Raw genomic sequence first — 57,671 nt, 5'->3', positions numbered from 1 at the left:
TTGATCGCTGCATTTATCGAATGCGCCGCCGAGCCCTTCCACCTTTCAACCAGATGCGGCTGCTCACTATTCAGCCGGGCAAGGCCCAGATACATTTTTGCTAAAAAGTAATGGGCAGCCGGGGCATCGTCATAACTTTCGGTTTCTCCAAACTCGTTAATCGCATTTAGTAACATGGTGGTTAGCTGAGCGTTACTAAACAGCTTTTCTGAGTTTAGGATAAATTCAGCGCGTTTTCCGTGGTAGTTCAGTTTGTTGGGTCTATCCGAAATTAAGTCATCAAAATGAATCAGTGCTGACTCAGCTTGGTCAGCGGCTTGCTGGGTATAGCCATCGTTGGCTAAGTGTTGAGAATAATGCGCAAAAACCAGTGCATGTTCGTAATGGTTCTGTTCAGTTGAGTAACTCTCAAATAAGTGTTCTGTTGTTGGTTCACGTAAAAAAACAAAAATAAGAACAATAATGGCTGCAACGGTGACATTAGCAGCGGCAAATTTAAAAATTCGCTTTTTAGACTGATAACGATTAAGCCAGCTGCTGAGCTCTTGGCGCAGATCATCGCAATTGCGAAAGCGTGAGTTTGGTTCTAACGAGAGTGCTTGTTTAATCATACGGCTTAAATTCGAGGGAATTTGACCTTGGTATGTAATGGGTTGCTGGAAGAAATGTTCGGGCTTCATTTTGGTCAACAAAAAGAGAAGCAGAGAACTCAGCTGATAGATATCCCGTTGAATGCTTGCCGGCGAACTTGGCGCCGCAATACTGAGATCAACTAAAACCGCCTCTTTATTGTGTTGGGGGGCATTTTCAGCCTCAACGCGTAGCATAATGTTGTGTAAATTGATGTCATTGTGTGCATAGCCGGCTTCATGCATGAGGCACACGCCCTCAGTCAGCGAGTGAACAACTTTCACCGTGTCATAAACCGACATTGATTTTTGCAGCTTACTGAGTGGTTTACCTTCAATGTATTCAAGCACCATAAACAGCGATGATGAAGGAATTTCAGGCTCACCAACATCAAAAACCCGGCAAAGCGCAGGGTGATCAACACTCGATAATAAGCGAGCCTCGTTGACCAATCTATGACGACTGACAATAGAGGGCGAACGTGCAAACTTAATGGCAACATTGCGGTTTAAACGTTGATCGTGGGCTTTATAAACCAAACCGCTACCACCTTGCCCCAATAACCTAATGCACCGATAACGTGCCGGTATTGGGTAAGGAAAAGTTGTGTCTGGATGTTCTTCAGCCAAATTTTCATCCTTACTGTTAAGCCGACGACTAGTTTAACGATGACGAGCATCAAACAACAGGCTTAGCCACGGTGTTAATGAACTGTTGAAAAAACGACGTCAATTGACATCACTGAAAATTAATTGACCAACTGGTTAAAAAATAGCAAATTTAAGCTATGATGAACTTTATAAAAATAATAAAGCAGGAGTTAGCACTGATGCAGGCAATCAATGATGTTTTAGCAAACAGTGGATTCAGGCAATCTGTTGAAATCCAAATTAAACATAACGACGGTTACAAACGCCTAAATATGACGCTGGTGGGGCAACAGTACCCAGATTACCTTATTTTAGAGCTGTCCAGACAGTATTGTTGGCAAGATGCTTTGCCGCTGCTGGTCTCGGAAAAAACGGTTGGTCTGAAAACGGTGTCTCATGCCGGAGAACAGATAACCGGCGTTGGTGATATTTTGCACATTACTCAGTACCCACAAAAATTAATATTTGTCAGTTATCCCCGAGAGGCAGACATTCAAGTATTAAGATCATCACCAAGAATTGCGGTGAACTGTGAGGCTAATCTGCAATTTCGGTTGAAAGATAAACTCAGTGACCCTTTTTCAGGAAAGGTTGTCGACATTTCCGATAAGGGTATAGCTTTTAATTACCGCGGCACCTTGCCTATCGATACCCATACTGATCAAGAGTTGCCGGCTGAAGTAAGAGTAAAAAACAGCGATGATACAATCACTTTTCAAGGACTTTTAACGAAAAGCACAAAGTCGGTAGGCCCGCAGTTGTGGCAGTTTGGACTCTCTTATAAACAAAAACCAAATAATTTGCAGGATTTAGTCAGTAAGTTATTACTGGAGTCTGCGCCAGTCCGCGAGTTGCTTAGCGATAATGATTCAGGATGGGAAGCGTCGGATAAGACTTTACAAGCCGAATCTGAGTCGGTACAATTTAGCACCAATTGAGCCCGTAGTGGTTAACTTTTAACCGAAATAGATAATTTATCCGAGGTGATTTTTTAATGCCAGTCGTTAAAGTGAAAGAAAACGAGCCGTTTGACGTAGCTTTGCGTCGCTTTAAGCGCTCTTGTGAAAAAGCAGGTGTTCTGTCTGAAGTTCGTCGTCGCGAGCACTATGAAAAGCCGACTTCAGAGCGTAAACGCAAGAAAGCTGCTGCGGTAAAGCGTCACGCGAAAAAACTGTCTCGTGATAACGCTCGTCGTACGCGTCTTTACTAAGACTTTTTTTACGACAATTTGAGTGTTCACTTTTCCGTAAAGTGCTGAAAGCCGTGACTGTATCGTCACGGCTTTTGTGTTTCTGCTAGTTTCTGTTTTCGCAACTCCGGTATTGAGACAATATGGCAGGCTTGATCCCCAAAAGCTTTATTCATGATTTGCTTGAACGAGCAGATATCGTCGAGATAGTTGATAGCCGTGTGCCGTTGAAAAAGGCCGGCAAGAATCATCAGGCGTGCTGCCCGTTCCATAATGAAAAGACACCTTCATTTACGGTCAGTCAGGATAAGCAGTTTTACCATTGTTTTGGCTGCGGTCAGCATGGCAATGCCATAGACTTTTTGATGGAATTTGATGGCTTAAACTTTCCCGATGCGGTAGAAGAGCTCGCCGGCATTATGGGCGTTGAAGTTGTGCGCGAGCAGCCGGAAAACCCCGAGCTGGCGCACAAGAAACAGCAGCAGGTGCAAGACGACGCCAAGCTAATGAGTAAAACGGCCCGGTTTTTCCAGCATCAGCTCAAGCACCATGAGAACTCAAAACGGGTTATTGATTACTTAAAAGGCCGGGGCTTAAGTGGCGAAACAGTAAAACGTTTTCAAATTGGCTATGCACCCGACGCCTGGGACAGTCTGCTCAGCACATTCGGCAGCGCAACTCAGCAACGGCAGCAACTGCTGGAATTGAAACTGATCAACCGCAACGAAAAAGGACGGCATTACGACTTTTTCAGAGACCGGGTGATGTTTCCAATTCATGATCGCCGTGGTCGGGTTGTGGGTTTTGGCGGACGCATTATTGATGGTGACGGGCCTAAGTACTTAAACTCCCCGGAAACTCGCTTATTTCATAAAGGCAGTGAGCTTTACGGCTACTGGCACATGCAGCAAGCCGTAAGGAAACCTGAACAGGTTTGTATTGTTGAAGGTTATATGGATGTCGTGGCGCTCTCAGAGGCTGGTATCCATTACGCAGTTGCTTCACTGGGAACGGCTACTACCAGTGAACAATTACAGCGATTATTTCGTACCAGTAATAGAATTGTTTGTTGTTATGACGGCGACAGAGCTGGCCGGGATGCCGCCTGGAGAGCGTTAGAAAACGCACTGCCGTTACTACGCGACGGTTTGGATATGGCATTTTTGTTTTTACCCGAGGGGGAAGACCCGGACTCAGTGGTAAAAGAACAGGGTGCAGAGGCTTTTGAGCAGCAATTAAAAAAAGCAACGCCATTCACTGAGTATTTCTTTGAGCATTTGCAGACAGATATTGACGTTAGTACTGACGCCGGACGGTCTCAGTTACTGAATATTGCAAAGCCACTTATTGAAAAGTTAGCCAGTGATTATTATCGCGATACTTTAATGCAGCGATTAGCGGAAAAGCTTCGTCGCGAGACATCTCAGTTGGAACGTCACTTTGATAAACCACAGCGTCATGCGCGGCCTAAAGAAAGCGTCAGAATGACACCGCTAAGAAAAGCCATTGCTTTGTTATTGCAGTATCCTCAGTTAGCGCAGTCTATTCCGGTGAAGGAAGAATTACGGGGACTGCGGGTTAATGGTATTGATTTACTGATAGCCCTGCATAAGCAGTGCGCAGAACGACAAATGACAACGGCACAGGTATTGGAAGGCTGGCGCGATACAGAATATTATCAGCCTTTGCAAAAACTGGCGTTGTGGCAACATCAGCTTGATGACGATAACGTTGAACAAGAATTTAACGATATATTTATTTACCTTATTGACCAATATTTTGAGCAGCGTGCTAATGCGCTTTTAAAGAAAGAGCAGGAAGGGGCTCTGTCTCGGACAGAGCGTCAAGAATACCAGACACTCATTCAGTATTTGAGTAAGGCAAGATAGTACATCTGAGTGCGCCTTGCGCTAGCTTAGAGGTCAGTATTCTGTTATGCTATTGGGTCATTTTGGATACTCTACATTCACAGTCACAGGTGGAACGTCTGTATGCAGCAGAATCGGCAATCGCAACTTAAGGTCCTTATTGCGAAAGGCAAAGAACAAGGGTTTTTGACATTTGCTGAAGTCAATGACCATTTACCGCAAGAAATTGTTGATTCCGATCAGGTTGAAGACATTATTCGCATGATCAACGACATGGGGATCCGCGTGTTTGAAAGCGCACCCGATGCCGATGACTTGATGATGGCAGAAAGTGCTGCTGATGAAGACGCTGCCGAAGAGGCCGCTCAGGCATTAGCCTCTGTTGACGGTGAAATTGGTCGTACGACTGACCCCGTGCGTATGTACATGCGCGAAATGGGAACGGTTGAGCTACTGACTCGTGAAGGCGAAATCACCATTGCCAAACGCATTGAAGAGGGGATTAATCAGGTTCAGTGCTCTGTTGCTGAATACCCTGAAGCCATCAATTTCTTGCTCGATCAATGGGATTCCTACGAAGCTGAAGAGCTGCGTTTAACCGATATTATTTCCGGCTTCATCGACCCTGACGAAGTAGACGAAGCTCCTGTGACCGCTACTCACATTGGCTCTGAGCTTCCGACCGAAGAGTTGAAACATGAAGATGACGAGGATGACGAAGAAGCGGATACTGGCATTGATCCAGAGTTTGCACGAAGCAAATTTAATGCGCTGCGCGAGCAATACGAAGTCACTCGCCAGGCAATAGCTGAGCATGGTCGCGATGGCGCTGATGCCCGCGTTGAAATTGATAAGCTAAGCGAGTTATTCAAACAGTTTCGTTTAGTGCCAAAGCAATTTGACCGGCTGGTTAAAGACATGCGCAGCATGATGCAGCGTGTACGCGTTCAGGAACGTATTATTATGAAGATAAGCGTTGAACAGGGCGAAATGTCCAAGCGCAACTTCATGAAAGCGTTTTCCAGCCATGAAAACAACATGGCCTGGGTCGATAAAGAAATAAACTCTGGTGCAAGCTACGCCAGTGCATTGAAAGAAGTTCGCGGCGAAATTGAACGCTGCGTTAACAAACTGGTTGATGTAGAAAAAGAAACTGGCTTAACCATTAGTAAAGTCAAAGAAATTAACCGTCGCATGTCTATTGGCGAAGCAAAAGCCGGCCGTGCGAAAAAAGAAATGGTGGAAGCCAACTTACGTTTGGTTATCTCTATAGCCAAAAAGTATACCAACCGAGGCTTACAGTTCCTGGACTTAATTCAGGAAGGTAATATTGGTTTGATGAAGGCCGTGGACAAGTTTGAATACCGTCGTGGTTATAAGTTTTCAACTTATGCGACCTGGTGGATCCGTCAGGCCATTACACGTTCCATTGCTGATCAGGCTCGTACCATTCGAATTCCGGTGCATATGATTGAGACTATCAATAAGCTCAACCGTATATCGCGTCAAATGCTGCAGGAAATGGGTCGTGAGCCAATTCCGGAAGAACTGGCAGAGCGCATGATGATGCCGGAAGACAAAATTCGTAAAGTATTGAAAATAGCGAAAGAACCTATTTCAATGGAAACGCCAATTGGTGATGACGAAGATTCACATTTGGGCGACTTTATTGAAGATAACACTCTGGATTTACCGATAAATTCGGCAACCTCAGAAAGTTTGCGCAATTCAGTTCATGACGTACTGGGTGGTTTAACTGCTCGTGAAGCTAAAGTATTGCGCATGCGCTTTGGTATTGATATGAATACCGACCATACTTTGGAAGAAGTGGGCAAGCAGTTTGATGTAACTCGTGAACGAATTCGTCAAATTGAAGCCAAAGCACTAAGAAAACTACGCCATCCAAGCCGCTCTGAACAGCTGAAATCGTTCTTGGATGAGTAAGATACTCTCTGACACAGGAGGCAGTATGGGTAACAACCGTGACCATTGGCCGAAACGTATTATTGACTCTCATCTGCATATTTACGATGACGAGTTTCCGCTAATTGAAAACCAAGGTCATATCCCTGAGCCTTTTTACATTGATGACTATCGTAATATGGTACGTGGCCTGCCTATAGAAGGTGGTGTTATCGTTTCAGGTTCATTCCAGGGCTTTGAGCAACGCTATTTGAAAGCCGCGCTGGAAAACTTAGGTGGGAACTTTGTCGGTATCACACAGTTGCCCGGCTCTGTTAACGATGAGAAGATACAGCAACTGAATGAGCATGGTATTCGCGGTGTACGCGTTAACCTGAAACGTGGTGTCCACCGAGATATCGACGGTATCGTAGAGTTCGGTAAACGGATTTGGGATTTAGCCGGCTGGCATCTGGAAATTTATGTCGATAGTCGCGAACTGGATGATATGGTTCCTACGTTATTAAAACTGCCAAAGCTTAGTGTTGACCATTTAGGCATGGCAAAATCAGGGTTGTCCCAGGTTCGCCGTTTAGCCGAAGGTGGCGTTAAAATTAAAGCTAGTGGCTTTGGACGTACTGAAGTGAATATTGAAGATGCCATTAAAACACTGAATAAAACCAACCCAGATGCATTAATGTTTGGGACCGACTTACCGGGCACGCGCAGTAACCGCTCATTTGAGCCTTCAGACATAGCGAGTGTAGTAAATGCTTTGGATGAAAATGAAGAAGCGATTGATAAAGTGTTTTATCAAAACGCTCGTGACTTCTATAAACTGCCTTAGTAAAAGAGAGTGAGGTAAGTGCAGTCTCTCTCTTTTCACACCAAACACAACCGCTGGTTGGCTATTGTATTAATTGCAGTAGCTGTCGGCGGTTTGTTGGTCGCATTCTGGTTTTCCGCAAGTGAAACATTAGACCGTAATCAAACCTCTATGAGCCGTGCCTGTAAAAATGCGCAGCTTGCCATTAACAGCCTGTTTCCTGCTTCAGAATCACCACAACAGCAAGTCGCAAACCCTGAGCTAATGCATCAGGCACTGAGTGATTCAATAAAGGGCACTAACGGGGTTAACGGTGGCTTTTGGCATACGGCTCAAGGCTTTATGGGCTTTTCCTCACCCTCAGAAAGCGGCAGTAATGCTGACATTAATGTTAATAATAATGGCGCGCCAATGGTTCGCTCGGCTGTTCAGCGCTCGTTAGAGCAACAGCAAGAAGTTGTTTCCGTTCAGTCAAATGATCAGATCGTTACTGTAGTGGCGGCTTGCCCGGAGACAAACCATTATAATTTGGGTATTTGGCTGAAAAGAAGTGTACAGCTGGTACCGGCAAACTTTACCGTTATTGTTAGTGGACTGTTTGTACTGCTTGCTATTATTGGCGGCCTGTTGATTGTGCGTGAGTCGGTATTTAATCGAAACTGGCACTCAGAACGTGACCGCATTGTGAGTCAGGCTGAAGATACGTCTCAGGCGGTGTCTGTGACAACTGAAATTCCCGAGATACAACCGTTACTTATGCTGTTGTATCAGGCTCGTCAGCAAATTGAGGCAAAAGATCGGGAACTGAGTCAGCAAATGAACAAAGTTATTATGGCTAACCAAAAAACATTAATTGGCCGTATAGCCCGCTCGATGACAGCATTAGCCCTGACTGAGCTGGAAGGCATAAAACGTAAATTGCCAAAAGCCAATGCAGAAGACATTAAAGACAAAGTGTCACAGTTAACAGACTTATTCAGTTCATTTGAGAGGGTGACTGCCGACGTTGGCAACAGCAAGCCGATATTAATTGACACCGAGGACTTTCTTCAGGACTTGAGCGATTACCATGAAACGCACGGAAACGTTAAGGACATAACTTTAACAGCCATTGCCGATAAAGGCCTTAAATTTCATGCTGAGCCTTTACTCATGCGCTTTGTAATAGATTACCTGATACGTCATATCATGACTTTTGCACCGGATAATTCGGAAATAATGCTGCAGGCAACCGCAGAAGATAACTTTGTCAAAATTGCTATTAGCGACGAAAGTTCAGGTATAGAAGAGAAAAACAAACATTTACTTTTCCATGCCGACGAACTGGCGCCAACACAGTATGGTATAGGGCTTAAGGTAGTGCGGGATACGCTGAACAGCCTGGGTGGCGACATCAGTTATGAGAAAGTTGATAAAACTTCACGATTTAACGTGCTGATACCCATGACAAAAGCGTAAAAAGTTCGTATAATTTGCGCCGCTTTACAGCTTCCAATCAAAACGGCCCCTTAGCTCAGTGGTTAGAGCACCCGACTCATAATCGGTTGGTCCCCAGTTCAAATCTGGGAGGGGCCACCACTTCTATAAAGCTTTAAAGTCAAAGTGATTACTAACAAGAAAGAACTTTCAAATAATTATGTAGCGTTAGTGTAGCTATGCACCCTCGTTTTTAATGTTTTCTCAGTTCCCTCTATAGATTTGTCGTCTTAACAAAAAACTGACATGATATCGCTAGCCAATTGGGATTGAGGAAAAATATAATGGCAAGGGATATCAAGTTTAAGCTTACAGTCGATACTGATGAATATAAAACTGACATGGGCTCAACCTCCCTTGCTTTGAAGGGAGTTTCAGACACATTTGAAATTACTACAGAGGCTCTGGCGGATGATCGTGTTCGACAAGTAAAAACCCAAACAAGTTCTGCTAGTGCTTGGCTTGAGAGTAGTTTTGACAGTTCGTATGGGCTCAATTTTAAAGTAACACTCACGGATGAAGCTGAGGCTAGTCTTCGAGGTATTCATGACTCAGTCATATCTGAATTCATAAGTTATATAACAGCGGATATATTGAACCTAGAACAGAAGGAGTTATCAGACGAGGCTGCTGAGCTAATAGCCAGTCATAATGACATCGAAGAGAGCCTAAAAAGTCGTTTATGGCAACCTGTAAAAAATATGCATGCAGTTACCCAGAAAACAGGAAAGGTTTTAAAACTATATCGAACCCTGCAAGGTAACCGAAAAGAAGAAATCTCTCAAATTACTGAAGAGACCTATCGATACTTGACTGAAAAAAGAGTCGAGCGTAATCCCGAACACTTGGTGGTTGCCGTGACGAGATTTAATAGCTTGACTGGAAATGGGCGGCTTATAATTGGTGATGATAGAGTTACTGTAGCTTTTAGTATTCCAAAATCAAATCATGACGATGATGTAGAATTTCAAGCTAAAGTTATATCCCAAAACTTGCTGGATAATACAGATGTAAGTGCAGATGAGCGAGAATTTTTAAATGTAACAGGTAGAAGGGTTAAGCTCAATGATGGAAGAACAGTAAAAATATATATAGATTCTGTTGAAGATGAATAAGAAATCATACTTAATAATAATTTTTTCTATTATTGCTATTCTCGGGACAGTTGTCCCTTGGCTGTTAAATTTTGGGTCTTACGAAGTTTCTGAAAGTGGCAAAGACTGGTCGGATTTTTCAAGCTATATATCAGGTTTGCTGACTCCTATATTTGCTTTCGGGACGTTAATCCTATTGCTGGATACAGTAAAATTACAAAATAAAGCCAACAGAGAATTGGTTAAGCAAACCCATTCTGCTGAAAAACGCTCTTTACAAGCATCATTTGAGTCTTTGTTTCTGAATTTATTAAGAGTTCAATCCGAAAATGTTGAAAGCTTTAGTATTAGTGTAGATATCGGAGATAAAGAGCATGTAATAAAATCTGCAGCCGCTATAAAGCTGCTAGTCGAACTGATTGAGAATTATAGGCTAACGATAAATAACGTTGTCAAACTGAATGAGAACGATGGGGGGCAGTTGAGTCGAGTCTTTTCAATCCCATCAGGTGACAATGGTTTAAAGAAACTAAGAAATGGAAAGTTACAAATACTTAATAGGGTTAACGATAATAGACAAATATTCCACCTAGTCCGAGGCTTCAGCAACCTCCAGGACCAGATTTCATCCTACTTGACCCAAGCGAAGGGTTTTACTTTGGACGACAGGCGAAGGTACTATAAGAGCTTGCTAAATTTGAGTAACTTTGAGTTGTTAATGCTTATTATGATTGAAATTAAATACAACCCGACAGCACATACGGAGAAAATAGAACGTAACGCCGAGCTAGTCGCTTTGTTTGAACAACATAATTTAGCTGAGTTTAAAAGGATGGTATAGCCAAAGCTGGAAAGTCCAGGTTTTAGTTAACAGGTACTCTGCTAATTCAGTTTAAAGTTAGGGATAAGCGATAAGGGCAAGGAATGATTACCGATTTTTTTGATACCGTGAGCGTTCAGGCTCTCTCGTTTTTGACTTTAATTATTATCTTTTCTATCGCGGTTGCTGCTGCGAGATTTGGAGCTTTCAAAGTTAGCTCTAGAAATTGGAAAATAAAAAAGTATATTGCTCAGTTTAGCATTCCTGCTTATATTCAGGGATTATCCATTATGGCTCTTAGTTTAGGATTGATCCCAACTAGTCTGAATTGCTTGGATAAAGACAATATTAGGGAAGAAGTCTTTGCACTTGGGTTACCCGTATGTACGGGCTCAGCTTGGAGCTCAGCTATATCAATATCATGGCTTTTAATGCTTCTTTGGTACATCGGCTTCATTTACCATATAGCTGAAAATAGAGTGGAGGAAGAAAGCTCTTTAGAGGTCCGTGTTTATTCGTGGGGATTCGAAAAAAAACAACTTAATGTGGTGGATACCCGAGCTGATTTTGTTGTCAGTCACCGCATAATAGATGTTTTAATATTTTTATTTCCACCAATATTAATAACCTCTTCGAGTATTATTCTTGCATTTGAAACAAGCATTCTAGGAATTGACATATTGAAAGAGCAACAAGAAATTTTGAAAATATTAAATAGCCTGTATTGATACGTAAACCTATAAGCTCAAAATTACTAGTACAGTTATTCCCAGTACTCCAAGGGAGGCGGCTATGCCGCCCCAGACTCAGAACACCGATGCCAGCTTTCAGTTCTGGTTAAAAGATGCTTACCATTGGACTGCAAACCAACAACTTTAAATAACGGCTCTCGGTCGTATTGGCCTAACTTTATCTCCCCTGTTTCCTTATCAAAGTTAGCGTCGTATAGAAGTTTGATAGGTCGTTTTCGGGTGGGAATACAGACCCCTCCCATCGCTCTTATGTAGCTGGCAAAATCACCTGAGTCAGCAGCCGCATGCGAGAGGTGAAACGGTGAAGATTCAGGTAGTTCCTGTTTGACTTTGCGAAGTTCCCTCCAGCCGGTTATATAGGGTAAACCAAATGATTGAAATTGTCGGATGCCCCAACAACTAGCCCAGGCTTCAACTCTGAATGCTTTAATAAGAATGTCGTTATCCTCTTTTTCCAGACCAAATCCGTCGATATTCTTCGATATGTATTTAGCAATGTAAGACGTCGCGCCACCTTTTTTCTTATCGATATATTCAACATCAAACCTGTACTTAGCTGCACCGGCTTCATCAGGTGAGTCTTGCATAGCATAATTTTTTATAACTGATATTAAATACTCTTTGTCTTCAGGTGAAACGAAAACAAGCATATGCCAATGTGGTGTCGCGTCGTGTTGTGGCTCACTAATCCGAATCCCGTACATTCGGATACCTTGGCGGTTTATTGCCGCTCGGACTTTTTGCCAAACTCCTGATAAGTACTCACTTGCTTGTCTCGGTGTACATCCATCCCATTTAGGGTTCTGTTGGCCATTAGCAGATAAAGTATTATGAAACCGACTTGGGCAGGTTATCGTCATAAATAGCCCAACATCACCTCGGCGGTTCGCTTCTTCTTCAGCACCTCTTAAACGAGTCATTAGTTCGTTACGTCTATTTACGGGGTTAGCGACGGTAGCATTTGATAGCTTCAAAAGATTAACGACCTCTCCTTTTGAATTTCTCATATAGGACGACGCGAGAAACTCTTCGTTAGCAATTTTTTCATACTTTCGTTTTTCCGCACCAAAGTCACATTTAGATTCAGCTCCCGAAGCTCGATATTTCCTTCTAAAACATAGCTGTCATAATTTTTTTATCAGTGACAACTGATGCGTTAACTGCAAAATTACAAATTTATATCTCTAATTTCTAAAACCTACCGCGTGTATACGTCTTTTACAATAGGTTGTTACTGAAACGTCGCAGCAACAAAGTGATGCTTTCTAAGGTTCAGCAATTAGCATTAGAGTCGTCTATAACTCACTCTGATAGATCCGCTGTTGGCACCAAACAAACCTCGATGACTGTAAATAAGGGCTAAAATTTATAGCGACGAAAAAATAGACAAATAACGCCCATTGGTTTATGTTTAATAAAGATTTTGTTTTTCTATAAACCAAGAGGTAGCGTCTAGTGTTTGCAGAACGTTTCGTTCGTGCCCGTAAAGCGTCTGGCTTATCTATGAAAGCTCTGGCTGAAAAGGTAGGACTTTCAGCTAACGCTATTAAGAAGTATGAGCATGGCGACTCTATGCCATCATCATCTAATTTGATGAAGCTAGCCAAAGCACTGAATGTGCGTAGCGAGTACTTTTTTCGACCAACTCAAATTGAGGTTGAGGGTATCGAGTATCGCAAACGGGCGAATACTCCTCTAAAATTCTTAAATAAAATTCGTAGTGACGTGCTGGATCAGGCTGAGCGCTGGTATGAGCTGCTCGACTTATTCCCAGACTCCGCTAAACCGATCAATCAGTTTACTCTGCCCTCAGGCCTGCCCGAAGTAATTTCGGACTACAATGAGCTGGATGAAGTTGCTAACCAGATGCGAGAGCATTGGTCGCTAGGACTCAACCCCATTCAGGATATGGTCGATACCTTTGAGTCTCGCGGGTTGATGGTGATTTTGACGCATGTTGAGACAGACAAAAAGTTTGACGGTTTGGCCGGAACCATAAAAGAGCAGCCATTAATCGTCATTTCCGGATCTCAAGCTGGGGATCGTCAGCGTTTTACGTTGGCTCATGAATTAGGTCATTTGGTTTTACATGGTCGTCTGGCGGATTCAATGGATGAAGAGAAGGCATGTAACCGTTTTGCTGGTGCGTTCTTATTACCAGCCTCAGCTGTTCAGCAAGAACTGGGAGTTAAGCGCAGTCATTTAGAGGCCCGAGAGCTTTACATGTTGAAGCATGAATATGGCATCAGCATGTTGGCTATTGCAATTCGAGCTCAACAGTCTCTGATTATTACAAAAGCCCATTACGAGAGCCTTGTGCGCTCATTCAGCAAAAAAGGTTGGCGCACTAAAGAGCCCGGAGCCCCGTATCCTACCGAAACGACATTTCTGTTTAAACAACTTGTCTATCGAGCCCTAAGCGAAGGGTACATTGGCGAATCAAAAGCAGCAGAGCTTATTGGTATGTCATTAGCCAGCTTTCACAAGGAACGCAAGCTGGAGGTAACGAGTGACTCAGCAAGTTCTAGTTAGTGACGCCAATATATTGATTGATATGGAAGAGGGCGAATTGCTAACCGCTTTTTTTGCCCTTCCATTTGAATTCATTATTCCTGACATCCTTTTCGAGGAAGAGCTAGTGGATGAACACCCACAGCTACCAGACCTCGGCTTAAAGCTTGAGGAGCTGTCAGGTGAATTAATGGCGAAAGTATTCGAGCTAATAACAGTACATGCTAAGCCTAGCAGGAATGATATGTTCGCAATGTGTTTGGCTATGGAGCGAGGTTGCCCTTTACTAACTGGAGACAAAGACTTGCGAGTGGCAGCTCAGCAAGAGGGGATTTTGGTAAAGGGAACCATTGGAATGGTAGAAGCGATGATTCAGCAAAACATTATAACGGTAGACCAAGCTGAAGCAGCATACCAAGCCATGAAAAATGCTGGTAGGCGATTACCATGGGATGCCGCTGAGGCGAGTTTAAACGAGTTACGGTGAAGCAAATACGGGAGGTAATTATGCCGGGTGCATTCGCTCACTTAAGTGTTGCAAATGTTGCAAGAGAGCTTAAAGCAATCAAGAACTTAAATATGGCCGATAATGTTAAAGCTCAACTAGGAAGTCACCTGGAGCTTATTGAACTTGGCTCTGTTAGTCCAGATTATCCATATTTAACTCTTGCGTTTACAGACCGCGCTGGGCAAACCGAGTGGGCTGACTATATGCACCTTGGTGAGACAAAATTGATTGTCGAAGCACTTATCCGAAATACAAAAGGTTTAAATGATGAGGATAAGCTTTTCGTTTTCCCTTGGTTAGCTGGATATATTTCACATGTTATAGCGGATGTAACGATTCACCCAGTAGTTGAATGTCGAGTTGGTCCCTACGTGGGGCATGAAAAAGCACACCGAATTTGCGAAATGCATCAAGATACCTACATTTGGTTTGAAAGAACGGGGTTGGGTGAACCCGGTTATTGTGAACGTATCTCTAACAATTTAACTAAGTATGATGTCAACGGGAAGTTCAATCCAATTATTCAAAAGGTTTGGTCGGCGGCACTCAGAGAGGTATATCCAGAAAATTTCGAACAATCTCCGCCGGATATTGAGGGCTGGCACGGAGGATTTCAGAAGATAACGGACACGGTTGAGGAAACGCATAAGCTTTTTGAGTGGGCACGGCATGTTGCAGTGAACTCAGGAAGTGGCTATCCCTTACGCGAAGAGGTGGACTTTACCTATATCAGCAACTTGGAAACTCCAAAAGACAATAAAGATTACGACGAAATATTCGACTTGGCAGTCAGCAATGTACGGAAGTACTGGGAGTTCCTTGCGGCTGCGGTATTTGATGACGGTGATACCGGTATGTTTAAACACTGGAATTTAGATAATGGCATCGATAACGAGTCGGGCAAGCATACTCTGTGGGAGAACGTATAATGAGACTGCTACTTATTATCTCAATTTTATTAACGATTAATGCTTGTGCCGCAGAAAATCAGACTTTATGTGATACTGAAGAACGTTACGAAGTGGCGTCTCACTTTTCTGATTTCGTGCAAAAGGTGAACTTTAAATACGCACTCGATAATAGTGAAGGCCTGAGCACGGATGAAGTTATTAAGCAGGTTGCGAGTACAGATCAGAGCTACCAAGCTATTCTCCGTAACTTTGACGTTAACTCGCATACAGAGGATGACAATGTGGTGATGCTGATGTGTGAAGGAGACTCACTGATTATTGAGGATGCTGGCTGCACCGCGAAAGTTGAAAGAATTTTGGCTTGTGGTCAGCGTCCGGCGTGTGCAGTGTCACTTAATCTTAAAAGTTTGTGTGAATAGGTTTTCAGCCAAGTACAGCAAAATAGGGCTTACACTCAGTCCCAAAGCGAAAGTAGGCGATACGCCTTTCTCCGTGGTTTCTGGTGGTGCAGTTATCCGCGTATTGAGCGACAATTACGGTAGCCGGTCTAGCGGCAATTATCTACGCAGTTGTGTTTTTTACACATGTGTACAAGGAGTAACTTCATCCTTGAAGTTAATGTCTCATTATTGGCGCTCCAAGAAATCTTGCGCACGCTTTAGAATTAGGAACTCATGCTTTTTACCGTTCTTTTTAAATACGATGCGGCTTGATCCCTCAGGAGCATAAACTTCAAAACCAAGCTCTTCTGCTTTAGCTAGAACCCTATCTCTGGCTGAAGTTTGGCCTGTCGCTTTCTCTTCGTTGTCTTTTTTCGGCTCTGAGGATTTTTCTGAATAGTTTGTTAGTTCCGAATGACAATGTGGACACTTTATTGCTTTATGGTGAACCAGTTCCCTGCAGTAGTCGCAAGTTTTTAAAGACTCGATGTTACCGCGTATTGGATTGGCTATAAGAGCAAACGGGATCGCTATTGGTGCGAAGAAAACCCCTACTAAAAACCAACCAAACCCGTCTCGCCCTTTTTGGGATGCGATGATTGCCGAAACGAAGCCAGAGATTAAAGCGGGGAGTAATACAATAAATATAACACTGTTATCCATAACAAGGTCCTTTTAGTCATTGATATTATTACGGCCAATAGTGAAGCATACCAGAATAACGTATGCTAAACGCGTAGACATTGTTGGGGCACTTTAGACAAACAAAAGATAAAGCCCTTCATCATTCATAGAGCTCTGATAAAGCTTGCAAATATATAGATAGTGAACAATAATTAACAAAATTTTGTTGGAGTTGGCTTACTATGATAACTGATTTGGCATTTTCAAACTTCTATAGCTTCGCAGACGAGGTTTACCTGTCGTTTGAAATGGGTAAAAAGCCAGCCTGTTCAAATTACGATATTCCGCTCAAAGATGGCGATCGCTTGAATAAGGCGTTAGCGGTTATTGGTCCTAATGGCTCAGGAAAAACGCAGTTTATAAAGCCATTGGCTTTTTTGAGTTGGTTTTTGTCCTCATCATTTCTGCACGCTGACCCAGATGTCAAACTACCTTATCGAGCGCATGCGCTTTATGAAGAGCAGCCAACCACCTTTGAGTTGCGTTTTGTTTTGGATGGTGAGCAGTATAAGTACTCGCTAACTCTCAAAGACAGACTCGTCGTTTCGGAGGCGCTTTACCATAAGACAAGTCATCTCTATAGCTATTTGTTCGTGCGTGAGTTCAAAGAAAGCAAAGCTGGCAAGATTGACGTGAGCTATAAGCAACAAAACTTCTCATTTTCGCCTAAAAAAGCGAAAGAGATTCGTCGAAATGCGTCATTGCTGGCCGCGGCATACAGTTACGATGTGCCTGAAGCCGATATGTTTGTGCAGTTTGCACACGGTATTAGTCATAACCTGAATGTGTTCGGGCGTCATAATTACGATGATGGTGCTTTGTTGCAAGCCGCGGAAGAATTAGCTGAAAACGACAAGCTTCGAGTTCAGTTAGCCGACTGTCTATCTGAATTAGACCTTGGGTTACAGAGTGTTGAAGTGCGACAAGAAACTGTCTTCGAAAGAGATTCCGGAGAAGAGAAGCAGATTGCAATTCCGTATGGCATCCACAAAAGCCAACAGGGCCAGTTTGAGCTTCGCTTTATGGAAGAGTCGAGCGGTACAAAGTCTGCATTTGTTTTGCTGGCACGATTGCTTCCTGTACTTGCAAATGGTGGTGTTGCGGTTATTGACGAAATTGATAACGACTTGCACCCGCATATGCTTCCGCATCTGCTGGACTTGTTTAAGTATGATGAAACTAACCCGCATAACGCGCAAATTGTATTTAGCTGTCACACACCTGAAGTTTTAAACTTGCTACAGAAGCACCAGGTCTATTTGGTTGAAAAAGAAGAACTCAAAAGTGACGCTTGGCGTTTGGATGATGTTGTTGGTTTGCGTGCAGATGACAACCTTTATGCCAAATATATGGCAGGCGCCCTCGAGGCGATTCCTAACTTTTAGACACGGAGGGTCGAGGTGGCTAGACGAGGAAAGAAACAGCGCAAAGCTCAATTGGCAACGCTGCTGGCAGTCGGCGAGGGACCTGCAGATAAGGCGTTCATTAACCATCTTAAAGACTTGTACAGCCAGAACACAGGGCAGCGAGTGACGGTTGAGGCAGAAGATGGTGGCTCGCCAGCAACTATGATTCGAAATGTTATTAGAAAACACCAGCATGCCGATTATGACCGGCGCGTGTTAGTTCTGGATGAAGATGTACCGATTAGAGAGAGGGATTTAGCAAGGGCTCGCCAGGCTAAAATCGAATTAATTATTTCCACTCCGGTTTGCTTAGAAGGGATGCTACTGTGCGTTCTTAAGCAGCAAGTGCCAAATGGTGTAACGGCAACTTACTGTAAAAACCAACTGCACCCTCAGTTATCTGGACGAGAAACTCGGCGAGAGTCTTATCGGGAACTATTTCCGAAGCAGGTTATTGACAATACGACTAAAGAGCAGATTGTTCGGTTGCGCCAGTTGATGATGAATGAAAAATAAGTACTTGGTAAGGTTATTTTAGCTTGTCCAGTAATCTATGTGTTTTTGTCAGCTAAACGGGCTAATGCGTTCGTACACATGTGTACGGATGTTCGAGCTTAATATTGGGTAGTTGCTTCTCGCTCGACACGACTTATTTAACTATGGTTACGGTATGTCGAAAAAGTAAGAAAAAATCGACACGTTAAATTGATATGTCGATCGGAACGACATAGACTGAACTCATCGTTTATTTATGTCGATTTAAACTGGAAACTTAAACACGACTTGGCAAGCAGAGCGGCCGTACAACCAATTACCGACATTACCACTTTATCAGTGAGTTTTTCAGTTGCCTGCATCCACTGAATGAACCGCTGATGAAACACCTACGGATCGATACGACAAACCAGCCTGGCTATAGTGTCATTCACCGGTATGCCATGACTGAAGTCACCATACTTTTTCAGCCATTCGAGCCGAAGATGGCCAAAATATTCAATTTCTTCCCAACCTTATGCGCCGGAAATGATCGCAGTCAGCGTCAAAAACAGAACATCAAATAGCTCATACTTTCGATGCTTGCTCTGGGTCTTCAATGTCGGCAAAGTGGTTAGTCAGCATGGTCAGGCACATTGGGGCTCTCCGCAAAAGAGAGTATATGATCACGACTAGAACTGATCTTAAAATCGATCGATTATCCAGCTGTTTAATTGGTCAGAAAGTATTCACGATCTCGTCCTGATATGGGAGGGTGTATGGCAAGGCAATTTATTGGGGCTGGAAATAAGGGAGTACGAAAATTTACTCCTAATATGGAAAACTTCCGGGTAAGTTTGAGCTACGAAGGGCTTGAGCTTAAAAAAGCAACAAGGGCAAAACCATCGAGGATCTTAAGTGTAAATATGCCCGGTAAATATGGTTCGGGTAGCGACCGGTATTGCTACCCTGGCTCAGACACGCTTATAAACTTAAAAAATTCACTCCTATTAACACTGATCTATTTTAATATTTATAACATTGTAGTATTCTATCCATTTCAGTTAAGCTGCTGTTGTAAGATTAACTTCAAAAGGATATAACTATGAAAAAAGGACTAGCCGCCGCGCTTGCCATTGCTACATTATCAACTACCGCTTTTATTTCTCAGCCTGCAAATGCAGCAGGGGAAAATTTAAATGCTTGGCGCCATTGTGGGCTAGGTGCAGCAGTTTTCCCAGATAACGGAACTGCTGCCGCGATCTCTAACATCATATGGGATTTGGGTACTACAGCGCTAACCTCAGCAACTGTTTCTAAAGATACGTGTAACTCACAGCTTGTCGAAACTGCTCGTTTTATTGATGAAAATTATGAACAGCTGGAAGCAGAGCTAGCAATCGGTGAAGGCCGTCACGTTGATACTATGTTAGTCATGCTTGGCGTTGATGAAAGTGAACGTGGCAAAGTTTTGACAGAACTGCGTGGCTCATTAGTGATTGATAAAACACGGTCTAATAGCGAAAAAGCACAGACCCTATTTTATTCAGCACAGAACTTACTCAATTCATAACGCGTTCAGGCAATTTGTTCGAGTATACCCGAGCTACTAGCTCGGGTTTTTTATGATTTCAATAAAGGGATGTTTTCGGTGAAGCAAGCTGTATCCTGTCTGTTTTTCTTCTTCTTTGCGCTTAATGTTTCAGCAGAGTCAAACTTGGCAGATTCTTGGCAATGGCAAAAACTGCTTCAATACAACGAAACGGGTAAATCTGAAGTTAAACAAGATGAATTCTTTTTTTCACCACAGGGTAGAAATGACCCCAAAGCTGAATTAGATGCTACGATACAAGCATTCGAGGATAAACGAAATATCTGTAAATTTCCCGCTCGTCATATGTTAATTGAACGAACTGGTTTGATTCCTCCGTTTGATTATTCAACGTGTGAGGAGTTTATTGATTGGCAAAAGTCAGATGAAGTTGATTCGATTACTCTGGTTTTTGCAGATGGATATCTCAAGAATCCGGCCTCCTTCCACGGTCACCTTTTCATAAAACTAGGCGGAGCTTCAAACGTCGAGCTACTCGATAACAGTTTGAACTTTGGAGCAAAAGTTCCTCCGGGTGTTGATCCTTTGAGCTATATCGTAAAAGGACTTTTTGGTGGTTATGAGGCGCGGTATTCGGCACAGCACTTCTATCGGCATAATTTATCCTATGGACAGGTAGAACTTCGCAATTTATGGGATTATGAGCTTGATATCTCTACATTTGAGGCTCAACTATTAGCGGCTCATCTTTATGAGCTATCCAGAACTGAATATACTTATTATTTTACAAGTAAGAACTGTGCTTATTACGTGGCTCGTGCGCTAGAACTTGTCGCTGGACGTTATTTGGTAACTGATAGTGAACTCACGGTTTTTCCGTCTGGAGTAATACAGCGAATCGCTGAACGAGAAAATAGTTTAGTACGTGAAATAACGCTTAATGAGAGTGAGCAAAAACGTTTTCAGTCAAAATATCATGCGCTATCCAAACGTCAGCAGGAAACGGTTAGATTATGGCTTGAGGATCATCCTAACAGCAGACTATTCGATAATTTAGCCGAGAGTGAGCAAAAACAAGTATTAATTACATTAGCATCCTATTATAGCTTCCGACAGCGTCAAAATCCTGAACAAGAAGCTCATAGAGCGCGAAAACAAGACGTTCTTACCAAGCTTTTAAAATACCCTCCGGGTGATAACCATAAAGTAAAAGCGATTTCGGAAGAACCGCACCTTGGACAAAAACCGAATATGATTAGAGTTTCCAAGGTATTTGGAAGTGGAGATGTTGACCGCTGGGAGTTCACCGCTAGGCCAACCTATTATGACTGCCTACAGCCAAAGATTGGGAAGCCAAAGAACTCGGCTTTGCGTATGGGAGAACTCACAATATCTGTTATTGATAATAATGTAGCGATAGAGGACCTAACTGTCATCGATATTACTTCTTTCAATGTAAGTAATACAGGGTTGCCGGGAGACGGTGGAAATTCTTGGATCATAAAAGCAGGTGCAACACGAAACCGACTTAGAGGGGAAAAAGTCAACTTAGCGACTTACGTTGAAGGACACTATGGCTGGGCAACCAGAGTTACAAGGAATATAATCGGCTATGCTCTTTTTGGTGGTCGCATGCATGATAAAGAGCGTCGTGGTGATCAACATAACGTCACGGTTGAGAGTATGCTTGGGTTTGAAGGAGAGTTCGCTGGTCGCAACTGGTTTTGTGAGGTTGCAACGCCGGTTAGTATAACGGATAAAGTGAAGGCTCAAAATTGGAAGATGAATTGTGGCGCAAGTCTAGTGATGAATTCGGCATTTGACTTCAGAGTGGTTTATAAGAAACAGGAGAACCACAATATCCGACTTGGTGTATCGTATTACTTTTAGTAACTGTTGTTTTTCGAGCATGATGGGAACGGTAGTTACAACGGAAGTTAAGATCAAAACTGTCAAAACCGGCGTCGGATCAAAAACATCGATGAAACACGTAAGCAGCTGAAAAAACTAGTATTTTCAACCTAAGCTGAATGTTAGAAAACCCACCAATGCAGGACTCATAATCGGTTGGTCCCCAGTTCAAATCTGGGAGGGGCCACCACTTATATAAAGATATTTAGCCGTAGTATCTACTTATACTCATGCTCCAATACACCTTTTCGTTTTAGCTCACGTATTAGCTTTTCCAGTTTATAAGCTATATATAATGCGACAAAAAACGCCATCCAACCAATAATCTCCATTTTATGCTCCTTAAAAGCTCAGAGTTTAGCTTGATTTACCGTAGCTATAAGGAGATTAGTTAATCGACTACCCCCGGTCAAATTGTGGCCAAGAAAAACTGGCCACGAATTTATAGTTACTCCAGCATACTGTATCCGACACCCACGGCGTTAACCTTGTCGGAGCTATCGACATAGACTAACTACATGTCGAAAAATCACTAAAATATCGACATATTATGTTGTCATGTCGATAATTTCTGGAATTTAAAGATGAACTGGTGCGCTGAACAGCCGTATGACCAATTACCGTTAATACCTCCTGCTCACAATATTATAGAGACACGGGCTGTACTCAAAGCGTGTATAGCCGCCCGTGCTTCATTGGCAGAGCTAAAAAAGTCTGGAGAGCTTATACCCAATCAAAGCATGTTGATTAACTTGTTACCCTTGCTTGAAGCAAAAGATAGCTCCGAGATTGAGAACATTGTGACCACCACAGATCGGCTGTTTCAATATGCTCAGGAAGACAAGGGAGCCGATAATGCAACGAAGGAAGCATTACGTTATCGAACCGCTCTATACCAAGGCTTTAAACAGTTAGATCGAAAGCCGTTGTGCACGGCAACAGCGATTGAGATTTGCAGTACGCTTAAGAATACTGAAATGGATATCCGCAAGGTTCCTGGCACCATTGTTGGTAACCAATCGACCGGAGAGGTTATTTACACGCCGCCAGCTGGAGAAGCTATTATTCGCGATCTGTTAACCAACTGGGAACGTTTTGTATCTTATTGAGCAGAATTTGTTAACCCTGCCAATACTTTATTTGAGCCGATTTATTGTCCAAAACAAGCAAGATTACTACCGCTTGCTCAATGACGTTACCAGAGAACAGCATTGGGAAGCGTGGCTACTATTTATGCTAAAAGGTGTTGAACAAACAGCAATATGGACTTGTGAGAAAATTTCAGCGATTAAAGCGTTGATGGAAAGCACAACTGAGTATATACGGCTACAACTTCCAAGAATATACAGCTATGAACTTGTGCAGCTTATTTTCGAGCAGCCCTATTGTCGGATCAGTAATCTGGTTGAGCGCGATATTCGCTTAATGAAGCTAATGACGCAGGACAGCAATACTGTTAAGGACTTTTAATCGTGCTCTTTTGTCTTGAAAGAACATCCGTTCCCTGTTTAAGAGTAACCATTTCCAGTCCGGCGACCTCATCATGATTTACAGCATTCACCCCGTTGTATGGTCAATTTTTTGCTGGCCACCGTATTTTTTATTGTCCGCCCTCAAATTATGGCTTATTTGTCTTAACTCATTCTGGCAAAGCGTTGTTGTCGCCAATGAGTTAGTCGCGGCAGCAGCAGTCCGGAAATAACAATAGCCATACCCAGCAGCTGCAACCCGGTCACGTTCTGGCCAAAGGTTATTGCTGTGAGTGCCGCGAAAATGGGGACAAAATTAAAAAACAAAGAGGCGTTTGCGGCACCCAGTTGTTTGACTCCCGAAATCCACAATAGGTAGCCACCCACGGTGCCAAAAACGCCAATGAATAATAAGTCGGCTAAGGCAATTTGGCTTATTGCCATGCTTTCTTGTAAGGGGTGAGCTTCAGTACTAAATGCAGTGACCAGAGAAATGACACCCAAACCGGCTAACATGCCTAAAAACGTGTAGGGGATCATCGGCATCCAGCGGCTAATACCTTGCGTTAAATAGGTGTACAGGCTCCAGCAAAGCATACCTAAAAATATAATCTGGTCACCGTGATTAAACTCAAAACCGAGCAAACGTTCCAGTTTTCCGTTAGTTAACACCAGCAATACGCCAGACAGACAAACCACTAAACTGAATACGGCGCCGCGGGTCAACAGTTTACGTTGTAATAAAGAGCCGATTAACGACGTTGTGAGCGGGCTCAGTGCCATAATCAAAGCACCATTGCTGGCGTTGGTTTGTGCTAAACCAGTAAACAAGCCAAGGTTTAACCCGCCCACACCAATAATAGATACACCAATCACCCACAACCATTGTCGCTTTGTCAGCGTTGGAATAGGTATACTTTTCCATTTTATGTACGCAAACAGGCACAGAGCCGCTATGGAGAAACGCCAAATGACCAGAGTCAGCGCGTGTACTTCACTCAACGCATGTTTACCGACTGGGAAGCAGGCTCCCCAAAAGAAAGCACATAACAGCAAGAGTAAAATAGCGTTCGTATTGGCTGAGCGGTTCATATTTATCTCCGCATAGAGAAACCTTGAGAAAACATGGCTGACAGTGTATAGATTCTAAATACGGTATAAATAAGAAAAAATGGGAATTAAAATTCCAAATATGAAATCTAATTATTCACTGGATGATATGCGCTGCTTTTGCACGGTTGCGCAGTATGGCAGTTTTAAACAAGCGGCTGTTGCCTTAGGTATGCCGCTTTCCACACTCAGCCGCAGAATTGCCAAGCTGGAGGAAGACCTGGCGCTAAGACTGTTTAACCGCGACGCTCATCGTGTGCAGCTCACCTTTGCGGGGCAGCGGTATTATCGCAGAAGTGCGCCTATTTTTGATGAGCTGGACAATGTAGCGTTGTGCCTGCAACAGGACCGAACCGAAGCCAAAGGCACAATAAGAATTTCAGCCCCGATTAATTTTAGCGTGCAGGTACTGGTTCATCATTTCAATGCGTTTATGCAGCAGTACCCGGACATTCATCTCGACTTAAAGCTTTCAAACCAAACTATCGACATTGATGAAGAAGCTATGGATTTGGCTTTTCGCATTGGCCAGCACAATGCCACTCACTGGATTGGCCGGCATTTAACCAATATTCGTTTTGCTATCTGCGGCCCGGCTAATTTAGATGTATCGCACATAAAGGCTCCGGCGGACTTAGCCGGGTTACCTACGGTGTTGTGTTCGCCTATGCTGGCCTGGAGTCTGCAACATATTCACTCGGCAGAAAAGCAAACCTATAAAGCCACCCACAACGTTCGCCTAAAAGTTGATGATATGAGTTTACTGACTGAGGTGATTGCCGGAGGATTAGGTGTTGGCTTTATTCCCGATTACCATGCGCAGCCCTTACTCGACTCCGGCCTCATTCAGCAAATTCTGCCGGACTGGAGTAACCAGCCCCGAGGGTGCGAAATGCTCTACCGAGACAGAGAGAACATTCCTTATCGGGTGCGGTTGTTCATAGACTTTATGCTGCAGCGTTTTCAGAGCAATAATATTGCGCGGTAAACAGTGACATAGAGGCTGTTTACCCACAAAAAATTTACATTTACCGTTTATTTACATTCAGGAATATAATAACCTTAACCTAACGTTATCTGAGTACTGCCCTCAAGTCATCTTATAGGTTCCTGCCGTGGATAAAAACAGTTCATCAGTCATCCGTTTCTTTGCCGGTGCTCCCATGTGTCTTCTGGTTGCGTTTTGCTGTGCAGTGGGTGTGGCTGACGCACAGGAGAAAAGCTATTCCGACTGTGCCTACATAGAGTTCGATGACGTAGACCCAAGCACACTGACATTGCAGGAGCGCATTGCGCTTGAAGAAGCGGCGTTGTTCGCATCTTTAGATGAATCAGCGGAGTGTATGGAAGAGGCGACTGCCTCGGCGTCAGGCAGCCTCGCGGATGCTTCCAGTGGCGCTGGTGCCGGTGGCTCAGCGGGCTCGGGTAGCTCAGGTTCCAGCGAAGCAAACCCAAGTGAGCAGCAACAACAAGCTGCATCAACAGCATCGGAAAGTTCGGTGGATACCAAAGATCATGAGCGCGGCAACAGTGGTAGCGGCAGTTCCGCGGTATGCGACGCGGTGAAAGAAGGCATGGCTTCTGCAACAACAGAAGCTGAGAAAGAACATTTTAAAGGCTTAATGGCCGAATATGGATGTTAATCATTAACGGAAGACCAACAATGAATACACTAACTCAACTCAAAAAGCTAAAACGATTTTCAGTCGTTATGACACTTTCAGCACTGTTTACATTAGCTGGCTGCCAGTCAACTCAAACCAATGTCACCAGCGTTGGGCCAAGCATGAATGGTCCGTCAGACTCTAAAGCCTTAGGCAAAAAAGAACGTAGTTACAGCTACAGTTCTGATGTTTATCTTAATGTGGCTATTCCGGTTTTTGACCCGGGGTTTCCGAAAGACAGCGCCGGCAATATTGATGATGAAGCCATCGTTGAAGAAGACATTTGGCCACAGGTACGCCGTTTAGAGGCCAACCGGTTTGCTGTAAATACCCGCGAAGCGCTCTCTGATACTAAAGCCTTTGGTGCTGTAAATGTCACTCCTAATGCGAATGTCAGTGCCGATGTTTACGTGCTGGGTAAAATTAATTACTCAGACACCGAAACCGTTGAGATTGGTGTCCGTGTTATGGATGCCAGTAATAAAATTTGGGGCGAGGAAGAGTTTGAGTATCAAGTCGGTGCCGGTTTTTACCGCGACGCTTTAAGAAAGGGAGAAAACCCATACGAGCCAATTTTTAAAAGCATTGCGGGTTATGTTTATGACCTATTAATGAAGCAATCTGAAGAAGAGAAGAAAACCATTCAGGCAATTGCAGATATGCGCTATGCCTCTATGTACAGTCCTGAAGCTTTCGGTGAGTATTTGGGAGAGTCTGAGAGTTTTTTCTCGAAACAAAAAACCATTACTTTAAATGGTGCCCCTGCTGAATCTGACCCTATGTATCAGCGGGTTAATGTTATTAAAGCGAAAGATCAGCAGTTTGTTGATTCTCTACAAGACAGCTACGACACGTTTTATGCAACCACGCATGATGCTTACCGCACTTATCAGGAAGAAACCTTACCGGTTGCTATTGATATTCGTCGTAAGAAAGCAGAGCGAACTCGTGCGCAAGTAGGTGCCGGTATTTTAGCAACAGCGGCTATTCTCCTGGGTAAAAACTCGGGTTCTACTGCGGGGCAGGTGGCGAGTGCCGCTGCTGGTTTAGGGGCGGTTTACAGTTTAAGTGAAGCCATAAAAACCAACCGTGAATTGGGCACCCAACGGGCATTGCTTGATGAGATGGGACAAAACCTGGACATAAAAGTAACGCCGCAGGTGGTTGAACTTAATGACCAGAACATTGAGCTAACAGGGACTGCTGGGGAGCAATACGCTCAACTACGCGAAAAGTTGAAAGAGATTTACGAGTTAGAGTCGACACCGCTAACTCAGCTTTAACTCGTTTAAGGAAAGGTAACGATGTCGTCTGTAGATGAGCAAATAGGACAGAATCGGGCTAAAAAGAAAAAACGGATTGTTACCAGTGTTATTTCTGTTTTTTTTGTCTGTTTGCTGATTGGCGTTGTCGTTACTTTACTCGCTTATTTTCCGGTTTCGGGTGGTGCAGGTACGCCCGAAGCCAGCGAGCCTGAGCCGGAAAATTTGCAACAGTCTGCGAACCTGGCAAACGAAGCGATAGACAGAAAAGCGCTGCAAACGGCCTTAAATGAAACCAATCAGCGTGTTTCTGATCTGGTTTCTATCCCGTATTTATCGACGTGGCAACCCGCCAAAGTTGAAGGTTTTCAGGGGGCTATAGAGCAAGCCTTTAATGACTACGGCGCCAGTAACTATAACCGGGCGCAAGTCGCTGTTGAGCAACTCAATAAAGACATTGCAGACTACCAGGCCGCGTTTGAACAGGCTTATAAACAGCCTTATGAAAACGCCGCAACAGCCTTCGCTGACGACGAGATTGACGATGCCGCTCAGCTTAATGCCCAGGCGTTAAAGGTAAAAGGTGACTACAGCGACGCACTGGCGTTGCAAAAGCGTATAGACACCTACCATGAAGTGGCTGACTTGTATGAACAGGCAAGAGTGGGCGGTGTAGAGGCCAACATAGAAAAGCAGCGTGCTGCTTACCAACAAATTCTGAAGCTTGATCCGCAGCAGCCGGAGGCAAAAAACGCCCTGACGAGAGTGGAACAGCAAATTAAACAGCAACGTTTCGCTCGTGCGCTGGCATCGGCTGTGGATGCCATTGACGATAAAGACTTTGGCCGAGCACAGGAAGCCTTAGCCAAAGCCTCGGCTATAGACAACAACCGATCGGAGCTGGCAACACTGCAGGCGCAAATTGACGCCGAGTTAAAAAGCCAGGGTGTGAAGGCCTTAGAAAAACGCATTCAGGTATTTGCCGGTGCCGATGAGTGGCAGACCGTGCTGATGCTGGCAGAAAAAGGCCTGGTCGACCACCCTGACAGCCAGATTGTGCAGCAGGCAAAGCAAAGCGCAGTTAAGATATTAGCCGCCGGCAAGGCGCTGGATGTTTATATTGAACGGCCCGGGCGCCTTACCGACAACAATATTCGTCAAAATGCCGTGAATGCGGTGTCTGAATACAGCGGGCTTACGCAATTGAGTGCAAAACTGGGCGAGAAAATAGACCGGGTTGAGCAGTTAATTGAGCAGGAAAATCAACCCATAGATGTGACCATTCGTTCTGACAACCGAACCTATATAAAAGTACTCGGCGTAGGAGTTGTGGGTGAAGTCAGAGAAAAAACCATTCAGTTAAAGCCGGGTAACTATCAATTCGAAGGCCGCCGTGAAGGCTATCGCTCAGTCATTGTCAATGTGGTGGTGGCGAAGTCGGGCACACCAATTGTGATTAACGTTCAGTGTAACGAACGCGTTTAGCATCATTTAGCGCAAGATAATAAAAAACAGGAGAGACTTCGTGAGCACACTTGACGAAGCCATTGAGAAAGGACGACGTAAACGACGGTTAGTCGCTATTGGCTTTTCGGTCAGTATTCTGGCACTGCTGGTTATTTACTTTGGCTGGTTGTTTTTAACCAAAGGCTACAGTTTTACCGTAAAACCGGCAGAAGCCACTGAAACTCAACGTTTTTCGGTTAATTCCGGTACTGGTTTTTTCATCGACAATAAATATTACGCGATAGGCTCTGGTGGGCTGGTGGCAGTGTCTGCCGATAAATATCAAACTAAAGAAGTGCAGGTTAACGATAACATCCCTTCAACCATTGAAGTTAGGTTAGAACCTAAACCGGCAAAAGTTGCGATAACAACAGAGCCTGGAGCGAATGATATTATCTGGTCGGTAAACGGCGAGCAGCGCGAAACCGCTTCTACCTTTGAAGGCGAATTTGCTCCCGGCACTTATACGGTGTCTGCTTTGCATGCTGCCTATGAGCCGGCATCGGTTGCTATTGAGGCGCTGATAGACGGGAAAGTTGAAGAAGAAATTCGTTTAACGCCTATTAGCGGCACTATTTCTATTAATTCGAGCCCGGCTGGCGCGTCAGTTACTTTAGACGGCGAAGAGGTGGGTTCAACGCCGGTAACGGTTGCTAAAGTTGGTGGCGACTACCCGGTTGTGGTTAATTATCCGGGCTATGAGCCAGTTACGGACACGGTGTCTTTAACCGTGCGTAACAAGAAACCTAAGCGTAATTACCGCCTTCAGCCGGTACAGGCAACGGTTAATGTGTCGATGAAGCCAGCGGGGGGGGCGTTGCTGGTTAACGGCGTGCCTGCCAAAAACCCAATTAGCGTTGATGCCAATAAAGAACATGCTATTCGTTACGAAAAAGCGGGCTACATTAAACAAAGCCGGACTATTAAACTGGGGCCGGCGGAAAACCAGCAACTAAGCTTTGACCTGGCTCCAGAAATGGGCGATGTGGCTTTTGCGGCGAATGAACCCAGCGAGGTTTATATTAATGGACAAAAGCAGGGCGTGACACCATTGCGCACCAAACTGCAGGCTCTGCCTTCGCAAGTTGAATTCCGCAAAGCCGGTTACCGCACCGTAAAGCAGGAGTTTCAGCCCAGCAGTGAGCGGCTGGTGAACGTAAAAGCCCAGATGCTGCGCGAGTTTGATGCCAGAAGAAAAGAAGGCAAACCGCTGTTCGTCAGCACTCTTGGCATTGAAATGAACCGCCTGTCGCCGAAAAAATTTACTATGGGTTCGCCGGTTAATGAGCCAAACCGGGGACGTAATGAGCATCAGGTTAAAGTCGATTTTAGTCGGGATGTGTGGATATCGCGCCATGAAATTACCGAAGCTCAGTTCTCTGCTTTTAAAGGCTCTGGCGGCAAAACTAAACTGCCGGTGACTAATGTGTCCTGGAACGATGCCGCGTTATTTACCAACTGGCTGAGTGAACAGGAAGGTTTGCAGCCTTTTTATCAGGTGAGAAATGGCAAAGTGGTCGGAACCGATGCGAGCTCGCTCGGTTACCGCTTACCCACCGAAGCTGAATGGGAATACATTGCTAAAATTAATCGCAGAGCCGACTCGACTGTTTACGTCTGGGGAAGCCAGGATCATCTGCGTGACAAGCAGGGCAACTTTGCCGATGAGTCTGCAAAAGGTCAGCAAACCTTTATTTTACGCGGTTACAATGACGGTTTTGCGGGTAAAGCGCCGGTAGGCAGTTTTAAGGCGGAACGTGGTGGCTTTTTTGACCTGGACGGTAATGTCAAAGAGTGGGTGCACGACAGCTACACGTTAAACCCTCCTGACCTTGACCGGCTGTATACTGACTACCTGGGGGCGCTTCGCGGCAATGGTCATGTGGTCAAAGGCGCGTCTTATCAAACCGGACGATTAAAGAATATTCGTGCCAGCGTTCGCGATGGCGAAAGTGATGCGAAAGACGATATTGGCTTTAGAATAGCCCGGTATCATGAGTGATGAGGAGAGACATCATGAAAAAACGCGTGATTATAGGTGTCATACTGCTGGCTCTGGCCGGCAGCGCGACCGCTTACTTTGTGTCTTTGGACGCTCCACAAGATTTCCCAACCAACATTTAACGCTCGGGATACATAATGTCTAAAAATAATACGCTTTCAATGAGCCCTAACTTTTTTGTTAGTGGTGGTGTGCTGCTGGCTATTTTTACTGTTATACACCTGTTGTATGCAGGGCTTATTCGCCCGGCGGCCGAAGTGGCAATGGCAGAGAAAGGCACCGAAGCTTTAACCTCTATTTCGGTTATTTTCAAAGATGTGGAACAGCAAATTTGTATTTCACTGATGATCTTTTGTCTTTTCCTTATGCTGTACAAGCTGTGGCGATTAATTGACGAAGAAGAAATCTACTCGCGCGATTTACTCGAAAGCCACGACAAGTCAGAAGCGCTGGATGTTGATGTGGCACTCAATGATTTAGAAAGCTCGGCTTATAAAGAAACGCCCGCTTACAGCACCTGGATTAACTGTATTCGTCGCTTCAAGAATACCAAAAATGTTCAGCACGCGGCTGACACTATCGAGTCGTCGGTGGACAATATTGCCATTCAGTTAGAAAGCGGCAACAACATGATCCGCTACATTATCTGGGCCATTCCTTCTATTGGTTTCGTGGGTACGGTTCGTGGTATTGGCGCCGCGCTGGCGCAGGCTGACAAAGCGCTGGACGGCGACATTGCCGGTATGACCGCATCTCTGGGTGTGGCGTTTAACTCAACTCTGGTGGCTTTGTTTATTTCATTGCTGCTAATGTTGTTTATGCATCTGTTGAACAGCCGCCAGGACAAGATGGTGATCCGCACGCAGGAGTCTTGCGAAAAGCACCTTTTATCTCATTTACACGGCTAACTGAGCAACTCAAATGCGACGCACTCGTCAGGCGGGCGACGGCTTTAATCTCTCTTTTCTGGATGTGATGGCATGCGGGCTGGGCGCCGTTATTCTTATTTTTATCCTGGTAGATTTTAAAGCCTTTACGCCCGAGCCCTCAGAAGAAAAAGAAAAGCTGGAACAAGAGCTGGCGGCAGCTATGGATACGCAACAGCGCCTGAAAAAGTCGATTGATGAAATAAATGAAAAAATAGCCATGGAGTCAGCTAAACAGGAAGAGTCCGAAAAAGCGAAAGATGACACCACCCAGGATCAAACCAAAGCATTACAGGACTTGTCGACTCAGTTAGCGGTTGTCGCTGACCTGGAAAACCAGTTAGCGGCGCTTTCTAAAGAAGTCGAAAAGTCTGCCAATGTTGAGCTTTCGGGCACTGGTGAGCAGAACTTTATTACCGGCATGAAAGTGGAGGGTGACCAGATAGGTATTCTGGTCGATAAAAGTGCATCCATGATGGGTGACAACTTAATTGATGTGCTGAGTAAGCTGGCGTTAAGCGACAGCGATAAAGTGTCGACTGCTAAATGGATAAGAACCCGGCGGGTGGCGCAGTGGTTACTGGCAAGGCTTCCACAAAGCTCAAAAGTGAGCGTCGTGACCTTTTCCGATACAGCCGAACGGCTGGGCATGCGTAATGTGAGTACGGCGTCAGTCAGCGGCTCTATGAATTCTATTGTGAAGGACTTAGGCGCGGTTGTGCCAGAGGGCGGAACCAACCTTCAGCTGGGCATTAGTACGTTATTTGAGACGAACCCGGATATTACCGACGTCTATATTGTAACGGACGGCCTGCCAACTCTGGGTGACGGGCTGCCGCTGTCGTGTCGTAATTTTATTTCGACGAAAAAGTCCATTTCCTCAGACTGTCGTCAGGCATTGATGGTCGAAACGGTAAAACGAGCCCCTAGCGGCGTTCGGTATAATATTATTCTATTGCCGATAGAAGGGGACCCTTACGCGTCTCCGCTTTACTGGAACTGGTCGCGGGTTAGTGGCGGTACGTTCTTATCACCCGCTCCGGAGTGGCCATAATGAGAAAAATTCAGCGTGCGCCAATTGAGGTTTTTAACCTCTCGTTTCTGGATATTATTTCCTGTGCCTTTGGTGCGGTTATAATGCTGGTGTTGTTAGCTAAAAATGGTACCGAAGACACCGAGCGCGGACCGGCTAACCTCAGTACCTTGGTGGCAGAAGTGTTGCAGGCTCAGGAGTCGGTGGAGGAATTAAAAGGGGCGTTGTCGGACAAACAGGATGAGCTGTCCGCCGCCAAACAAAAAACCGCATCAGTCACTGAGCAGGAAAAGAATTTAGAAAGCTCCATTCCGCGGGCGCAAAAAACGTTGCAGCAATTGCAGGGTAAAGCCTCTTCGTTGAGAGCTGAAATAAGACAAGCAACAGCCATGCTCAACACGCCGAACAGCACTGACACACCGGACGATGACGTAGGCGGTATTCCAACCGACGCTGAGTATGTGGTTTTTGTTATTGATAACTCGGGTTCAATGTCCGGTGGACGTGGCTGGAACTCAGTGATTAACGTGGTTAACGACATTATAGAAAGCCACCCGAAAATGAAGGGCTTTCAGATTATGGCCGCCGACGGTGACTTTATGTTCACCAGCAAGGCCGGAGACTGGTTACCGGACACCAAAAGCTTCCGGCAAACGGCGATAAAACAAATGCCGAACTTTACCGGCGGCAAAAGTGCACCTGAGCTGGGTATTTTGAAGGCCATTAAGCTTTATAAAAAAACCAAGGGTACAACCAGCATTTATGTCTTTGGTGATGATTACCGGGTAAATAATCTGGATGCCACGGTGCGGCAGATAACCAGCCAGAACCAGGGCGCCGATGGTAAGCCGGTAATGCGTATTCATGGCATAGGCTTTAGCCGTCGACAAGGCAACGCGGAAACCTTCGCTGCCTTTATGCAGGCTGTGGCTAAGCGCAACCGCGGTGCGTTTGTGGGGCTGAATTTTTAAGTAAGTTTTTAGCTTTGGCTCCCAGCGCGTGCCGCATGCAGTTTTTTGTAGCTTTCTATTAAGCGTAAATGCCGGTCCAGACCCTCCAGCTGCATGTTGGTTGGCGTTAAACCATAAAAGCGGGTGGTACCGTTAACTGAACCAATAACCGCCTCAATGGTGTCTTCTCCGTACATACGGCAGAGGTTATAGCGGTAGTCTTCCAGTTCCAGCTCATCGTCTTGCGCAATTTCCAGTACCGCTTCTACGGCACGATAAAACAAGGTGCGCTCTACGGTGTTGTCGTTAAATTGCAGGAACATTTCTACGTACTCGAAGGCGTCGTCGTGGCGTTGCAGTGCCAGATAAATGAGCAGCTTCAGCTCAAGAATGGTGAGTTGTCCCCATACAGTATTTTCGTCAAACTCAATACCAATCAGGGTAATAACGTCCATGTAGTTATCGAGCTGGCTGTCTTCCAGGCGCTCGACCAAATCTTCCAGTTGTTTGTCGGTTAAGCGGTGCAAATTAAGAATATCTTCGCGGTACTGCAGGGCAATGTTGGTATTGTCCCAAATAAGATCTTCCACCGGGTAAACTTCTGAATAGCCCGGTACCAGAATACGGCAAACCGGCGCGCCCAGGTCCTCGTGCACGGCTACATAAGCTTCTTTGCCCATGTCCTGTAAAATAGCAAACAGCGTGTCGGCTTCCTCCTGATTAGAGCCACTGAAATCCCATTCAACGAACTCAATGTCTGATTTGGCACTGAAAAAGCGCCAGGAAACCACGCCCGATGAGTCAATAAAGTGTTCAACAAAGTTGTTGGGCTCAGTCACCGCCATGGAATTAAAGGTCGGAGCCGGTAAGTCGTTCAAACCTTCAAAACTGCGGCCTTGTAATAACTCGGTCAGGCTGCGCTCCAGTGCCACTTCAAAACTGGGGTGCGCGCCAAATGAAGCAAACACACCACCGGTGCGCGGGTTCATTAAGGTCACACAGGCCACCGGGACCTGACCACCCAGCGAGGCGTCTTTAACTAACACCGGGTAGCCTTGTTCTTCCAGAGCGTTAATGCCTTCCAAAATATTGGGGTACTTATTAAGGACTTCCTGCGGTACGTCTGGCAGGGCTATTTCATCTTCAATAATTTGCTTTTTAACCGCGCGCTCAAAAATTTCGGATAAACACTGAACCTGGGCTTCCGGCAGAGTGTTGCCCGCACTCATGCCGTTACTTAAATACAGGTTCTCAATTAAGTTCGACGGGAAATAGATCGTTTCACCGTCGGAATGACGCGTGAACGGCAGCGAAACGATGCCACGATCGGCGCGACCCGAGTTGGTATCAATTAAATGTGAACCACGAAGCTCGCCTTCGGGGTCATAAAACTCGAGACAGTATTCGTCGAGGATCGCTTCAGGTAACTCGTCATTAGGCCCTGGCTTAAACCATTTCTCATTGGGGTAATGTACGAAGTCGGCGTTGGCAATGTCTTCACCAAAGTACTGGTCGTTATAAAAGAAGTTGCAGCTTAGGCGTTCTATAAACTCGCCCAGTGCGGAGCACAAGGCACTTTCTTTGTTCGCGCCCTTACCGTTGGTGAAGCACATGGGAGAAGCGGCATCGCGAATGTGTAATGACCACACATGTGGCACAATGTTGCGCCATGAGGATATCTCAATTTTCATGCCCAAATCCGCCAGTATGGTGGTCATGTTGGCAATGGTTTGCTCCAGCGGTAAGTCTTTACCTTCAATATAAGTTCGGCTGTCGCTGTCGGGGCGTATGGTCAGTAACGCCTGTGCGTCCTGAGTAATGCTTTCAACCGCTTCCACGTCAAACTCAAGGTCATTTTCTATTACGCGTTTTACCGCACAGCGCTCAGCCGCCCGAATAATGCCTTTGTGGTCTTTTTCGGAAATATCCGCCGGCAACTCAATCTGAATTTTGAACAGCTGCTTGTAGCGGTCTTCCGGGTCGATAACGTTATTTTGCGATATGCGAATGTTTTCAGTTGGAATATTGCGGGTATCGCAGTACAAACGGATAAAATGTGCGGCGCACATTACGGATGACGCAAGGAAATAGTCAAAAGGACCGGGGGCGGAACCATCGCCTTTGTATCGAATGGGCTGATCCGAAATGACCGTAAAGTCGTCGAATTTTGCCTCAAGGCGCATGTTGTCGAGAAAGTTTACATTGATTTCCATTTAGGGAGCACCGCGGTTAATAAGTTGACTGCTGTCAGCGAGCAATAGTCCGTCATTATCCCATTTTTTTGTCTATTGATCATTATTGCTGCTTATATTCTAAAGTTTTGCCGTTGTAAGAAAAACTCTGTATCATTTACAACAATATAGTTACAACCCAACCCTATAAATGAAAGGTATAATATGAATAAGAAAGGACTCCTTGGTGGTGTCGGTATTGTCATTGTTGCTGCCGCTCTAATCGCCCCCAAATTCGTTGCGCCTCAAGTTGAAGATACGCTAAAACAGCATGTTGAAGTCATAAATGCATTACCTGCTTATAAAGCCAGCGTAGTTTCATTTGATAGTGGTTGGTTCAGTTCCAGCGCAACAATATCGCTGGGAGCCGATTTCGGCTCTTTGCACCCGGATGCTTCAGTCCCAGATGACGTGTCTGTTGAAGTTGTTGTTAACGTTCAACATGGTCCTGTTTTGATGCGTTTTGCTCCCGGGTTGGGTATGGCTTCCTTCGAAGCTTTCGCTAACGACGACGGATTGCGCGAGTATCTTGACTGGGAAGAAAATACGCCTTTTTATCACCTGACTGGCTCAGCTGGGTTCTCTGGCGGTATCAGCTATAACGACTCAATTGTTCCATTCAGTTTTAAGTCCGATGAAGAACAGACCGAACTGACCACTTTGAGTTATGAAGGTGAAGGTGAAATATCTTTGGATGAGTTCAGTTATGAAGGGGAGCTGGAAGGCGCGGAAGTTCTGCTTTCAGACCAGTCTATTAGCATTGGCAAGCTGAAACTGGAAACCGAAGCCAAAGGCGACATACTGGAAATTATGAAAGGCGAGCTTTATGAAGGCGACATGTCTATTAAGCTTAATGAAATCATTGCGTATCAGCCAGATGATGTCGAACTGTTTAAGTTAAAAGACTTTGGCCTTGAGTTCGTTAATTACTTCAGCGACGATAAAAAGCGCATGAATATCGACATGAATTACTCTGTCGATTCGCTCGAAGCCGAAGATTTTGATCTTGAAGATCTTAAGTTAAAAATGGCGTTTCATAATATTGATTCCGAGTTCTTGTTTGCTTATAACCAAATGGTGAAACAAGTTTATGATCAGAACCCTGACGAAATAGAAGTCGCAACACAAAAGTTGGTTAAAGAAAACTTACCGCAGTTGCTGCAGGCAGAGCCGGAGTTCGTCATTAGTGAATTTAGCGGTGAAATGGAGCCGGGTAATTTCAAGGGTAACCTGAGCGCTAAGCTGGTCGGTATCAGTCAGTTGCCGGATAACATCGAGAATATTGACTTCTGGCTCTCCAGCCTGATTGTCGACTCATCTATTGCTATCGATAAGCCATTATTGAAATGGATTGCTGAACAACAGATGTTGTCAACACTACGTATACAAAAGCCCGGTGCTGATGAAGCTGAACTACAGGAAATGGCTGAGCAACAGGCACCAACGATGATAAATATGTACCTTGAACAAGGCTTGCTGCAGGAAGAAGATGACGTGTACCGCAGCGAATTTCTGATGGAAGACGGCTGGGGTGTACTGAATGGTTACAGAATGCCACTCACTAAAATGATGTAATTGTTTGGTGGTAAAAATAGGATAATGCGAGCCTCAGCTGATGTATTCGGCTGAGGCTTTTTTGTTTCAGGAACCATAGGCCTGCTCATAATTCATCTATTTAAATGGCGGCGTAACAAAATTGACAGATTAGCAATAAATGCGTCATTTATTCGTCATCGTATCGTCAACTGACCTAAGTACATTAGCCCGGCGTTAACACGTTAATCACTCAAATTAAGGCTTAAAGGGTTATGGCTACTTATAAAAAGATACCGGCATTACCATTTCCAAAAAATAAAATATTAAATTCCCTTATTGCGGCTATTTGCGCACTTAGCGCGCCCATTGCTTTTGCGCAACAGGACACCTCTAAAGAGCTGGAGCGTATTGAAGTTACCGCACAAAAACGGGTGCAGTCTATTAATGATGTTCCGGCCAGTATCAGTGCGTTCGAGGGCAGCCGTCTGGACGAGCTGGGCTTAAACGAGCTGGATATGATTTCAGATTTGACGCCCGGGTTAGTGATTCAGGAGCAAAGCCCGAACAACCCGGGCTTTGTTATTCGCGGTATTACCTCGGATAGCGGTTCTGCCCAGGCTTCGCCCAGAGTTTCCGTTTACTATAATGGTGTCGACGTTTCCCGTTCGCGCGGCTCGTACTTCGAACTGTTCGATATAGAGCGGGTAGAAGTGGTCAAAGGCCCGCAGGCAACGTTATTTGGCACCGCTGCATCGGTGGGTGCTATCAGTGTCATCACCCGCAAACCGGAAGCGGATTTTTCTGCCGAAATTAGTGCCGGTGCAGGTAATGAGTCCCAGAAACGCATGGGAGGCTATATTAATGGCGGCAGTGACTTAGTCAGCGGGCGGCTGGCATTTAGTTACCGTAAGCGTGATGGGGTTATTGAAAACATAGCGCCGGATCAGGACGATATGAACGGCGTGGACAGACAAGCTCTGCGTGGCTCACTTCGCTTTCAACCGAGTGACGCGGTCACCGCCGATTTAATTTACAGCTATGAGAAAAACGAAGACACCGGAACCTCATTTAAAAATGGTGTTTTCGCACCAACCGGCGGTGATACCAGCCCTTATAGCTTCGTTGAAATGACTGGCAGCCCTTATTCTGCTTCGGTATTAGGCCGTGAAAAGTTGGGGCTGGACAGAACAGTGGATGATATTAACTTAACCGTAGACTGGGTCATTAGCCCGCGCTTAAGCTTCACTTCGGTCAGTGGTTACCGCAGCTTCGATTCACTGGAAGTATTTGACGCGGACGGCACTCAGGCCTGGTTCCTGGAGTTTGGTGAAGACGCCGAAGGTGATCAGTTCAGTCAGGAATTCCGCTTTAATTACGCAGGCGATAAAATGTTAACTCTGTGGGGTGTTAATTACTTCACCGAAGATGGCAGCCAGCGCGTCCCCTTTAGTACCGAAGAATCCATTTTCTTAAACTGTGCCGGCGCTTTGCCAGGCGGCTTACCTTGTATTAACGCCGACGGTTCGGTTAATCAGTTAACACCGGTTTTAACCGGCGGTGCTATTGAAGAAATACCCTATGCGGGTGAGTTCACCAACTTTGGTGACAACGAATCCTGGTCTGCCTTTGTCGATTTTACTTATCAATTAACCGATAGAACCGAAGTTGCTGCGGGTATTCGTTACGTATCGGAAGATCGAGAAAGTGGTTTTTCTGCCACTATGCCCAACAGTCAGTTACTGCCTTTACTTGGAGAGCCAAGCCAAACGTTGCTGCCGACGGTATCTACCGACGGCGAAGTGTTCACTGCCAGCAACAGCTCAGACGCCTGGTTGCCTCGTTTCAATATTATTTACAAGCTGAATGACCATAACAACTGGTTTGTAACGGGTTCAAAAGGACGCCGCTCGGAAGTGGTTGATGTCAGTTCGACTTTCGACGCAAACGGTGAAGCCGCGGGTGACTATGGCTTAATTCCGGCGGAAGTTATCTGGAACTATGAAACTGGATTAAAAGGGAATTTAACCGAAAACCGGGTGCGTTATTCTGCCTCGGTGTTTTATCAGGACTACTCAGACTTTCAGGTTACTTTGCAGGACGAGTCGGGTGATTTTTATACCGCCAATGCGGGCTCGGCAACCAACGTTGGTGTAGAAACTGAAATTAACGCCAATTTAGGTTCTGGCTTTGAGGTATTCGGGCATTTGGCTTATCTTGACGCTAAAATTGATGATGAAAGCACTAACGGTGATTTAGCCGGCAACCGCTTTCGTTTGCAGCCTGAGTGGACCTCAAGTCTTGGGGCTATTTATGAAAAATCGATATCGGCTCAATACGCGTTGCGCGGCTCTGTAGTGGGCACTTACCGCTCGGAAGTTTTCTTCGAACCCGAAAATGCCCCAATAGCCGGGCTGGATATCAGTCAGGATTCGATCTCTTTAGTGAATGCTTCTTTGGGTCTTTATAATGACGCAGCAAACTGGAGCCTGGCGTTAAAGGCGACTAACTTGCTGGATAAGGAATATCTGGTTGATGCAGGGAATACCGGCGGTAGCTTTGGTAACCCCACCTTTATTTCTGGGCCGCCACGTTTATTCTATTTAGAATTTACCAAGAAGTTTGGCATGTAAAGGGTAAAGCAGAAAGAGTGAAGGGAACCTTCGGGTTCCCTTCTTATTTATAAGGTTGTCGCTTAACGTCCCGTATAGCGAACTTTGTGCTTATTAATCACGCGATAGTCTGTACTGCGAATATTGTCCACAAACACCCATTCGGCTTCTACTGCTTCTTCCGATGCGAACAAATTCATGTATCCGCGTTGATGCAGGTTGGTGTATTTTAAATCCTCGATGATTGTCGGTAGTGCTTTTGCTAACTGTTCTGCGGTTTTCTCATCCAGACTTAAGTAAGTTTCCATACCCGGTGATGAAACCGAAGACGTGGCAAACTCCACTCCAACATGAGTACCATCAGCGCTGCGTAGTTCACTGTGCCAGGCGTTGTGGGTATCGCCGGCGATGACCACCAGCTGTTTACTGGCTTTTTGCGCGGCCCGGTACAAGAGTTCGCGTTCCATTGGGTAGCCGTCCCATGCATCCAGGTTGTAAGGCGTAACCTGAGTGACCATAGCCTGTTGCTGAGGCGTAAGTTCTTCACCGCGTTGAAGGCGCTTTTTAAGTTCTGCTGCTTGCAGTAATAGAGGCGTTACCTTACTGCGGTCATCGGCTGCAAACGCAGCCGCAGGAAAGTTCATTTTCCCCATAAGCAGCTGCTGCCCTAAAATTTGCCAGCGTGCTGAGCTGTTATTCAGTTTATTGACCAACCAATTTAACTGCTTTTTCCCCATAATGCTGCGATCAGCGGAGATGTCCTGCTGGAATTTCTGAGTGTTAAACTGGCCGCTGGCGTCCCGGTAGTCGTCATAGTTGAGTTGTTTGTCTCGCCCAATAATACGAGTGTCCAGCATGATTAAGTCGACTAAATCACCGAATTTAAAATCACGATAAATAGTCAGGTTGGCTTCACCCTGTGGTGGGCGAATAGGAAGCCACTCATAATAAGCCTGCACTGCGGCAGCGCGTCGTTCTATAAAGCTGCCTTCGTCTTCCTGATGGTTTTCTGCGCCGTTTTCCCAGGTGTCATTACTGACTTCATGATCGTCCCACACCGCAATAAAAGGCGCGTGAGCATGCAATGCCTGCAAACCTTTATCGGTACGATACAGCGCGTAACGGCGGCGGTAGTCCGCCAGGGTAAAGAGCTCCGTATTGTTGTTGCTCGGTAACCCACGGCCTATTTCTTTTGAACCTTCGGTGGCGTAACCGCCATCACCATACTCATAAATATAATCGCCTAAATGAACAACGGCATCAATAGAATCATCTTTCGCCGCTTCGGAATACGGATTAAAGTAACCGGCCGGATAATTCGCGCAGGAAAAAACCGCAAACTTTAGTGGTCTTAAACCAGATTCAGGCAGTGTTTGTGTTTTGCCGGAGGGGCTTTGGCTGTTCTTCCCTAAAAAACGGTAGTAGTAACGCTGGTTTGGCGACAACTGCGTAACGTCCACTTTTACTGTGTAATCGCGGCTGGCGCTTGTTGTAGCCGTTCCGGAGCGAATTAGAGTTGAAAAGTTTTCATCAGTAGCCAGTTCCCAGCCCAGAGTTACTTGCTTTTCTGCACTATTTTCCGGTACGGCGCGCGTCCATAACAAAATAGCGTTCGAGGTTGGGTCACCACTGGCAACGCCATAATCAAATTTGACTGAACTTCGCTCGCTGACTTTGCCAATTCCAGCGCAGCCCTGTAATGCGGTTGATACGGTGACTGCGGCTCCTGTCGCTGCAAATAGCTTTAGAAAGTCACGTCGATTAAATTGCTTCATTGTTTGACTCCATGCATTTCTTCCCAGAATAAAAGAAATTACTCTGCAAACATGAAGACTTAATGACAGACCATACAAGTATTTTTTAACTGACCCAATAAAATACTTGATTGATTATTAAATATATTTATTTAAGGAAAAAAGCGCATTGAGTTCTATACTTTATAGTGAACTATAAGATTAGGTCAGGAGGTTCTTCTTATGCGTTTATCGATCATTCTGTTATTCGTTGTTTTTACTGTTTTCGTGGCTGGATGCTCAAGCCAGAGTGGCTCTTCGAGAGTTGCTTTAAAACAAATAGACCGGGACTATGTCGACACGGTTAATCGTCAGGCGACTGTGGGGGGAGTTGATGTTTACTGGATTAATCCTCCCCAAAAAGAGAAAAATGAAGATTAAGAGCCGTCTTTATGACGGCTCTTCAGTGGTTAGTTTGAGTTGTTGAATCGCCATACGAACATCTTGCCCTGAGGTTTCCTGATACACCTGCAAATCAAACTGAGGCAGTATGGCAAAAAGGTGATCAAAAATGTCTGACTGAATACCTTCATAGTTTTCCCATGCGGTGTCGTTGCTGAAACAATAGACTTCTATGGGTAACCCCTGAGGCCCGGGGCTTAACTGGCGAACCATTAAGGTAAGGCCCTGATGCACATCCGCTCTGTTTTTAAGGTATTGCTTTACGTAAGCGCGAAAGGTACCAATATTGGTGACTTGACGACCATTGATAGAGTCAAAACCGTTTTCTTCCAGGCCTGAGTTCCATTCTGAGATATCTTTTTCCTTTTGTTCCAGATACTCGTTAAGTAATGAAAAACGTTTGAGTTTGTTTTTTTGTCCGGCCGATAAAAAGTGAATGCTGTTTTGATCAATATACAGAGCGCGTTTTATACGTCGCCCGCCACTTTCCTGCATACCACGCCAGTTTTTAAAAGACTCGGAAATAAGTCGTTTAGTGGGGATATTGGTGATGGTTTTATCCCAGTTTTGCACCCGCACAGTATGAAGAGCAACATCTATTACGTCGCCGTCAGCGTTCAACTGCGGCATTTCTATCCAGTCACCCACCCGGAGCATGTCATTAGAGGAAAGCTGAATACTCGCAACCAGTGACAGTAAAGTGTCCTGAAATACCAGCAAAGCAACGGCACCCATAGCACCAATCCCGGAAAGCAGAATAAGCGGTGAGCGGTCGAGCAATGAAGCTATGATGAGAATGGCTGCAATAACGTAAACAACAATTTTCGCTATTTGCAAATACCCTTTAATGGGCTTCTCATGCGCATCGGGTTGACGGTTGTATATTTCATTGACACTGGTCATGGCGGCGCTGAACGAGCGTGCCAGAGTCAGTATTAAATAGGCAATGCAGATATTGCGTATGATCGTGGTAGCGGTTTCGGGTAAATCGGGCACCAGATAAATACCGGCCGACAGCACCAAAGCAGGAACAACCTGAGCCAGACGGTGCACAATGATCCGAATACCAATACCGGGGTCACTGCCTAACTCGGTTTGTGACAGCAGCCGAGAAACACCACGCAGTAAAATTTGCTGAGTGATTAGCTGAGATAACCAAACCGCAATTGCCAGAATAACACTGGCACTTATGGTATAAGCCCCGGGCTGTGAAGCCGCCCAGTCATGAAACCACTGAGGGTAATCTAATTCCATCATAGTTTTTGTTCCACCGCTGCTTTTAAGTCCTTTCTAAAGCCTAAACTAAATACAACCTCTGCCACTACGAATAATGGGCCTATTGCCAGGCCCATTATGTCATCAACAAAAGCCGGCTTTCGGCCTTCAAAATAGTGACCAATAAACTGAAATACCCAACCAACGATAAACAAACCGATGCTCCAGCTAAGCCAAAGACGGGTCGGTAATGCCGCTATATCGCGGCCAATAAATAAAGAGAGCCACAGTAGCACGGTCATTAGTAAGCCGAGTTTGATATCCAGACGGATGTAAAAAATAACAGCCGTCAAAACAACAATGTTGGCTGGGGTAATCAAAAAGTAGTCTAAGGGTAGCGCAGGGCGGGATAACAGACTAATAATAGCAACCACAATCACAGGAATACCGACAATGTGGGTTGCCACATTCTTACGATTACGATGATAAGCAGCATATTGCGCTAAGTGATCAACGATGGTTTTCATAGGTTTTGCCACTTGCTAACAAAATAGGGAGTTAGATTGCTACGCACATGGGCTGATGTCAATTTGTGTTGCCGGAGTGCTTAAAATTGATTTCTAAAAACTGCACTATTAAATCGGTATAATGTTTTGTTATATAGGTATACTATTAATGAATATAGGTATCCAAAGGGCTTACTATGTTAGTAAAAAAGATTATTTCAAAATGTTTGATGGTTTCATTATTGGTGTGTTCTTCGATGGCTTTAGCGGCCGAGGAAAGCTATGAAACTGCGGCAAAACAGTTAAAGCAGCGATTGGGAAAAGTGCTGATGAGCACCATTCAAAGCGAGGGGCATGTAGCAGCTATTGGTGTGTGTAATGAACAAGCCCCCCAGATTGCAAATGCGGTGAGTGAAGAGTTGGGACTGGAGGTTAGTCGTACTGCGCTAAAAGTTCGTAATACCAATAATTCACCCAGTGCTGAGCAGAAGCGGATTTTAGAAGATTTCGAACATTTGTGGAGTAAGAAGAAAGAGAATCCACCCACTGCAACTTATACTGATGATGATGGCGGCAAGGTTTGGATGAAAGCGATAGTGATGCAGCCGCAATGTTCGGCTTGCCATGGGTCATCGGTTGAGCCTGAACTTCAGCAAGCAATTAATGAACGTTATCCAAACGACCAAGCTACGGGATTTGAGGTCGGAAATATTCGCGGAGCTTTTGTAGTTAAGTCAAAGAATGAAGATTAGTAACCATTGATTTTGTATGGTTATTATTTAAGATTATTAAAAGTTACCTAACCAGGAGAGCATGCTATGGAGCTTGACCCGCTTTTACTGTCGCGAATACAGTTCGCGTTTGTTGTGTCTTTTCATGCAATATTTCCGGTGTTTACCATCGGTCTTGCATCCTATGTTGCCGTAATTTACGGACTCGCCTTTAAAACAAATGACCCTAAATGGGAACGTTTAGGCGCTTTTTGGACGCAAGTTTTTGCTGTTGTATTTGGTATGGGAGTGGTATCCGGAATTGTGATGTCATTCCAGTTTGGCACGAACTGGAGTAACTTTTCTCTGGCTACGGCGAACTTTTTAGGGCCAGTTTTGAGTTACGAGGTTATTACCGCGTTTTTTCTTGAGGCTGCCTTTTTAGGTGTATTGCTATTTGGCCGGGGGAAAGTTCCCAATGGCGTCCACTTTTTTGCTGCACTGATGGTTTCCATAGGGACTTTTATTTCTTCTTTCTGGATTTTGTCAGCTAATAGTTGGATGCAGACACCGGCTGGCGTAGAGGTTCATGATGGCATCTACCATGTGGTTGATTGGGCAGCGGCTATTTTTAATGACTCGTTTTGGTACCGCTTCGCCCATATGGCTTTAGCCTCTTTCCTGACTGGCGGTTTTGTCGTCGCAGGAGTGAGCGCCTGGTTCTTAATACAAAAGCGCGATACTGAACTGCACCGGAAGGCGTTATCAATGACCTTATGGTTATTGCTGTTTTTGACCCCTTTGCAAGTGTTTATTGGTGACTTGCACGGGCTTAATACACTTAAGCATCAGCCGACAAAAGTAGCTGCAATGGAGGGGAACTGGGAGACTCAAACGGGAGCGCCGTTGTTGCTCTTTGCTATTCCGGATCAAGAACAACAGAAAAACCACTTTGAAGTGGGCATTCCTAAACTTGCCAGCTACGTTTTGACCCACGACTGGAATGGAGAATTACCCGGTGTTAAAGAGAAACCGCCTGAGTTGCAGCCGAACGTTCCTATCGTATTCTGGTCTTTCCGAATTATGGTTGCCATGGGTTTACTAATGGTACTGGTTTCAGTGGTTGGTTTGTTCTTGCGTCGTAAACGCGCTTATATGAACAGCCGTTGGTATTTGCAGACATTACGATTAATGACGTTAAGTCCTTTTATTGCGGTATTAGCTGGCTGGTTTGTAACTGAGGTGGGTCGAGCTCCCTACTTGATCTACGGACAGATGACTCACGCAGAAGGGGTGACCCCTTCACTTACGGGAGGCATGTCATTATTTACCCTTATTGGTTATTTCTTAGTATATGCCTGTGTCTTTGCCGCTGGGGCTTATTATCTGACTCGCGTTATTCGCGGTGGAACAGAAAGTACTGAACAGCATGAAGATGATAAGCACCGTGCAAAACGGCCACTTTCAGCCGCTGAAGCAAGCTTTGATTAAGGATAATAATTATGAGTGAACCAACTTTCGATTTAACTTATATTTGGGCTGCAATCATCGCCTTTGGCGTCATCATGTATGTGTTGATGGACGGCTTTGATTTAGGCCAGGGAATTTTGTTCATGTTTGCCCCCAGTGAGCATGATCGCGATATCATGATGAACTCAGTTGCCCCAGTCTGGGACGGCAATGAAACATGGCTTGTGTTGGGAGGAGCGGGGCTATTAGCCGCGTTTCCTTTAGTTTATACCATTTTCCTGCCGGCTTTATATATTGGTGTGTTTTTGTTGCTGGCGGGTTTAATTTTTCGCGGTGTGGCATTTGAATTTCGCTTTAAAGCGCACTCGTCGAAATATTTGTGGAACTGGTCATTCGCCATTGGCTCAACGGTTGCTTCTTTTGCGCAAGGCGCGGTAGTGGGCGCTTACATTCAAGGTTTTGAGACTGAGAATATGCGCTATGTTGGTGGTGCGCTGGACTGGCTTACCCCATTTACCATCCTGACCGGTTTAGGGTTGGTAGCAGGCTACGCATTATTGGGTTCAACCTGGTTAATCATGAAGTCAGAAGGAGCAACTCAACAATGGGCTTATCGTTTAGTTAAGCCACTGTTAGCCATTGTTCTGATTATTTTTGGCATTATCAGCGTGTGGACACCATTCGTAGATGAATTTGTTGCTGAGCGTTGGTTTAGCGGCTTTTCAGCTATTTGGCTATTACCAATATTAGGACTCGCCTGCGCTTATTGGATCTTCTCGTCTGTTAATAAGAAACGTGAAGGCAGTCCTTTTGTGGCGACCATGGGGCTGTTCATTTTTACTTATTTAGGCTTACTTGCCAGTAAATGGCCCTATGTGGTACCGCCCAATTATACGTTGGCGGATGCGGCCTCTGCGCATGAATCGCAGCTGTTTTTATTGTTGGGACTATTATTTGTTATTCCAATTGTACTGGTCTATACAGCTTGGACTTACTGGGTTTTCCGCGGTAAAGTCAAAGCGGATCAGGGTTATCATTAAGGCTGTATTTAATGAGTGTTAAGCTCAGTCAGGAATTAAAGGCTGCATCGCTTTATTTGAAAGAGTTAGCTGCCGACGTTAAACGCCCCATTCAGCGGGCGTTTTTATTTGGTTTGCTCAAAACCATGGCGATAATAGCCCAACTTGGGTGCATTGCAGCTTTAGCTCAGTCGGTGTTGGCTGAGAACCAGCCGCTGTTGAGCTTACACGCTACTGGAATCGGCTTAATTCTGAGCACATTGATCAGAGTTAGTGCGGCATATTGGCAACAAAGCTTTTTGCAACAAGCAACCCTTCAGGCAACTCAAACGGCGAGAAAGCGACTGCTTGAACGCTGGCAATGGCAGACGACTCAGGGAACTCCCATAAGCGCTGCGGACGGTGCACTGCAGCTGGAACCTATTGAAGCACTTAAAAGTTATTTTAATCGCTACCTGGTACAACAGTATTTGGTTATATTCTCACCTGTTTTGATATTACTGACTTGCTTTTATATCAACCCGGTTGTCGGCGTATTGCTGTTGCTCAGCGGCCCCGTTATACCCTTGTTTATGGCATTGGTAGGAATTGGAGCTGAGCGTTTGAGTCAAAAGCATGCGCAGCAAACTCATGCGTTGAGCCGGGTTTTTACCGATAAGCTTCGAAACCTGGCGACGATTCAACTGTTTGGTGCAGACGATGCTGCGTTGTCCGATGTTGCTAAAGCCGGAGAAGAATATCGTCAGGCAACCATGTCGACGTTAAAAATTGCTTTCCTTTCGTCTGCGGTTCTTGAGTTTTTTTCAAGTGTCGCGATTGCAGGGGTGGCCCTGTACGTAGGGTTCGGTTTGCTCGGCTATATCGAATGGCTGGGAGCAGACGAACTGACACTGTTTAGTGGGTTGTTCCTGTTATTGTTGGCCCCAGAATATTTTGCTCCGCTGCGTCAGTTTGCACAAAGTTATCACGATCGCGCCGCTGCAATAGGCGCGGCAAGTTTGTTGTCAGAACGGCAAGAGCATACAGGCAGTATGCAGGGAACAAAGGGAGAAAGCTGCTCAAACGGGTTCATTTCCTGGCAAAACCTGTCGGCCATATTAACGCCAGAGTTGCGGATTTCTTACCCTGATACGGACATTAACGAGGGCACATTAACAGTGATTAGCGGCCCCTCAGGCAGTGGTAAAAGTACTTTAATTCGGGTACTTCTGGGCCAAATGCCTTATTCAGGTGCGTTAAAACTGAATAGGATATTGGTGAAAAATGGCGATATTGCGTATTTCGCTCAACAGCCGTTCTTAACGGCAAGTTCGATTCGTAATAATGTGAATTTATACGATAAACACAGTGACACTGAAATCATCAAAACATTTCGGCAATTAAATCTGGGCGGGTTACTGGAGCAACTGCCTCAAGGTCTGGACTCGCAACTTGGTGAAAAAGGTGTGGGCTTATCGGGAGGAGAGCGTCGACGTGTCGCTTTTGCGCGTTGCATATTATCAGGTCGGCGATTGATTATTGCGGATGAACCAACTGAAAACCTGGATGATGAGTCCGCTGATACCATTCGCAAAAACCTTAAGCGTCTTAGTAAGAGCGGAGTGACGGTAATAGCGGCAAGCCACGACCCCAAACTAAAGCAAATTTCAGATCAGTCAGTGCTGATAGACAATTCCCGGGGGCGGTCATGAAAGTCAGCGATTGGCGCTTATTAAAACCTTGGTTGAAACAACTTGGCAGCTACCGAATACAGTTGTTACTGGGCATTGCATTAGCTTTGGCTACTGCATTATTCGGGGTTGGATTGTTATCGCTTTCAGGTTGGTTTATTACCGCTTCAGCCTTATATATTGGGTTTGATATCTATACGCCAGGCGGAGGGATACGCTTTTTTGCTATTGCACGCACAGTCAGTCGTTATCTGGAAAGGCTGTTAAATCATGACTTAGTGCTTAAGCTTCAGGCTCACTGGCGAGTGGCTCTTTTTCGCCTGCTTCAAAAAACACCGTTGCATAAAACGTTGACGTTTCGGGTATCCGATACAGTACAGCAATTGACGTGCAATTTAAGTGCGATGGATAACTTATTCATTAGATTGATAATACCCGCATTGACGTTTTCTTTGGCGACCATGTTCTTGTTTGTATTTTGGTCGTTTTATAATGTCTGGCTGAGTTTGATTTTAGTGCTTGGAGCCACGGCGGTAGTCTATTTCTCATGGACACTGGCAAGTAAAAGCAGGCCGTTAGCGGTTAAGTCTTTGAGACAACAGCAAAGACTTCGTGAGAACGCTATGAATTTTACTGACTCGATCACTGAGCTCTCTGCCTGGGGTCACTATGATGCGCAAAGCAAACGGATTTTAAAGAGCACGCAACAGCTGGAGCAACTTGAAATAGAGCAATTAAAACACCAGCAAAAAATACAACGACTCACCGATAGTGCCTCTCAGATAGTAACTTTGCTCGTGCTAACGCTGACATTAATTCAGTTTGAGCAAGAGCAAATTGGGGCGGCGGTAGCGGTAATGTTAGTGCTATCAGCTATTGCGTGGCAGGAGTTGGCCGGAGAATTGCCCATGCAATGGGTGGGTTATGGTAATACGCTTGCGGCAGCGAGGCGTTTATTAAAGTCAAAATCTGCCGGAGAGCATGCGGCCGACTATCCGCAGGCAACTGACATTACGAGTAACAATACGGCTATAACGATAAAGCTGGATAATCTGATGGTCTGGCGTCAAGGTCGTCCTATTATTGAGAATTTAAGTGTAAGGTTTGAACCAGGATTAGTGCATTGGATTGAAGGCCCTTCAGGAATCGGTAAAAGCACTTTGGCTGAAGTGTTAATGGGGTTTTATCCGGCAGACAGTGTGCAGGGGGAAATTACAACGCAACCCAAGACGAACTTGCTCAATGAGGCGGGTTACCTAACACAAGAAACGGAAATATTTGACGCATCAATTCGTGATAATTTAAACCCTAAACGCTTACCTTTTTTAGAAAGCCACTACTGGAGCGTATTGAAACAAGTCAACCTGGATAAAAAAACGGCTTCTCTAAGTGATAAATTGGATACTTTGATTGGTTCTCATGGAGTTCAATTATCGGGAGGAGAAATGCGTCGTCTGGCTTTGGCCAGAGTACTTTTACAAGACAAGCCCGTGATGATTCTCGATGAGCCATTTGCCGGTATTGAACGTGATTTAGTAAAAACCATACTGGAGCGGATGGTTTCACAATCACCGAAAAAAACATGGATTATTATAAGTCATGTGAATATAGACGATATTCGTGCTGATATTCCCCAGGGACAGAGCATTATATTGTAGGGAGAATAAAAAAGTGACAGCTACCGGGGAGAATAGTAACCGCCACAAGGTTGGGAACTGCTAAGTTATTTCTTTTTGTCTTTAAAGTCACAGGCCTCAGGGGCTGACTGGGGCTCTGGTTTATGAGTCAGATGCTTCGGAGCCGCTAACCATTCCTTGCCTTTAAGCATGAGATCCCAGTAAATCCAGGGCAGCATCTTTTCTTTAAGAAACCATGACAACCGGGAAGGTTTTGTGCCGTCAACTAACCAGCGGGGTAGGGTAGGCTGCAATGTGCCACCATAACCAAATTCGGCTAATACAATTTTGCCACGTTCAACAGTCAGCGGGCATGAGCCGTAACCTTCGTAAACTGCCATTGCGGGTTTGCCTTCTATTGTTGAAAGAAGGTTTTCTGCCACAACGGGGGCTTGCTTGCGAACAGCTGCAGCGGTTTTGGCGTTAGGTGAATTTGAAACATCGCCTACTGCATAGATACTGCCGAAATGTTTATGCTGAAGAGTTTCAGGGCTAACATCCACCCATCCTGCGGAGTCAGCAATTGGGCTTGAAGCAATGACGTCTGGTGGAGTCTGCGGTGGGCAAACATGAAGCATATCAAAAGATTTGACCACTTCTTGGGTGTTACCGCCAAGGTCAGTGAGTTCAAATGTCGCTTGCTTATTGGATCCGTCAACCTTAATCAATTTGTTCTGGAATGCTAGGTTAATACCGTACTTCTCAACGTATTTTTCTAAAGCCGGAACATAGTCTTTAACACCGAAAAGCGCTGCGCCTGCAGTACAAAACTCGACCGAGATATTTTTCAGTGTGCCGTTGCGCCGCCATTCGTCACAGGACAAATACATTGCTTTTTGAGGGGCTCCTGCACACTTAATTGGCATTGGCGGTTGTGTAAAAAGCGCAGTTCCCGATTTTAGTGACTGGGTAAGCTTCCACGTATAAGGAGCCAGCTCAAAACGGTAGTTTGAGGTAACGCCATGCTGACCCAGGCTCTCGCGTAATCCAGGTATCGCATCCCAGTCGAGTTTAAGTCCAGTGGCCACGACCAGTGCCTGATATCCAACAACATCACCGTTTTCTAGCACGATTTGCTGCTGCTCAGGTTGAAACTGGCTTACTGCAGTCTGATACCATTTCGCTTGTTTCGGCATAACAGAGCTCATCAAACGCTTCGTCTGTTCGCGTTCAAAAACACCACCACCAACCAGAGTCCAGCCTGGCTGGTAATAATGAGCTTGCTGTGGTTCGACAATAGCAATGTCAAGATTCGGTTGTCGCTTTAATAAACTAGCTGCGACGGCTTGTCCTCCGGCACCACCACCGACAATAACCACGCTATGATGAATTGAGCTTTTTGCTGTTGATGGTGGTTGTTGATTTCGTTCTTCAATACGCGATTGCTGGCCACGGATGTCATAACCAGCTTGCTGGGCTGTTTCGATAATGACTCGGGGGGTTAAATGTTTTGCTTCGGCTAAAGCCCATAAAGTACATGAGCGTGTTCCGGTTCGACAGTAAGCAAGTACGGGCCCTTGCGCTTTTTGCATAAGAGATTGAAACGCTTCAACATCCGTGTCTGTAATTTGTCCCGAGACTACCGGTAAATGCTCAAATGAAAGGCCATTTCTGTTTGCGGCCTGTCTAATGGTGTCTGAATTTACCTGTTCTTCACTTTCATTGTCAGGCCGATTGCAAACAATGGTTTTAAATCCCATTGAAGCAGCAACACCGACATCATCTGAACTGACTTGAGGAGAAACACTGATAAAGGGGCTGAGTTTGTGAATATCCATAAGCGCTCTCCCTTTTTAAAAAAGATTCAGAGGAATCTTTAAGTAGCGTTGATTGTTATCTTCAGCAGGAGGTAATTGACCAGCCCGCATGTTGACCTGTACCGAGGGCAAAATAAGGCGTGGCATAGCCAGAGTGGCGTCACGCTCGGTACGCATTTTCACAAACTGCTCTTCTGTTTTGCCGCCGCCAACGTGAATATTGTTATTTTTTTGTTTACCAACGGTGGTTTCAAAGGCGTAATCCTCGCGGTTCGGTGCTTTGTAGTCATGGCACATAAATAACCGAGTTTCATCCGGTAGTGCGAACACTTTTTGAATGGATCGATATAATGTTGTCGCATCACCACCGGGGAAGTCGCAGCGGGCTGTACCAAAGTCAGGCATAAAAAGTGTGTCGCCAACAAAAGCGGCGTTACCGATAACGTAAGTCAGGCAGGCCGGTGTGTGACCGGGAGTGTGCAATACGCTAGCCTGAAGCTCTCCAATAGTAAAACTATCACCATCGGCAAATAGGCGGTCAAACTGACAGCCGTCACGAGCGAACTCAGTACCCGCATTAAAGGCTTTGCCAAAGGTATCCTGAACGGTTTTTATGTACTCGCCGATGCCCAGTTTTGCGCCAGTCTTTTCCTGTAAATAAGGCGCTGCCGATAAATGATCAGCATGAACATGAGTTTCTAAAATCCAGTCAACAGTCAATTGATTTTTATTGACGTATTCTAAAATATCGTCAGCAGAGCGAGTGTCAGTGCTGCCCGCCGCGTAATCAAAATCCAGCACTGAATCGATAATAGCGCAATGTTTTGAGTTGGGGTCTCTTACAACGTAACTATAAGTGTTGGTTGGTTCATCGAAAAAGTGTTTAACCATAGGTTGCTGTGGCATATCTCTAAATCTCTTCAATATATCAAAAAGTAATAAGTATATAACTATAGTTTTAATGTACTCCTAATAATGACCACGATCAAATAACGATATGTTATAGCTTACCGTTCTATTAGAACAATATAATTAATCTAAAATTCCGATTAATCTAATCGTCTTTAAATCGCATTTCTATTATTGCTTAAATTCTTTTTTGTTCTATGCTTATAACCAAAGTAAAGGAGGTGATTATGACAAGCATTATTCGTAATAGTCCATCGACGGGTAAACAGTCTCCCGATGTCTGGGGGGTTTATGAAAAGGACACGGGCTCCGTGCAATACTTGGTTGCCGATCCATCGACAAAAAAAGCCGCACTCATTGATGTCGTGCAAAATTTCGACCCACGCAGTGCCAGCTCGTCATACGAGAGTGCCGAAGAAATTTTGCAGTTAGCTAAAGATAATGGCTTAACAATTGAGTGGGTGTTAGATACCCATCCTCACGCCGACCATTTAATGGCTTCGTCTTACTTGAAAGAAAAAACCGGCGCGCCAAATGCTATCGGTGAAAAGACTCGTGAAATTGCAGAGCTTTGGGCTGGCTACTATAACGTACAGGGGTTATTTAAACCTGAAGAAGATTTTGACCGCCTTTTTGAAGAGGGGGATACGTTTAACGTCGGTGAACTCGACGTTCAAGTATGGTTGTCACCGGGACACACTCTGGGTTCAATCACCTATATTTTTGGGGATGCAGCCTTTGTCCACGACACCTTCATGTACCCCGACAGTGGCACTTCTCGTGCGGATTTTCCGGGAGGTTCCTCTAAGGAGCTATGGGATTCGCTTCAGCGGATCTTGAGTTTACCGGATAACACCCGACTTTTCGTTGGCCATGATTATGGCAAAAATGGGCGTGAAGTTCAGTGGGAAGCAACGGTTGCTCAGCACAAAGAATCGAATGTTCACTTGTCCGGTGGTGTGGCAGAAAATCAATACCGGAAAGTGCGCGATGAGCGTGATGAAACACTAGCTTTGCCGGACAGAATGTTACATGCCCTGCAAGTTAACTTACGAGCGGGTCAGTTACCACCCGCTGAGAATGATGGAGAACAGTACTTCAAAATTCCAGCTAATAAATTTTAATTAACACTATTTTTAAAAGAGGAAAACATAATGAGTATACGCATTGGTAGTATCGCACCAAATTTCAAAATTGAAACCACAACCGGAGTCATCGATTTTCACGATTGGGCCAAAGGTTCCTGGACGTTTTTCTTCAGTCACCCAGCAGATTACACGCCTGTTTGCACGACGGAAATGGGACGCACTGCTCAATTGGCGCCTGAGTTTGCCAAGCGTAATGTGAAACCACTGGGCCTTTCAACCGATACGGTTGAAGAGCACTTAGGGTGGATAAAAGACGTCAATGAAACTCAAAATACCGTTTTGGAGTTTCCGATTGTTGCGGATAAAGACAAGAAAGTCGCTGAGTTATACGACATGATTCACCCGGGTGAAGATGATAATGCGGCAATCCGTTCGGTTTACATCATCGACCCAGATATGAAGATTCGTCTAACCATGACTTACCCAATGGCAGTAGGCCGTAATTTTGCCGAAATTCTGCGTGTTATTGATGCCTTACAAACCACAGACGAGCAGGAAGTTGCTTGTCCGGCGGATTGGGAGCCAGGCCAAACGGTTATTATTCGTCCAAGCGTATCTGACGAGGATGCGAAAGTGAAATTCCCACAAGGTTGGGAAACACTGCGACCTTACTTACGTTTGACTGACTTAAATAAATAACCGTACGATTTTTTTTCGGAAATAATGAAAAGTAGGTCGGGCAAATAGCCCGGCCTTTTTTTGTAATTAATTTTGGTTATAATTATATTCTTTTTAAGAATATACGGAGTTGAAAATGCTGCTTGCAATACTCGGGGCTATCTTAATTGGTTTGAGTTTAGGACTTTTTGGCTCTGGGGGCTCGATTCTTACCGTTCCGGTACTAATGTACTTAGTTGAAATGCCCGCCGGAGAGTCTATCGCGTCCTCTTTGTTAATTGTCGCCGGCATCAGTTTATTTGGTTCTATATCCTATATTCGCCGTAAGAACGTAAGTTGGCAGCACTTTTGGGTTTTTGGTATTCCTGGCATGATAGGGACGTATGGCGGAGCTTGGTCAGGAACTCTGGTTGATAGCCGCTGGCAGCTTTTAACCTTCTCTTTGTTAATGATTGTTGCTGCAGCTTTAATGTGGAGAAGCAAACCAAACCCCCCCTCTCAGGTTAATACTATCAATTATTTAAAGGTAACTCTGGAAGGCCTTGTTGTTGGTATTATCACCGGTTTTGTCGGTGTCGGGGGTGGGTTTCTGATTGTTCCTGCATTGGTTTTGTTAGCGGGTTTGTCTATGCCCATAGCAATTGGTACTAGCTTGCTAATCATTGTGATTAAATCAATTGCAGGCTTTTTTAAATACTATGCGGTGATGTCTGCAAACGATGTGCAGTTCGACTGGTTAATCATTGCTATTATGATAGCGGGTGGTGTGTTTGGTAGTATTTTTGGTTCAAAATTAGGTCGCAGTTTACCGAAAGAAAAGCTACAAAAAGGTTTTGCGGTGTTTCTGGTTCTGATGGGCATCTTTGTGATTATAAAGTCAGTTATTTAAAAAGCCACATTATGATTTTATTGTTTTGATTACGACGAGTCTTTAACTTTTTCTATTGCCCGCCGGTTAACTTACCGTTAACCTAAAGCCTTTATTTTTATTGGGTATTGAATAGGGGAAGTTCGGTGGCGTTTGATTACGGTTCGATCGATCTGGGGTTAAAGAACCCGTTTAAAACCGAAGGCTTAGTAACCAGTATTCGTGGTTTGGTGCAGTCGCTGTTTGGTATTTACTTACTGATTGCCGGCGCGGGTGCTGTCAAAGCGGATGCTATTACCGGTTGGGTTTTAGCTGTCTTCGGACTGTTATTACTGGCTGGCGGTATTAAAGTATTAAGTGGCGGTATAATGGCCATGTTGCGCTATTTTGTGGGTCGTAATCACCCTACGTCACTGGCACGCAACTTCAGTAAGTCGGAGCGCAGTACGGCGCAGGAAGAGTCGCAGTACGTTGCTTATAACGATCAGGCTTTAGAAGAAATGCTGATGGGCCGTAAAAACAGCACTTTTATAGAGCCAAAAGGGTTGTTGGCGCGCATTGCCCATACCGTATTTCCCAAACTACTGTTTATGCCTTACCCCATTCGAAATATGGCACAGGGCTTGTTCGGTGCCTGGGTGCAAACGTTAACGGCTATGGTCGCTTTTGGGTTTGCGGCATTTGTGTCGCTGGCTGGTTTTGCCGGTGATGCTGGAATGCTCGCTTTTCCCGTCTACACCGTGTTGTTAACGCTATATATCATGCATGTCTGGAAAGCCGCCGGCAAAGCTATATCCCGTGGTGCCGAGCAGTCTATTGAGCCAATGGGCAGTGGCGATTTAGCGAAAACCATTGCTTTTGCATTATTGCTGCCGGTTGTTGTGGGTCTGATGGTCAGCTGGTGGATGAATGTTGCTGACTTAACCGCTGCGACAATTGAGCAACGGTTTGCGGCTTTACCTAATTTTCACGCCGGATGGTATTTACTGAGCATTTTTGTTGGCGCTATTGTTTGCACGGTGGTTACCGTCGTGCTGCTGAAAAAACGTTTAGCCCATGCGAATCCGGTTGCAGAGGTGTCCGAGTTGCGTGAAAACTGGCAGGAGTCGGTACACCCTAAAGAAATCTTCATTAATCTGGATAATCTGGTCATGGCAAACCGGCGTTACCGGGAAGTACCTAACCGGGTTTATCGTGAGCTGGACCCTAATTTACAGGAGCACGTAGACGGTAAAGGCGCATTTAGTGGGGAAATGATTCAGGAAATTCAGCCACAAGTAAAACCGATGGGGCTGGGTGCTTTATTTGAAAAGTTCCGCTTTATCAGTTTATTGCTGGGTAATAGCTTATTCATTGTAGGTGTGCTTTTTAGCTTCTTTTTAGCCTATGCCACGGTAGATGTGGTGCAAGTGCTGGATAGCATCAACTATCGGCTGTCAGAAAACACGGCTTATTCCGACGTAATGATGTTGGCTGGTGTTGCCATGACGGCAATTCATTTTCTGTTGATTGGTTATGTCCTGCGCGCTTTTGCACGTTTGGCGGCAAATATTGCGCACCTGTTTTACGCGGAGATTCAGTTTGAATCGATGCTGATTTACTTCAAGTGCGAAGGTACTTTTACTGAGTCGAAAATTTCAACCGGTGCAGCTATTCATGACAGTACCCGTTCAGAAAACACCTTAGTCCGCAGCAGTATCACTCCCTGGGTTATTGTGTCGCATATTGTGTCGACAACTTTTGCGGCAACGGGAATGAAAAACCTGGAACATCCGCGGCATATTCTGGAAATGCACAAATCGGATGGTGATATGGCATCGATTCGCAAAGACGTTATCGACTTTCTTAAAGACCGTGAGTCTATTGCTTCTATTACCAGCAACCGAGACTTAGGTAATGCCTCGCAGATACACCAGCTGAACGAACAGACACGAGCCATTCCGACCAGTCAGGAAAAGTTGCAACAAGCTAAACAGCAGGTTTCAGATGACGAAGCGGCGGGCTATTT

At 45.0% G+C, this 57,671-nt stretch carries 47 protein-coding genes, 1 tRNA gene and 2 pseudogenes (2 of these 50 cut by a window edge); 40 read left to right on the top strand and 10 right to left on the bottom strand.

The window, feature by feature from the left end; all coding sequences use genetic code 11:
• Positions 1–1,259, bottom strand: the 5' portion of a protein-coding gene (locus L8G48_RS08215) for a protein kinase domain-containing protein (protein WP_248264118.1). Its footprint begins 79 nt before the window's first position; only the first 1,259 of its 1,338 coding nucleotides appear in the window; it begins with the start codon at positions 1,257–1,259; its stop codon lies beyond the left edge, outside the window.
• 200 nt (positions 1,260–1,459) lie between these two features.
• Here L8G48_RS08215 and L8G48_RS08210 point away from each other — a divergent pair, with 200 nt between their 5' ends.
• The 10 genes from L8G48_RS08210 to L8G48_RS08165 all read left to right on the top strand — a co-directional run bounded on the left by L8G48_RS08210 (position 1,460) and on the right by L8G48_RS08165 (position 11,183).
• A complete protein-coding gene (locus L8G48_RS08210) occupies positions 1,460–2,218 on the top strand; it encodes a PilZ domain-containing protein (protein WP_248264117.1) in 759 nt (252 codons plus the stop codon).
• 56 nt (positions 2,219–2,274) lie between these two features.
• Positions 2,275–2,490: a 30S ribosomal protein S21 gene (rpsU, locus tag L8G48_RS08205; protein ID WP_011235429.1), complete on the top strand. Its 216-nt coding sequence runs from the start codon at positions 2,275–2,277 to the stop codon at positions 2,488–2,490.
• Between the two features lie 122 nt (positions 2,491–2,612).
• Complete coding sequence (dnaG, locus tag L8G48_RS08200; protein WP_248264116.1) at positions 2,613–4,358, top strand: DNA primase; 1,746 nt, start codon at positions 2,613–2,615, stop codon at positions 4,356–4,358.
• A 102-nt stretch (positions 4,359–4,460) separates the two neighbouring features.
• Complete coding sequence (gene rpoD, locus L8G48_RS08195; protein ID WP_248264115.1) at positions 4,461–6,281, top strand: RNA polymerase sigma factor RpoD; 1,821 nt, start codon at positions 4,461–4,463, stop codon at positions 6,279–6,281.
• Between the two features lie 25 nt (positions 6,282–6,306).
• Complete coding sequence (locus L8G48_RS08190) at positions 6,307–7,086, top strand: amidohydrolase family protein (protein WP_248264114.1); 780 nt, start codon at positions 6,307–6,309, stop codon at positions 7,084–7,086.
• 18 nt (positions 7,087–7,104) lie between these two features.
• Positions 7,105–8,523 (top strand): ATP-binding protein, encoded by a 1,419-nt coding sequence (locus L8G48_RS08185; RefSeq protein ID WP_248264113.1) that lies wholly within the window; start codon positions 7,105–7,107, stop codon positions 8,521–8,523.
• A 44-nt stretch (positions 8,524–8,567) separates the two neighbouring features.
• Positions 8,568–8,643: transfer RNA gene (locus L8G48_RS08180), tRNA-Ile, on the top strand.
• Between the two features lie 182 nt (positions 8,644–8,825).
• Positions 8,826–9,656: a hypothetical protein gene (locus tag L8G48_RS08175; RefSeq protein ID WP_248264112.1), complete on the top strand. Its 831-nt coding sequence runs from the start codon at positions 8,826–8,828 to the stop codon at positions 9,654–9,656.
• A complete protein-coding gene (locus L8G48_RS08170; RefSeq protein ID WP_248264111.1) occupies positions 9,649–10,476 on the top strand; it encodes a hypothetical protein in 828 nt (275 codons plus the stop codon). The genes L8G48_RS08175 and L8G48_RS08170 overlap by 8 nt, the downstream gene beginning before the upstream one ends.
• A gap of 83 nt (positions 10,477–10,559) precedes the next feature.
• Positions 10,560–11,183 (top strand): hypothetical protein, encoded by a 624-nt coding sequence (locus L8G48_RS08165; RefSeq protein ID WP_248264110.1) that lies wholly within the window; start codon positions 10,560–10,562, stop codon positions 11,181–11,183.
• Positions 11,184–11,245: 62 nt separating this feature from the next.
• On the opposite strand, the pseudogene L8G48_RS08160 reads toward L8G48_RS08165, so the two are convergent.
• Positions 11,246–12,253: pseudogene (locus L8G48_RS08160) on the bottom strand (replication endonuclease); the annotation flags it as partial.
• A 409-nt stretch (positions 12,254–12,662) separates the two neighbouring features.
• On the opposite strand from L8G48_RS08160, the gene L8G48_RS08155 reads away from it, so the two are divergent.
• The 4 genes from L8G48_RS08155 to L8G48_RS08140 are packed head-to-tail and all read left to right on the top strand — an operon-like array spanning position 12,663 to position 15,556.
• Positions 12,663–13,739, top strand: coding sequence for a helix-turn-helix domain-containing protein (locus tag L8G48_RS08155; RefSeq protein ID WP_248264108.1), 1,077 nt, complete (start codon positions 12,663–12,665; stop codon positions 13,737–13,739).
• A complete protein-coding gene (locus L8G48_RS08150; protein ID WP_248264107.1) occupies positions 13,717–14,205 on the top strand; it encodes a PIN domain-containing protein in 489 nt (162 codons plus the stop codon). The genes L8G48_RS08155 and L8G48_RS08150 overlap by 23 nt, the downstream gene beginning before the upstream one ends.
• Positions 14,206–14,225: 20 nt before the next feature.
• The gene (locus L8G48_RS08145; RefSeq protein WP_248264106.1) at positions 14,226–15,155 is read left to right on the top strand and encodes a zinc dependent phospholipase C family protein; all 930 of its coding nucleotides are present in this window, start codon (positions 14,226–14,228) and stop codon (positions 15,153–15,155) included.
• The gene (locus tag L8G48_RS08140) at positions 15,155–15,556 is read left to right on the top strand and encodes a hypothetical protein (protein ID WP_248264105.1); all 402 of its coding nucleotides are present in this window, start codon (positions 15,155–15,157) and stop codon (positions 15,554–15,556) included. The genes L8G48_RS08145 and L8G48_RS08140 overlap by 1 nt, the downstream gene beginning before the upstream one ends.
• A gap of 207 nt (positions 15,557–15,763) precedes the next feature.
• Here L8G48_RS08140 and L8G48_RS08135 read toward each other — a convergent pair whose 3' ends face one another.
• The gene (locus tag L8G48_RS08135) at positions 15,764–16,240 is read right to left on the bottom strand and encodes a hypothetical protein (protein WP_248264104.1); all 477 of its coding nucleotides are present in this window, start codon (positions 16,238–16,240) and stop codon (positions 15,764–15,766) included.
• 203 nt (positions 16,241–16,443) lie between these two features.
• Here L8G48_RS08135 and L8G48_RS08130 point away from each other — a divergent pair, with 203 nt between their 5' ends.
• From L8G48_RS08130 to L8G48_RS08105, 6 genes and pseudogenes are all read left to right on the top strand, one after another.
• Positions 16,444–17,646 (top strand): AAA family ATPase, encoded by a 1,203-nt coding sequence (locus tag L8G48_RS08130; RefSeq protein WP_248264103.1) that lies wholly within the window; start codon positions 16,444–16,446, stop codon positions 17,644–17,646.
• A gap of 15 nt (positions 17,647–17,661) precedes the next feature.
• Positions 17,662–18,183: a hypothetical protein gene (locus L8G48_RS08125; RefSeq protein WP_248264102.1), complete on the top strand. Its 522-nt coding sequence runs from the start codon at positions 17,662–17,664 to the stop codon at positions 18,181–18,183.
• A gap of 359 nt (positions 18,184–18,542) precedes the next feature.
• The gene (locus L8G48_RS08120; RefSeq protein WP_248264101.1) at positions 18,543–18,728 is read left to right on the top strand and encodes a hypothetical protein; all 186 of its coding nucleotides are present in this window, start codon (positions 18,543–18,545) and stop codon (positions 18,726–18,728) included.
• A gap of 518 nt (positions 18,729–19,246) precedes the next feature.
• Positions 19,247–19,714, top strand: coding sequence for a DUF3015 family protein (locus L8G48_RS08115; protein WP_248264100.1), 468 nt, complete (start codon positions 19,247–19,249; stop codon positions 19,712–19,714).
• 78 nt (positions 19,715–19,792) lie between these two features.
• Complete coding sequence (locus tag L8G48_RS08110) at positions 19,793–21,583, top strand: Lnb N-terminal periplasmic domain-containing protein (RefSeq protein ID WP_248264099.1); 1,791 nt, start codon at positions 19,793–19,795, stop codon at positions 21,581–21,583.
• Positions 21,584–22,188: 605 nt separating this feature from the next.
• Positions 22,189–23,074: pseudogene (locus tag L8G48_RS08105) on the top strand (Fic family protein).
• A gap of 164 nt (positions 23,075–23,238) precedes the next feature.
• Here L8G48_RS08105 and L8G48_RS08100 read toward each other — a convergent pair.
• Complete coding sequence (locus L8G48_RS08100; RefSeq protein ID WP_248264098.1) at positions 23,239–24,165, bottom strand: DMT family transporter; 927 nt, start codon at positions 24,163–24,165, stop codon at positions 23,239–23,241.
• 100 nt (positions 24,166–24,265) lie between these two features.
• Between L8G48_RS08100 and L8G48_RS08095 the strand changes: the two genes are divergently transcribed.
• From L8G48_RS08095 to L8G48_RS08060, 8 genes are all read left to right on the top strand, one after another.
• The gene (locus L8G48_RS08095) at positions 24,266–25,171 is read left to right on the top strand and encodes a LysR family transcriptional regulator (RefSeq protein ID WP_248264097.1); all 906 of its coding nucleotides are present in this window, start codon (positions 24,266–24,268) and stop codon (positions 25,169–25,171) included.
• A gap of 127 nt (positions 25,172–25,298) precedes the next feature.
• The gene (locus tag L8G48_RS08090; RefSeq protein WP_248264096.1) at positions 25,299–25,826 is read left to right on the top strand and encodes a hypothetical protein; all 528 of its coding nucleotides are present in this window, start codon (positions 25,299–25,301) and stop codon (positions 25,824–25,826) included.
• Positions 25,827–25,846: 20 nt separating this feature from the next.
• On the top strand, positions 25,847–27,130 hold the full coding sequence (locus L8G48_RS08085; RefSeq protein ID WP_248264095.1) for a hypothetical protein: 1,284 nt from the start codon (positions 25,847–25,849) through the stop codon (positions 27,128–27,130).
• Between the two features lie 21 nt (positions 27,131–27,151).
• The gene (locus L8G48_RS08080) at positions 27,152–28,594 is read left to right on the top strand and encodes a tetratricopeptide repeat protein (RefSeq protein WP_248264094.1); all 1,443 of its coding nucleotides are present in this window, start codon (positions 27,152–27,154) and stop codon (positions 28,592–28,594) included.
• Positions 28,595–28,634: 40 nt separating this feature from the next.
• The gene (locus L8G48_RS08075; protein WP_248264093.1) at positions 28,635–30,617 is read left to right on the top strand and encodes an SUMF1/EgtB/PvdO family nonheme iron enzyme; all 1,983 of its coding nucleotides are present in this window, start codon (positions 28,635–28,637) and stop codon (positions 30,615–30,617) included.
• 137 nt (positions 30,618–30,754) lie between these two features.
• On the top strand, positions 30,755–31,525 hold the full coding sequence (locus L8G48_RS08070; protein ID WP_248264092.1) for a MotA/TolQ/ExbB proton channel family protein: 771 nt from the start codon (positions 30,755–30,757) through the stop codon (positions 31,523–31,525).
• A gap of 13 nt (positions 31,526–31,538) precedes the next feature.
• The gene (locus L8G48_RS08065) at positions 31,539–32,597 is read left to right on the top strand and encodes a VWA domain-containing protein (protein ID WP_248264091.1); all 1,059 of its coding nucleotides are present in this window, start codon (positions 31,539–31,541) and stop codon (positions 32,595–32,597) included.
• Entirely contained in the window at positions 32,597–33,547 is a 951-nt protein-coding gene (locus L8G48_RS08060; RefSeq protein WP_248264090.1) for a vWA domain-containing protein, read from the top strand. Before L8G48_RS08065 ends, L8G48_RS08060 begins: the two co-directional genes overlap by 1 nt.
• An 8-nt stretch (positions 33,548–33,555) precedes the next feature.
• Here the strand turns inward: L8G48_RS08060 and L8G48_RS08055 are convergent, their stop codons facing one another.
• Complete coding sequence (locus tag L8G48_RS08055; protein ID WP_248264089.1) at positions 33,556–35,739, bottom strand: OsmC domain/YcaO domain-containing protein; 2,184 nt, start codon at positions 35,737–35,739, stop codon at positions 33,556–33,558.
• Positions 35,740–35,922: 183 nt separating this feature from the next.
• Here L8G48_RS08055 and L8G48_RS08050 point away from each other — a divergent pair, with 183 nt between their 5' ends.
• Together L8G48_RS08050 and L8G48_RS08045 are read left to right on the top strand one after the other, a co-directional pair.
• A complete protein-coding gene (locus L8G48_RS08050) occupies positions 35,923–37,332 on the top strand; it encodes a YdgA family protein (protein WP_248264088.1) in 1,410 nt (469 codons plus the stop codon).
• A 233-nt stretch (positions 37,333–37,565) separates the two neighbouring features.
• A complete protein-coding gene (locus L8G48_RS08045; protein ID WP_248264087.1) occupies positions 37,566–39,923 on the top strand; it encodes a TonB-dependent receptor in 2,358 nt (785 codons plus the stop codon).
• 62 nt (positions 39,924–39,985) lie between these two features.
• On the opposite strand, the gene L8G48_RS08040 is transcribed toward L8G48_RS08045, so the two are convergent.
• Entirely contained in the window at positions 39,986–41,677 is a 1,692-nt protein-coding gene (locus L8G48_RS08040) for an alkaline phosphatase D family protein (protein ID WP_248264086.1), read from the bottom strand.
• A gap of 201 nt (positions 41,678–41,878) precedes the next feature.
• Here L8G48_RS08040 and L8G48_RS08035 point away from each other — a divergent pair, with 201 nt between their 5' ends.
• Entirely contained in the window at positions 41,879–42,076 is a 198-nt protein-coding gene (locus L8G48_RS08035; RefSeq protein ID WP_248264085.1) for a hypothetical protein, read from the top strand.
• Positions 42,077–42,085: 9 nt separating this feature from the next.
• Here the strand turns inward: L8G48_RS08035 and L8G48_RS08030 are convergent, their stop codons facing one another.
• Together L8G48_RS08030 and L8G48_RS08025 are read right to left on the bottom strand one after the other, a co-directional pair.
• Complete coding sequence (locus L8G48_RS08030; RefSeq protein ID WP_248264084.1) at positions 42,086–43,354, bottom strand: mechanosensitive ion channel family protein; 1,269 nt, start codon at positions 43,352–43,354, stop codon at positions 42,086–42,088.
• Positions 43,351–43,839: an Mpo1 family 2-hydroxy fatty acid dioxygenase gene (locus tag L8G48_RS08025; protein WP_248264083.1), complete on the bottom strand. Its 489-nt coding sequence runs from the start codon at positions 43,837–43,839 to the stop codon at positions 43,351–43,353. Before L8G48_RS08025 ends, L8G48_RS08030 begins: the two co-directional genes overlap by 4 nt.
• A 176-nt stretch (positions 43,840–44,015) precedes the next feature.
• On the opposite strand from L8G48_RS08025, the gene L8G48_RS08020 reads away from it, so the two are divergent.
• The 5 genes from L8G48_RS08020 to L8G48_RS08000 all read left to right on the top strand — a co-directional run bounded on the left by L8G48_RS08020 (position 44,016) and on the right by L8G48_RS08000 (position 50,345).
• Entirely contained in the window at positions 44,016–44,570 is a 555-nt protein-coding gene (locus L8G48_RS08020; RefSeq protein ID WP_248264082.1) for a Tll0287-like domain-containing protein, read from the top strand.
• Positions 44,571–44,636: 66 nt separating this feature from the next.
• On the top strand, positions 44,637–46,019 hold the full coding sequence (locus L8G48_RS08015) for a cytochrome ubiquinol oxidase subunit I (RefSeq protein ID WP_248264081.1): 1,383 nt from the start codon (positions 44,637–44,639) through the stop codon (positions 46,017–46,019).
• An 11-nt stretch (positions 46,020–46,030) separates the two neighbouring features.
• Positions 46,031–47,038, top strand: a complete 1,008-nt coding sequence (gene cydB, locus L8G48_RS08010; protein ID WP_248264080.1) for a cytochrome d ubiquinol oxidase subunit II — start codon at positions 46,031–46,033, stop codon at positions 47,036–47,038.
• 11 nt (positions 47,039–47,049) lie between these two features.
• Positions 47,050–48,708: an ABC transporter ATP-binding protein/permease gene (locus tag L8G48_RS08005; RefSeq protein ID WP_248264079.1), complete on the top strand. Its 1,659-nt coding sequence runs from the start codon at positions 47,050–47,052 to the stop codon at positions 48,706–48,708.
• Complete coding sequence (locus tag L8G48_RS08000) at positions 48,705–50,345, top strand: amino acid ABC transporter ATP-binding/permease protein (RefSeq protein WP_248264078.1); 1,641 nt, start codon at positions 48,705–48,707, stop codon at positions 50,343–50,345. Before L8G48_RS08005 ends, L8G48_RS08000 begins: the two co-directional genes overlap by 4 nt.
• Before the next feature lie 65 nt (positions 50,346–50,410).
• On the opposite strand, the gene L8G48_RS07995 is transcribed toward L8G48_RS08000, so the two are convergent.
• Both L8G48_RS07995 and L8G48_RS07990 read right to left on the bottom strand, forming a co-directional pair.
• On the bottom strand, positions 50,411–52,141 hold the full coding sequence (locus L8G48_RS07995) for a bifunctional protein tyrosine phosphatase family protein/NAD(P)/FAD-dependent oxidoreductase (protein WP_248264077.1): 1,731 nt from the start codon (positions 52,139–52,141) through the stop codon (positions 50,411–50,413).
• Between the two features lie 15 nt (positions 52,142–52,156).
• The gene (locus L8G48_RS07990; RefSeq protein ID WP_248264076.1) at positions 52,157–53,026 is read right to left on the bottom strand and encodes an MBL fold metallo-hydrolase; all 870 of its coding nucleotides are present in this window, start codon (positions 53,024–53,026) and stop codon (positions 52,157–52,159) included.
• A gap of 230 nt (positions 53,027–53,256) precedes the next feature.
• On the opposite strand from L8G48_RS07990, the gene L8G48_RS07985 reads away from it, so the two are divergent.
• From L8G48_RS07985 to L8G48_RS07970, 4 genes are all read left to right on the top strand, one after another.
• A complete protein-coding gene (locus L8G48_RS07985) occupies positions 53,257–54,153 on the top strand; it encodes an MBL fold metallo-hydrolase (RefSeq protein WP_248264075.1) in 897 nt (298 codons plus the stop codon).
• 30 nt (positions 54,154–54,183) lie between these two features.
• Positions 54,184–54,816 carry a peroxiredoxin gene (locus L8G48_RS07980; protein ID WP_248264074.1) on the top strand — a complete coding sequence of 211 codons (633 nt, stop codon included), beginning with the start codon at positions 54,184–54,186 and terminating at the stop codon, positions 54,814–54,816.
• Positions 54,817–54,931: 115 nt separating this feature from the next.
• Positions 54,932–55,684 (top strand): sulfite exporter TauE/SafE family protein, encoded by a 753-nt coding sequence (locus L8G48_RS07975; protein WP_248264073.1) that lies wholly within the window; start codon positions 54,932–54,934, stop codon positions 55,682–55,684.
• Positions 55,685–55,809: 125 nt separating this feature from the next.
• Positions 55,810–57,671: the 5' portion of a hypothetical protein gene (locus tag L8G48_RS07970; RefSeq protein ID WP_248264072.1), read on the top strand. It continues 58 nt past the right edge of the window; only the first 1,862 of its 1,920 coding nucleotides appear in the window; the start codon lies at positions 55,810–55,812; its stop codon lies beyond the right edge, outside the window.

Source organism: Idiomarina aminovorans (assembly GCF_023155095.1).
Taxonomy (GTDB): domain Bacteria; phylum Pseudomonadota; class Gammaproteobacteria; order Enterobacterales; family Alteromonadaceae; genus Idiomarina; species Idiomarina aminovorans.
Note: the sequence above shows the minus strand (reverse complement) of the source record. Positions and strands in the feature narration are given on the sequence as shown.

Coding starts and splice junctions, on each gene's coding strand:
- L8G48_RS08210 (WP_248264117.1), top strand. CDS start 1,460: ATGCAGGCAATCAATGATGTTTTAGCAAACAGTGGATTCAGGCAATCT.
- rpsU (WP_011235429.1), top strand. CDS start 2,275: ATGCCAGTCGTTAAAGTGAAAGAAAACGAGCCGTTTGACGTAGCTTTG.
- dnaG (WP_248264116.1), top strand. CDS start 2,613: ATGGCAGGCTTGATCCCCAAAAGCTTTATTCATGATTTGCTTGAACGA.
- rpoD (WP_248264115.1), top strand. CDS start 4,461: ATGCAGCAGAATCGGCAATCGCAACTTAAGGTCCTTATTGCGAAAGGC.
- L8G48_RS08190 (WP_248264114.1), top strand. CDS start 6,307: ATGGGTAACAACCGTGACCATTGGCCGAAACGTATTATTGACTCTCAT.
- L8G48_RS08175 (WP_248264112.1), top strand. CDS start 8,826: ATGGCAAGGGATATCAAGTTTAAGCTTACAGTCGATACTGATGAATAT.
- L8G48_RS08170 (WP_248264111.1), top strand. CDS start 9,649: ATGAATAAGAAATCATACTTAATAATAATTTTTTCTATTATTGCTATT.
- L8G48_RS08165 (WP_248264110.1), top strand. CDS start 10,560: ATGATTACCGATTTTTTTGATACCGTGAGCGTTCAGGCTCTCTCGTTT.
- L8G48_RS08145 (WP_248264106.1), top strand. CDS start 14,226: ATGCCGGGTGCATTCGCTCACTTAAGTGTTGCAAATGTTGCAAGAGAG.
- L8G48_RS08140 (WP_248264105.1), top strand. CDS start 15,155: ATGAGACTGCTACTTATTATCTCAATTTTATTAACGATTAATGCTTGT.
- L8G48_RS08135 (WP_248264104.1), bottom strand. CDS start 16,240: ATGGATAACAGTGTTATATTTATTGTATTACTCCCCGCTTTAATCTCT.
- L8G48_RS08130 (WP_248264103.1), top strand. CDS start 16,444: ATGATAACTGATTTGGCATTTTCAAACTTCTATAGCTTCGCAGACGAG.
- L8G48_RS08120 (WP_248264101.1), top strand. CDS start 18,543: ATGAAACACCTACGGATCGATACGACAAACCAGCCTGGCTATAGTGTC.
- L8G48_RS08115 (WP_248264100.1), top strand. CDS start 19,247: ATGAAAAAAGGACTAGCCGCCGCGCTTGCCATTGCTACATTATCAACT.
- L8G48_RS08100 (WP_248264098.1), bottom strand. CDS start 24,165: ATGAACCGCTCAGCCAATACGAACGCTATTTTACTCTTGCTGTTATGT.
- L8G48_RS08095 (WP_248264097.1), top strand. CDS start 24,266: ATGAAATCTAATTATTCACTGGATGATATGCGCTGCTTTTGCACGGTT.
- L8G48_RS08085 (WP_248264095.1), top strand. CDS start 25,847: ATGAATACACTAACTCAACTCAAAAAGCTAAAACGATTTTCAGTCGTT.
- L8G48_RS08080 (WP_248264094.1), top strand. CDS start 27,152: ATGTCGTCTGTAGATGAGCAAATAGGACAGAATCGGGCTAAAAAGAAA.
- L8G48_RS08070 (WP_248264092.1), top strand. CDS start 30,755: ATGTCTAAAAATAATACGCTTTCAATGAGCCCTAACTTTTTTGTTAGT.
- L8G48_RS08065 (WP_248264091.1), top strand. CDS start 31,539: ATGCGACGCACTCGTCAGGCGGGCGACGGCTTTAATCTCTCTTTTCTG.
- L8G48_RS08060 (WP_248264090.1), top strand. CDS start 32,597: ATGAGAAAAATTCAGCGTGCGCCAATTGAGGTTTTTAACCTCTCGTTT.
- L8G48_RS08055 (WP_248264089.1), bottom strand. CDS start 35,739: ATGGAAATCAATGTAAACTTTCTCGACAACATGCGCCTTGAGGCAAAA.
- L8G48_RS08050 (WP_248264088.1), top strand. CDS start 35,923: ATGAATAAGAAAGGACTCCTTGGTGGTGTCGGTATTGTCATTGTTGCT.
- L8G48_RS08045 (WP_248264087.1), top strand. CDS start 37,566: ATGGCTACTTATAAAAAGATACCGGCATTACCATTTCCAAAAAATAAA.
- L8G48_RS08040 (WP_248264086.1), bottom strand. CDS start 41,677: ATGAAGCAATTTAATCGACGTGACTTTCTAAAGCTATTTGCAGCGACA.
- L8G48_RS08035 (WP_248264085.1), top strand. CDS start 41,879: ATGCGTTTATCGATCATTCTGTTATTCGTTGTTTTTACTGTTTTCGTG.
- L8G48_RS08030 (WP_248264084.1), bottom strand. CDS start 43,354: ATGATGGAATTAGATTACCCTCAGTGGTTTCATGACTGGGCGGCTTCA.
- L8G48_RS08025 (WP_248264083.1), bottom strand. CDS start 43,839: ATGAAAACCATCGTTGATCACTTAGCGCAATATGCTGCTTATCATCGT.
- L8G48_RS08020 (WP_248264082.1), top strand. CDS start 44,016: ATGTTAGTAAAAAAGATTATTTCAAAATGTTTGATGGTTTCATTATTG.
- L8G48_RS08015 (WP_248264081.1), top strand. CDS start 44,637: ATGGAGCTTGACCCGCTTTTACTGTCGCGAATACAGTTCGCGTTTGTT.
- cydB (WP_248264080.1), top strand. CDS start 46,031: ATGAGTGAACCAACTTTCGATTTAACTTATATTTGGGCTGCAATCATC.
- L8G48_RS08005 (WP_248264079.1), top strand. CDS start 47,050: ATGAGTGTTAAGCTCAGTCAGGAATTAAAGGCTGCATCGCTTTATTTG.
- L8G48_RS08000 (WP_248264078.1), top strand. CDS start 48,705: ATGAAAGTCAGCGATTGGCGCTTATTAAAACCTTGGTTGAAACAACTT.
- L8G48_RS07995 (WP_248264077.1), bottom strand. CDS start 52,141: ATGGATATTCACAAACTCAGCCCCTTTATCAGTGTTTCTCCTCAAGTC.
- L8G48_RS07990 (WP_248264076.1), bottom strand. CDS start 53,026: ATGCCACAGCAACCTATGGTTAAACACTTTTTCGATGAACCAACCAAC.
- L8G48_RS07985 (WP_248264075.1), top strand. CDS start 53,257: ATGACAAGCATTATTCGTAATAGTCCATCGACGGGTAAACAGTCTCCC.
- L8G48_RS07980 (WP_248264074.1), top strand. CDS start 54,184: ATGAGTATACGCATTGGTAGTATCGCACCAAATTTCAAAATTGAAACC.
- L8G48_RS07975 (WP_248264073.1), top strand. CDS start 54,932: ATGCTGCTTGCAATACTCGGGGCTATCTTAATTGGTTTGAGTTTAGGA.